This window comes from Stenotrophomonas sp. 57 (assembly GCF_030291075.1).
GTDB lineage: Bacteria > Pseudomonadota > Gammaproteobacteria > Xanthomonadales > Xanthomonadaceae > Stenotrophomonas.
This window is the reverse complement of sequence record NZ_CP127407.1, coordinates 1,788,843-1,846,289: the sequence shown is the minus strand read 5'-3', so window position 1 is coordinate 1,846,289 and position 57,447 is coordinate 1,788,843. Positions and strand designations below refer to the sequence as shown.

47 protein-coding genes and 1 pseudogene (1 of these 48 cut by a window edge) are annotated in these 57,447 nt (G+C 67.0%); 21 read left to right on the top strand and 27 right to left on the bottom strand.

Translation table 11 applies throughout. The features are described from left to right. From QP512_RS08580 to cmk, 7 genes are all read right to left on the bottom strand, one after another. A protein-coding gene (locus tag QP512_RS08580) for a nucleoside-diphosphate sugar epimerase/dehydratase (protein ID WP_286071715.1) crosses the window boundary here: on the bottom strand, positions 1-539 show its beginning. Its footprint begins 1,375 nt before the window's first position; only the first 539 of its 1,914 coding nucleotides appear in the window; its start codon is at positions 537-539; the stop codon falls past the left edge of the window. 3 nt (positions 540-542) lie between these two features. Then, a complete protein-coding gene (locus QP512_RS08575; protein ID WP_286071714.1) occupies positions 543-1,532 on the bottom strand; it encodes a glycosyltransferase family 4 protein in 990 nt (329 codons plus the stop codon). Between the two features lie 3 nt (positions 1,533-1,535). Continuing rightward, positions 1,536-2,714, bottom strand: coding sequence for a lipopolysaccharide assembly protein LapB (gene lapB / locus QP512_RS08570; RefSeq protein ID WP_049428020.1), 1,179 nt, complete (start codon positions 2,712-2,714; stop codon positions 1,536-1,538). A gap of 6 nt (positions 2,715-2,720) precedes the next feature. Continuing rightward, positions 2,721-3,002, bottom strand: a complete 282-nt coding sequence (locus QP512_RS08565; RefSeq protein WP_180853498.1) for a LapA family protein — start codon at positions 3,000-3,002, stop codon at positions 2,721-2,723. Positions 3,003-3,078: 76 nt separating this feature from the next. Beyond that, positions 3,079-3,384, bottom strand: coding sequence for an integration host factor subunit beta (locus QP512_RS08560; RefSeq protein ID WP_005409286.1), 306 nt, complete (start codon positions 3,382-3,384; stop codon positions 3,079-3,081). Between the two features lie 88 nt (positions 3,385-3,472). Further along, the gene (rpsA, locus tag QP512_RS08555) at positions 3,473-5,158 is read right to left on the bottom strand and encodes a 30S ribosomal protein S1 (protein WP_005409285.1); all 1,686 of its coding nucleotides are present in this window, start codon (positions 5,156-5,158) and stop codon (positions 3,473-3,475) included. Positions 5,159-5,356: 198 nt separating this feature from the next. Continuing rightward, positions 5,357-6,034 carry a (d)CMP kinase gene (gene cmk / locus QP512_RS08550; protein ID WP_049454773.1) on the bottom strand — a complete coding sequence of 226 codons (678 nt, stop codon included), beginning with the start codon at positions 6,032-6,034 and terminating at the stop codon, positions 5,357-5,359. Positions 6,035-6,231: 197 nt separating this feature from the next. On the opposite strand from cmk, the gene ykgO reads away from it, so the two are divergent. The 6 genes from ykgO (at position 6,232) to QP512_RS08520 (ending at position 10,792) form a co-directional block, all read left to right on the top strand. After that, a complete protein-coding gene (gene ykgO, locus QP512_RS08545) occupies positions 6,232-6,357 on the top strand; it encodes a type B 50S ribosomal protein L36 (protein WP_005409283.1) in 126 nt (41 codons plus the stop codon). A gap of 176 nt (positions 6,358-6,533) precedes the next feature. Beyond that, a complete protein-coding gene (locus QP512_RS08540) occupies positions 6,534-6,833 on the top strand; it encodes a hypothetical protein (protein ID WP_226053522.1) in 300 nt (99 codons plus the stop codon). A 39-nt stretch (positions 6,834-6,872) separates the two neighbouring features. After that, positions 6,873-7,910: an agmatine deiminase family protein gene (locus QP512_RS08535; protein WP_286071713.1), complete on the top strand. Its 1,038-nt coding sequence runs from the start codon at positions 6,873-6,875 to the stop codon at positions 7,908-7,910. 225 nt (positions 7,911-8,135) lie between these two features. Then, the gene (locus QP512_RS08530; RefSeq protein ID WP_286071712.1) at positions 8,136-9,023 is read left to right on the top strand and encodes a carbon-nitrogen hydrolase; all 888 of its coding nucleotides are present in this window, start codon (positions 8,136-8,138) and stop codon (positions 9,021-9,023) included. A gap of 13 nt (positions 9,024-9,036) precedes the next feature. Further along, positions 9,037-9,567, top strand: a complete 531-nt coding sequence (locus QP512_RS08525; RefSeq protein ID WP_049429014.1) for a GNAT family N-acetyltransferase — start codon at positions 9,037-9,039, stop codon at positions 9,565-9,567. Beyond that, complete coding sequence (locus QP512_RS08520) at positions 9,560-10,792, top strand: TraB/GumN family protein (RefSeq protein WP_286071711.1); 1,233 nt, start codon at positions 9,560-9,562, stop codon at positions 10,790-10,792. The genes QP512_RS08525 and QP512_RS08520 overlap by 8 nt, the downstream gene beginning before the upstream one ends. A gap of 814 nt (positions 10,793-11,606) precedes the next feature. On the opposite strand, the gene QP512_RS08515 is transcribed toward QP512_RS08520, so the two are convergent. The 3 genes and pseudogenes from QP512_RS08515 to QP512_RS08505 all read right to left on the bottom strand — a co-directional run bounded on the left by QP512_RS08515 (position 11,607) and on the right by QP512_RS08505 (position 19,353). Next, the gene (locus QP512_RS08515) at positions 11,607-14,687 is read right to left on the bottom strand and encodes an efflux RND transporter permease subunit (RefSeq protein WP_286071710.1); all 3,081 of its coding nucleotides are present in this window, start codon (positions 14,685-14,687) and stop codon (positions 11,607-11,609) included. Next, positions 14,684-18,139 (bottom strand): annotated as a pseudogene (locus tag QP512_RS08510) (efflux RND transporter permease subunit); the annotation flags it as partial. The pseudogene QP512_RS08510 and the gene QP512_RS08515, both read right to left, overlap by 4 nt. Positions 18,140-18,201: 62 nt before the next feature. After that, positions 18,202-19,353 (bottom strand): efflux RND transporter periplasmic adaptor subunit, encoded by a 1,152-nt coding sequence (locus tag QP512_RS08505; RefSeq protein WP_286071709.1) that lies wholly within the window; start codon positions 19,351-19,353, stop codon positions 18,202-18,204. A 205-nt stretch (positions 19,354-19,558) separates the two neighbouring features. Here QP512_RS08505 and QP512_RS08500 point away from each other — a divergent pair, with 205 nt between their 5' ends. Together QP512_RS08500 and QP512_RS08495 are read left to right on the top strand one after the other, a co-directional pair. Next, positions 19,559-19,948, top strand: a complete 390-nt coding sequence (locus QP512_RS08500) for a c-type cytochrome (RefSeq protein ID WP_132809931.1) — start codon at positions 19,559-19,561, stop codon at positions 19,946-19,948. Positions 19,949-19,957: 9 nt separating this feature from the next. Next, positions 19,958-20,419 (top strand): cytochrome c, encoded by a 462-nt coding sequence (locus QP512_RS08495; RefSeq protein WP_019661289.1) that lies wholly within the window; start codon positions 19,958-19,960, stop codon positions 20,417-20,419. Positions 20,420-20,656: 237 nt separating this feature from the next. Here the strand turns inward: QP512_RS08495 and QP512_RS08490 are convergent, their stop codons facing one another. Further along, positions 20,657-22,537: an ATP-binding cassette domain-containing protein gene (locus QP512_RS08490; RefSeq protein ID WP_286071708.1), complete on the bottom strand. Its 1,881-nt coding sequence runs from the start codon at positions 22,535-22,537 to the stop codon at positions 20,657-20,659. 197 nt (positions 22,538-22,734) lie between these two features. Then, positions 22,735-23,613, bottom strand: coding sequence for a LysR family transcriptional regulator (locus QP512_RS08485; protein WP_286071707.1), 879 nt, complete (start codon positions 23,611-23,613; stop codon positions 22,735-22,737). A 102-nt stretch (positions 23,614-23,715) separates the two neighbouring features. Between QP512_RS08485 and QP512_RS08480 the strand changes: the two genes are divergently transcribed. Beyond that, complete coding sequence (locus QP512_RS08480) at positions 23,716-24,795, top strand: YeiH family protein (RefSeq protein ID WP_286071706.1); 1,080 nt, start codon at positions 23,716-23,718, stop codon at positions 24,793-24,795. A 135-nt stretch (positions 24,796-24,930) separates the two neighbouring features. Further along, positions 24,931-26,307 (top strand): ATP-dependent RNA helicase DbpA, encoded by a 1,377-nt coding sequence (gene dbpA / locus QP512_RS08475; RefSeq protein ID WP_286071705.1) that lies wholly within the window; start codon positions 24,931-24,933, stop codon positions 26,305-26,307. A 92-nt stretch (positions 26,308-26,399) separates the two neighbouring features. Here the strand turns inward: dbpA and QP512_RS08470 are convergent, their stop codons facing one another. The 4 genes from QP512_RS08470 to QP512_RS08455 all read right to left on the bottom strand — a co-directional run bounded on the left by QP512_RS08470 (position 26,400) and on the right by QP512_RS08455 (position 30,096). Continuing rightward, positions 26,400-26,936 (bottom strand): adenine phosphoribosyltransferase, encoded by a 537-nt coding sequence (locus QP512_RS08470; protein WP_088496767.1) that lies wholly within the window; start codon positions 26,934-26,936, stop codon positions 26,400-26,402. Positions 26,937-27,440: 504 nt separating this feature from the next. Next, positions 27,441-29,006 carry a protein adenylyltransferase SelO gene (locus QP512_RS08465; RefSeq protein ID WP_286071704.1) on the bottom strand — a complete coding sequence of 522 codons (1,566 nt, stop codon included), beginning with the start codon at positions 29,004-29,006 and terminating at the stop codon, positions 27,441-27,443. 31 nt (positions 29,007-29,037) lie between these two features. Then, the gene (locus QP512_RS08460) at positions 29,038-29,727 is read right to left on the bottom strand and encodes a glutathione S-transferase (RefSeq protein ID WP_286071703.1); all 690 of its coding nucleotides are present in this window, start codon (positions 29,725-29,727) and stop codon (positions 29,038-29,040) included. Positions 29,728-29,886: 159 nt separating this feature from the next. Further along, positions 29,887-30,096 (bottom strand): cold-shock protein, encoded by a 210-nt coding sequence (locus QP512_RS08455; RefSeq protein ID WP_004153307.1) that lies wholly within the window; start codon positions 30,094-30,096, stop codon positions 29,887-29,889. A gap of 302 nt (positions 30,097-30,398) precedes the next feature. Here QP512_RS08455 and QP512_RS08450 point away from each other — a divergent pair, with 302 nt between their 5' ends. Further along, on the top strand, positions 30,399-30,887 hold the full coding sequence (locus tag QP512_RS08450) for a YaiI/YqxD family protein (protein ID WP_059034065.1): 489 nt from the start codon (positions 30,399-30,401) through the stop codon (positions 30,885-30,887). A 6-nt stretch (positions 30,888-30,893) separates the two neighbouring features. On the opposite strand, the gene QP512_RS08445 is transcribed toward QP512_RS08450, so the two are convergent. Then, positions 30,894-31,772 (bottom strand): pseudouridine synthase, encoded by an 879-nt coding sequence (locus tag QP512_RS08445; RefSeq protein WP_286071702.1) that lies wholly within the window; start codon positions 31,770-31,772, stop codon positions 30,894-30,896. 123 nt (positions 31,773-31,895) lie between these two features. On the opposite strand from QP512_RS08445, the gene QP512_RS08440 reads away from it, so the two are divergent. The 3 genes from QP512_RS08440 (at position 31,896) to QP512_RS08430 (ending at position 35,786) form a co-directional block, all read left to right on the top strand. Continuing rightward, positions 31,896-32,444 (top strand): YaeQ family protein, encoded by a 549-nt coding sequence (locus QP512_RS08440; protein WP_286071701.1) that lies wholly within the window; start codon positions 31,896-31,898, stop codon positions 32,442-32,444. Beyond that, positions 32,441-33,625, top strand: a complete 1,185-nt coding sequence (locus QP512_RS08435) for an NAD(P)/FAD-dependent oxidoreductase (protein ID WP_286071700.1) — start codon at positions 32,441-32,443, stop codon at positions 33,623-33,625. The genes QP512_RS08440 and QP512_RS08435 overlap by 4 nt, the downstream gene beginning before the upstream one ends. Before the next feature lie 91 nt (positions 33,626-33,716). Continuing rightward, positions 33,717-35,786: an EAL domain-containing protein gene (locus QP512_RS08430; protein ID WP_286071699.1), complete on the top strand. Its 2,070-nt coding sequence runs from the start codon at positions 33,717-33,719 to the stop codon at positions 35,784-35,786. Between the two features lie 138 nt (positions 35,787-35,924). On the opposite strand, the gene fabV is transcribed toward QP512_RS08430, so the two are convergent. The 6 genes from fabV to queA form a co-directional block, all read right to left on the bottom strand. Then, a complete protein-coding gene (gene fabV, locus QP512_RS08425; RefSeq protein WP_286071698.1) occupies positions 35,925-37,184 on the bottom strand; it encodes an enoyl-ACP reductase FabV in 1,260 nt (419 codons plus the stop codon). 631 nt (positions 37,185-37,815) lie between these two features. Continuing rightward, positions 37,816-38,796 (bottom strand): protein translocase subunit SecF, encoded by a 981-nt coding sequence (secF, locus tag QP512_RS08420; RefSeq protein WP_286071697.1) that lies wholly within the window; start codon positions 38,794-38,796, stop codon positions 37,816-37,818. A gap of 16 nt (positions 38,797-38,812) precedes the next feature. Then, on the bottom strand, positions 38,813-40,669 hold the full coding sequence (secD, locus tag QP512_RS08415) for a protein translocase subunit SecD (protein WP_286071696.1): 1,857 nt from the start codon (positions 40,667-40,669) through the stop codon (positions 38,813-38,815). Between the two features lie 61 nt (positions 40,670-40,730). Continuing rightward, complete coding sequence (yajC, locus tag QP512_RS08410; RefSeq protein WP_006434333.1) at positions 40,731-41,075, bottom strand: preprotein translocase subunit YajC; 345 nt, start codon at positions 41,073-41,075, stop codon at positions 40,731-40,733. A gap of 133 nt (positions 41,076-41,208) precedes the next feature. Next, positions 41,209-42,339: a tRNA guanosine(34) transglycosylase Tgt gene (tgt, locus tag QP512_RS08405; protein WP_286071695.1), complete on the bottom strand. Its 1,131-nt coding sequence runs from the start codon at positions 42,337-42,339 to the stop codon at positions 41,209-41,211. A gap of 97 nt (positions 42,340-42,436) precedes the next feature. Next, positions 42,437-43,504 carry a tRNA preQ1(34) S-adenosylmethionine ribosyltransferase-isomerase QueA gene (queA, locus tag QP512_RS08400; protein WP_286071694.1) on the bottom strand — a complete coding sequence of 356 codons (1,068 nt, stop codon included), beginning with the start codon at positions 43,502-43,504 and terminating at the stop codon, positions 42,437-42,439. Between the two features lie 210 nt (positions 43,505-43,714). Between queA and QP512_RS08395 the strand changes: the two genes are divergently transcribed. Both QP512_RS08395 and QP512_RS08390 read left to right on the top strand, forming a co-directional pair. Further along, a complete protein-coding gene (locus QP512_RS08395) occupies positions 43,715-45,211 on the top strand; it encodes an aminotransferase class III-fold pyridoxal phosphate-dependent enzyme (RefSeq protein WP_286071693.1) in 1,497 nt (498 codons plus the stop codon). 316 nt (positions 45,212-45,527) lie between these two features. Continuing rightward, positions 45,528-46,121, top strand: a complete 594-nt coding sequence (locus QP512_RS08390) for a TIGR00730 family Rossman fold protein (RefSeq protein ID WP_286071692.1) — start codon at positions 45,528-45,530, stop codon at positions 46,119-46,121. A gap of 19 nt (positions 46,122-46,140) precedes the next feature. Here QP512_RS08390 and QP512_RS08385 read toward each other — a convergent pair whose 3' ends face one another. Beyond that, positions 46,141-48,984: an EAL domain-containing protein gene (locus QP512_RS08385; protein WP_286071691.1), complete on the bottom strand. Its 2,844-nt coding sequence runs from the start codon at positions 48,982-48,984 to the stop codon at positions 46,141-46,143. Positions 48,985-49,231: 247 nt separating this feature from the next. Here QP512_RS08385 and QP512_RS08380 point away from each other — a divergent pair, with 247 nt between their 5' ends. The 5 genes from QP512_RS08380 to QP512_RS08360 all read left to right on the top strand — a co-directional run bounded on the left by QP512_RS08380 (position 49,232) and on the right by QP512_RS08360 (position 53,430). Continuing rightward, a complete protein-coding gene (locus QP512_RS08380) occupies positions 49,232-49,750 on the top strand; it encodes an RNA polymerase sigma factor (RefSeq protein WP_229298213.1) in 519 nt (172 codons plus the stop codon). Beyond that, positions 49,747-50,763: a hypothetical protein gene (locus tag QP512_RS08375; protein ID WP_286071690.1), complete on the top strand. Its 1,017-nt coding sequence runs from the start codon at positions 49,747-49,749 to the stop codon at positions 50,761-50,763. Before QP512_RS08380 ends, QP512_RS08375 begins: the two co-directional genes overlap by 4 nt. A 40-nt stretch (positions 50,764-50,803) precedes the next feature. After that, positions 50,804-51,400, top strand: coding sequence for a YigZ family protein (locus QP512_RS08370; RefSeq protein WP_286071689.1), 597 nt, complete (start codon positions 50,804-50,806; stop codon positions 51,398-51,400). Continuing rightward, positions 51,393-53,165 (top strand): ABC transporter transmembrane domain-containing protein, encoded by a 1,773-nt coding sequence (locus tag QP512_RS08365; protein ID WP_286071688.1) that lies wholly within the window; start codon positions 51,393-51,395, stop codon positions 53,163-53,165. The genes QP512_RS08370 and QP512_RS08365 overlap by 8 nt, the downstream gene beginning before the upstream one ends. Positions 53,166-53,235: 70 nt before the next feature. After that, positions 53,236-53,430, top strand: coding sequence for a hypothetical protein (locus QP512_RS08360; RefSeq protein ID WP_049428506.1), 195 nt, complete (start codon positions 53,236-53,238; stop codon positions 53,428-53,430). A 231-nt stretch (positions 53,431-53,661) separates the two neighbouring features. Here QP512_RS08360 and QP512_RS08355 read toward each other — a convergent pair whose 3' ends face one another. From QP512_RS08355 to QP512_RS08345, 3 genes are all read right to left on the bottom strand, one after another. Continuing rightward, on the bottom strand, positions 53,662-54,786 hold the full coding sequence (locus QP512_RS08355; RefSeq protein WP_286071687.1) for a prephenate dehydrogenase: 1,125 nt from the start codon (positions 54,784-54,786) through the stop codon (positions 53,662-53,664). Beyond that, positions 54,783-55,691 carry a pyridoxal kinase gene (pdxY, locus tag QP512_RS08350; RefSeq protein WP_286071686.1) on the bottom strand — a complete coding sequence of 303 codons (909 nt, stop codon included), beginning with the start codon at positions 55,689-55,691 and terminating at the stop codon, positions 54,783-54,785. The genes QP512_RS08355 and pdxY overlap by 4 nt, the downstream gene beginning before the upstream one ends. 536 nt (positions 55,692-56,227) lie before the next feature. Next, positions 56,228-57,427, bottom strand: coding sequence for an MFS transporter (locus tag QP512_RS08345; protein ID WP_286071685.1), 1,200 nt, complete (start codon positions 57,425-57,427; stop codon positions 56,228-56,230). Between the last annotated feature and the right edge of the window lie 20 nt (positions 57,428-57,447).

Below are 57,447 nucleotides of genomic sequence, written 5' to 3'. Positions count from 1 at the left end.
TCATCCAGCAGGCCGACCGGCTCGAAGTTGCCGGAACGGCGCAGATCGCGGACCAGGGTCTCGGCTGCCTGCCCGGCACCGAGGATCAGCACGCGGCGCGCGCTCGAATCGGACTGCAGTGCCTGGTAGTCCTTCCAGGCCCGGTACAGCAGGCGCGGCGCGCCCAGCAGCGCCGACAGCGCGAACGGATAGATCACCAGCACGGACATCGGCACGCCGTCGAAGCGCTTCCACATCAGCACCAGCACGATGCCGACCAGGCCGATGAAGCTGGCCTTGAAGATGTTCAGCAGGTCGCTGACGCTGGCGAAACGCCACAGCCCGCGATACAGGCCCACGCGCCAGAACACCAGGGCCTGCAGCAGCAGCACCAGGGTGGTATCGACGTTCCAGAGGGGCAGCGCGGGCGCGTTGGGCAGGATCGAGTAGCGCCCCGCGTGAAGCAGCTGCCAGCATGCCCAGACCATGAACAGGTCATGGCAGACAATGGCCGAGCGCGGCATCAGGCCCAGAATTCTGTCCCGCAGGGGTGAAGCCATAAGTCAGGTAGATCCTTGTCGGTGACGCAATCCATTGCGCAGGAGGAGCCAAACGACGCTCAGCGCGGCAAACCACGCGACCGCCAGGACAGCCTCCCACCTCGGCTGCAAATTGGAGCAGACATTAAGCACTGTAATGCTGAACAGGCCCAAAGCAAAGTACATCCCTGTCACCTGGGCATGACTGGCTCCTGCCTGTACCGCCCGCTGGTAGACATGCTGGGTATGGGGTTCCATCCAGCGTTGTCCTGAAATGATGCGCGCCGCCAGTGTGAAGCCAGCGTCCACAAGGAACGCCGAGGCCGGCACCAGCAGCAGGATCCAGTGGATATCGGTACGCACCGCGGCGATGGCCAGAACGACGGCAACGGCATAGCCCAGCGCGCCACTTCCGACATCGCCCATGAAGATCCGCGCCCGTGGAAAATTGAACGGCAGAAAGCCCAGGCAGGCCAGGCCGAGCGCGACGGCGGCCAGCGAATAGGGCCAGGGCAGCACCGGCGCCAGGCCCAGCGCGACCACGAGGGCCTGGCTGGCAGCAATACCGTTGATGCCATCCATGAAGTTCCAGATGTTGATCAGCGACGCGGTGAACACCAACACCAGCCCGGCCAGCAGCCAGCTGCCACCGTGCACCTTCACCAGCGCACCCAGCAGTGCGGCGGCAATGAAATGCACCAGCAGGCGGCGCATGGCCGGCAACGGCCGGTGGTCGTCCCACCAGCCGATGCCCGCGACCAGCACCAGGCCGATGCTGGCGACCAGCAGGCTTGGCGCCGATTCGGGCCAGACCCACATCGCCACGCCAGCAGTGACCAGCAGGCTGATGACGATCGCGATTCCGCCGCCGCGCGGCGTTGCCACGCTATGGCTGCGACGCTCGCCGGGCTGATCCATCAGTTGCTGGCGCAGGGCATAGCCACGTGCCGCCCAGGTCAATCCGGCACTCAGCAGGGCAAGCCCCAGCAGCGCGCCCATCACGAGCCACGGCATGGATCAGAGCACCGCGTAGTTCAGCAGTGGCTTGACCGTGCCCCATTCCTTGCAGCTCGGGCACTGCCAGTGGTGGGTGCGTGCGCCGAAGCCGCAGCGGGTGCAGCGGTAGGCAGGGTTGCGCACCAGCAACTGGTCGGTGATGTGCTTGAGGTCGTGCAGGGTCGCGGTGGAATCGGCGCCCTCGGCCAGGGTCAGGTCGATCAGCGCCGATTCGCCACGCACCGACGGACGATCCTTGAGCTGGCGGCCAAGGTAGGCACGGGCCGGAGCCACACCCTCCTGCTCTTCCATCAGCCGGGTCAGGGCCAGCACCGGGGCAATGCCACGGTAGTGTTCGGTCATTTCCGACAGGAACGCACGCGCGCCCCCCAGGTCGCCGACCTTGCGGTAGTTTTCCATCAGCGCCGGCAGCAGCTCGGGCAGGTACTCCGGATCGTTGCGCGCGGCGCGTTCGAATGCACGCACGGCGGCTTCGGCATTACCCGCATCCGTCTCAAGTCGACCTTCGATGATGCCGGCGCGCACCGACATGGCGTCGGCCTGGTAGGCGCGGGCGATCGCCGCCCTCGCCTCTTCCAGCTTGCCGGCGCCACGGAAGCGTTCGGCCAGCTCGCATTCGAACTGACCGATCAGCTTGCCCATCGGCTCGCCGGTGACGTCTTCGAAGCGGGTGGCGTTGTCGATCGCCTTTTCCCAGTCACGCTCGGCCTGGTAGATGCCGATCAGGTGCTTGAGCGCCTGCGGAGCGCGCTGGTCCAGCTGCGCCAACTCGGTGAACACAGTCTCTGCACGGTCCAGCAGGCCGGACTTCATGTAGTCCTCGCCCAGCGCCAGCAGGGCCTGCACGCGCTGCGCGTCGCTCAGGTCATGGCGGTTGACCAGCCCCTGGTGCAGGCGGATGGCGCGGTCCACTTCACCGCGGCGGCGGAACAGGTGGCCCAGCGCAACCTGGGTCTCGAAGGTTTCCTTGTCCAGCTCGGCGATGTGCAGGAACAGTTCGATGGCCTTGTCCGGCTGCTCGTTGAGCAGGTAGTTCAGGCCACGGAAGTAGGTGCTGGACAGTCGGCTGACCTGGTTGTCACCGTGGCGCTGGCCGCCACGCCGGCCAATCACCCACCCGGCCAGTGCGGCCAGCGGAACGAACAGGAAAAACCACAGCCACTCGGTGACGAAATCCATCTTCGATCAGCGTCCATCAAAAGATTGGGGGGAAACACCCGCGGCCGGCGTGGCGGCGGACTTGTTGGCACGGCGCAGCTGGCCGTAGAGCGGAATGACCACGCTCACCAGCACCAGGCCGGCACCGACGATGACACCGATCAGCAGGGCCGCAATCAGCGCCACGCCCACGGAGGTATTCAACTGGGTAAACAGCAGGTTGATCGACATCGCGGTCATGTTGACCGCACCAATGATCAGCCCAAGGATCAGGACCGCCAGCAGGACCAGCAGACGAAAGACCTTCATGCGACAGCTCCAGTGGCAGGAGTCCGTAGCTTATCCGACCCGCGGCTGGATTCGCACGCGGTGGCGCGACGGAGGCTCAGGCCGGATCGGCGTCCAGCGGCAGCACACTGCTGACCCGCTCGCGCAGTTCCTTGCCCGGCTTGAAATGGGGGACGTGCTTGCCCGGCAGGGCAACCGATTCGCCGGTCTTCGGGTTGCGACCCAGGCGCGGCGGACGATAGTGCAGCGAGAAGCTGCCAAAACCACGGATTTCGATGCGATCCCCGGCGGACAGCGATCCGCCCATCATTTCCAGCAATGACTTCACCGCCAGATCGACATCATCGGCCTTCAGGTGCGCCTGGCGGCGCGCAAGGATTTCGATCAGTTCGGATTTGGTCATTACCGGCTCACATCAGGGGCATCTCAGCCTGAAACGGCCCAGGCAGAAGCCCGGGCCGTCCAGGAAACAACAAACAGCGTAAGGCCGATTACTCGGACTTGTTGCCGTTCAGCTGTGCACGCAGCAGCGCGCCCAGCTGGGTGGTGCCGCTGGAAGCCGAAGAGGACTGGTATTCCTCCAGCACTTCGCGCATTTCCGCGTCGTCCTTGGCCTTGATCGACAGCTGCAGGGTACGGCCCTTGCGGTCCATGCCCACGAACTTGGCTTCGATCTTGTCGCCGACCTTCAGGTGCTGGGTGGCGTCGTCAACGCGCTCGTTGGCGATGTCGCGCGCCGAGACGTAACCTTCGATGCCGTCAGCCAGCTCGATGATCGCGCCCTTGGCGTCGACTTCCTTCACCACGCCTTCGACCTTGGAGCCCTTCGGATTGGCAGCCATGTACTGGCCGAACGGATCCTGCTCCAGCTGCTTCACGCCCAGGGAGATGCGCTCGCGCTCCGGATCGACAGCCAGGACGACGGCGTCCAGGGTATCGCCCTTCTTGAAGTTGCGAACGACGTCTTCGCCGGTGGTGTTCCAGCTGATGTCGGACAGGTGGACCAGGCCGTCGATGCCGCCGTCCAGGCCGATGAAGATGCCGAAGTCGGTGATCGACTTGATCTGGCCCGACACCTTGTCACCCTTCTTGTGGGTGGCAGCGAAGGTTTCCCACGGATTGGCGGCAACCTGCTTCATGCCCAGCGAGATGCGGCGACGCTCTTCATCGACGTCCAGCACCATCACTTCGACTTCATCACCAACCTGGACAACCTTGGACGGGTTGACGTTCTTGTTGGTCCAATCCATCTCGGAGACGTGCACCAGGCCTTCGACGCCCGGCTCGATCTCAACGAACGCACCGTAATCGGTGACGTTGGAGACCTTGCCGAAGACGCGGCTGTTGGCCGGGTAACGACGGCCGATGTTGTCCCACGGATCCTCGCCCAGCTGCTTCAGGCCCAGCGAAACGCGGTTGCGCTCGCGGTCGAACTTCAGCACGCGGACGTCCAGCTCGTCGCCGACGTTCACGACTTCCGACGGGTGACGCACGCGCTTCCACGCCATGTCGGTGATGTGCAGCAGGCCGTCGATACCGCCCAGGTCCACGAACGCGCCGTAGTCGGTCAGGTTCTTGACCACACCCTTCAGGATCGCGCCTTCCTGCAGCTTGTCCATCAGCTGCTCGCGCTCTTCCGAGTGCTCGCTTTCGACGACAGCGCGGCGCGAGACCACGACGTTGTTACGCTTGCGGTCCAGCTTGATGAGCTTGAACTCGAGTTCCTTGCCTTCCAGGTAGGCCGGATCGCGCACCGGGCGCACATCGACCAGGGAACCCGGCAGGAAGGCGCGGACATCCTTGATGTCCACGGTGAAACCACCCTTGACCTTGCCGCTGATGCGGCCGGTGATGGTTTCGTTCTTTTCCAACGCCTCTTCCAGCTCGTCCCACACCATCGCGCGCTTGGCCTTCTCGCGCGACAGGACGGTTTCGCCGAAGCCGTTCTCGATCGAGTCGAGGGCGACCTTGACGATGTCGCCTTCGGCGACGTCGATTTCGCCAGCGTCGTTACGGAACTGTTCGATCGGCACGATGCCTTCGGACTTCAGGCCAGCGTTGATCACCACGACGTCGCCGCGGACTTCAACAACGGTACCGCTGACGATGGCGCCCGGCTTCAGCTTGGCCAGGTTGGCCTGGCTGGCTTCAAACAGTTCGGCAAATGATTCGGTCATTAGATTTACTCTGTTGGACACATGGGTCGGTGGCGTCCCCTTCAGGGGAATGGCGACCGCCCGCCTGTTGGTCGACCCCGGAAACGCAGGTCGTGTGTAGTAGGAAAACCGCCACGCATCATTGCGCGGCGGAGCTGGTACAGCACTGCTTTGCGCGACCACCACCGATGCAGCTGGCAGTGCTCCCGCACGAACGGATCAGGCAGCCGGAACCGGAAGCAGATCCATCACTCGGGCAACGACATCATCGATGCCGATGCCTGTGGTGTCGATGAGGACAGCATCGTCTGCCGGCTTCAGGGGCGCCACGGTACGCTGAGCATCACGGGCGTCGCGGGCCATGATCTCGCGCAGGAGGTCATCAAAGTTAACAGAAACCCCCTTGTCTTTCAACTGCTTATGCCGGCGCTCGGCGCGCTCCTCGGCACTGGCGGTCAGGAAGACCTTGTAGGGGGCGTCCTTGAAGATCACCGTGCCCATGTCGCGGCCGTCGGCGACCAGGCCGGGCAGCTCCCTGAATGCGCGCTGGCGCTCCTTCAGGGCCGCGCGGACCTCCGGAATGGCGGCAATGGCCGAGGCCAGGGCGCCGGTGGTCTCCAGGCGCAGCTCGTCGGTGGCATCGGTGCCGTTGACCATGACCCGCATCGACTCGCCCCGTTCAACAAACTGAACATGGGTGTCGAAAGTACAGCGCACCAGCGCCGAGGCGTCGGAGGTGTCGATGTCTGCCCAGCTCGCGGCCACGCCCACTGCGCGGTACAGCGCACCCGAATCCAGGTAATGCCAGCCCATCCGGCGCGCGATGATGCGGCTGATGGTACCCTTGCCAGCCCCGGAAGGGCCGTCGATGGTCAGGACGGGAGCGAGTGGATTCATGGGGTTCCCAGAGCGTGTGAAGGGGTCATTCTAGCCCCTGCCCGAGGCCCCGCGCGGCGACTTTCGTGCAACCACTTGAAACATCGACAAAAAGCCCGGTAGAATGGCGGGCTTGAACGAGCGTCAACTGCCGATTGTCTTTCGCATATCGCGGCCACGCTCCACCCGAACAACTACTGTTTACGCCGAGGTATGCCATGAAAGTCCTGTCCTCCCTGAAGTCGGCGAAGGCCCGTCACCGCGACTGCAAGGTCGTCCGTCGTCGCGGCAAGATCTTCGTCATCTGCAAGTCGAACCCGCGTTTCAAGGCGCGTCAGCGCTAAGCCCAACAGCCCTCGCGGCTGCGGCTGGCCCTACGCGGGGCCGACCCGATGCAAGAAACCGCCTTCGGGCGGTTTTTTGTTTATGCGGCTTTTTCCTGCCGTTTTTGCTGTAATCGCCTTTCTTGACCACTGGGGAGTAGATCGAGATGAAGCGTTACCTGTCCGCCCTGGCCGTGATGGCCACCCTGGCCGCCGCTACGCCGGCGATGGCCGATACCCTGCTTGTCGACCGCGCCCGCGAGAAGCCGGCCGGTGCCCTGCCCGTGCGCGGCCAGAGCATGCAGCAGGTGCAGGCGCAGTTCGGCGCGCCGAGCGAACAGCTGCAGCCGCGCGGCGGGCAGAAGCGGCAATGGCCGACCATCAACCGCTGGGTGTACCCGCAGTTCACCGTCTACTTCGAGAAGCAGAAGGTGATCGACGTGGTGGCCAACCAGGCGGACCCGAACGAAATCGGCCCGAAACCGCCGATCCGTTGATCCCTTTACCCGCCGTGGGCGGGCCTGTGTAGCGAGACCATGAACCAGACCCTTCGTTTTCCTGCCGAGTGGGAAGCCCAGAGCGGCGTCCTGATTGCCTGGCCCACCGCCGACACCGACTGGGCCGACCGCCTGGGCCAGGTGGAAGAGACCTACATCGCCCTGGTCGCGGCCATCACCCGCTTCCAGCCGGTACTGATCTGCGTGGCCGACGACGATGTGGAGACCTATGCCGAAATGCGGCTGCGCTCCAACCGCATCGACATGGGCAAGGTCCACTTCACCACGGCCGCCTACGACGATACCTGGCTGCGCGACTCCGGCCCGATCACCCTGCGCCGCGCCGACGGCGGTTTCCAGCTGCTGGACTTCCGCTTCACCGGCTGGGGCGGCAAGTTCGATGCCACCCTGGATGACCAGCTGGTGGGCGTGCTCGACCAGGCCGGCGTGTTCAACGACGCGCCAGTGCGCAGCATCCCGTTCGCGCTGGAAGGCGGCGGCATCGAAACCGACGGCGAAGGCACCCTGCTGACCACCTGGAAGTGCCTGCACGAGCGCCACCCGGACCGCGACCGCGACAGCCTGAGCGCCGACCTGGCCGACTGGCTGCAGCAGGACCGCGTGCTGTGGCTGGACCACGGCTATCTGGAAGGCGACGACACCGACGCGCACATCGACACCCTCGCCCGCTTCGCTTCGGTCGACAGCATCGTCTACCAGGCCTGCGACGACGAGAGCGACTCGCACTACGCCGAGCTGCAGGCGATGGGCAACGAACTGGCCGCGCTGCGCACGAAGGATGGCCAGCCGTACCGCCTGTTCCCGCTGCCGTGGGCCCAGCCGGTGATTGACGAGGGCCGCCGCCTGGCCGCGTCGTATGCCAATTACCTGATCGTCAATGGTGCGGTGCTGATGCCGGCCTATGGCGATCCGGCCGATGACCTGGCCCGCGACGTGCTGGCGCAGGCGCACCCGGGCCGCGAGATCGTGCAGGTGCCCTGCCGCTCGCTGATCTGGCAGAACGGCAGCCTGCACTGCATCACCATGCAGCTGCCGGCAGGGCTGTTGAAGGCCTGATGGATGACGTCGGGCCCCGCCCGGCGCCGCTTTTGTAGAGTCGAGCCATGCTCGACTGGCCTTTTGTAGAGCCGAGCCCACGCTCGGCTGGGGCGCTCGCGCAACCGGAGCAGAACGCAGCCGAGCATGGGCTCGGCTCTACAACACCGGCCCATTCAGCGCGCGACACGCCGTTGCCGTCCATCCGCGCTAACATGCAGGTTTTCCCCCGCAGGAACGCCCCGCATGAACTCGCGCAGCCCCCTTACCGTCGCCCTGATCCAGGAGCGCAACCACGGTGATGCCGCCGCCAACCTGGCGGTGATCGAAGCACGCGTGGCCGAGGCGGCTGCGCAGGGTGCCAAGCTGGTGCTGCTGCAGGAACTGCATAACGGTCCGTATTTCTGCCAGCACGAGTCGGTGGACGAGTTCGACCTGGCCGAGCCGATTCCGGGCCCGAGCACCGAGCGCCTGGGCGCGCTGGCGAAGAAGCATGGCGTGGTGCTGGTCGGCTCGCTGTTCGAACGCCGCGCCGCTGGCCTGTACCACAACACCGCCGTGGTGTTCGAGAAGGACGGCACGCTGCTCGGCAAGTACCGCAAGATGCATATCCCGGACGATCCGGGCTTCTACGAAAAGTTCTACTTCACCCCGGGCGACATCGGCTTCACGCCGATCGACACCTCGGTGGGTCGCCTCGGCGTGCTGGTCTGCTGGGACCAGTGGTACCCGGAAGCGGCACGCCTGATGGCGCTGGCCGGTGCCGAACTGCTGCTCTACCCGACCGCGATCGGTTGGGACCCGGACGACATGCAGGACGAGAAGACCCGCCAGCGCGACGCCTGGGTGCTGAGCCACCGCGGCCATGCCGTGGCCAACGGCCTGCCGGTGCTGAGCTGCAACCGCGTCGGCCATGAAGCCTCACCGCTGGGTGCGTCGGGCATCCAGTTCTGGGGCAACAGCCACGTGCTGGGCCCGCAGGGCGAGTTCCTGGCCGAGGCCGGCACCGATGCCACGGTTCTGCTGTGCGATGTCGACCTGCAGCGCAGTGAGCACGTGCGCCGCATCTGGCCGTTCCTGCGCGACCGTCGCATCGACGCGTACGGCGACCTGCTCAAGCGCTACATCGACTGAGCCGGAGCCGCGCATGGCCGTCCTCATCCGTGATGCCGGCCCGGCCGACATCGACGCGATCACCGCGATCTATGCGGTGGAAGTGACCGACTTCGTCAACACCTACGAGTACGACATCCCGGATGCGACCGAGATGCTGCGCCGCATGCGCGACATCATCGATCGTGGTTTCCCCTACCTGGTCGCCGAGATCGACGGCCAGGTGGCCGGCTATGCCTATGCCAACACCTACCGCACCCGCGTGGCGTACCAGTGGACCGTGGAGAACTCGGTCTACGTCGATGCCCGCTTCCAGGGCAAGGGCGTCGGCACCGGCCTGCTGCAGGCGCTGATCGACGCCTGCGTGGCGCGTGGCTACCGGCAGATGGTGGCGGTGATCGGCGAACCGACCAATACCGCTTCAATCAAGCTGCACGAACGGTTCGGCTTCGAACTGGTGGGCGTGTTCCGTGGCCTCGGCCGCAAGCACGGCCGCTGGCTGGATACCGTGCAGATGCAGCGCGCGCTCGGCGACGGCGCCGACACCGCACCTTCCAATGAATGAACCCATGACCGAAACCCTTCCCGAAACCGGCGACGATCTGTTCGCCGGCCAGCCGGTGCGCGTCATCGAACGCGACGGCGTGCGCTACACCCTGCTGGGCACCGCCCATGTTTCGCGCGCCAGCGTTGAAGCCGTGGAGAAAGCCATCGACAGCGGCCGTTTCGACGCGGTGGCGGTCGAGCTGGACCCGCAGCGCCTGCAGGCACTAAGCGACCCGGACACGCTGGCCAAGCTCGACCTGGTCGAGGTGATCCGCAAGGGTCGCGTTGCCCTGTTCGCCGCCAACCTGGCCCTGTCCGCCTACCAGCGACGCCTGGCCGAACAGCTGGACATCGAGCCAGGCGCCGAACTGAAGCGCGCGGTGGAACTGGCCCGCGAACGCGACCTGCCCGTGCACCTGATCGACCGCGAGGTCGGCCTGACCTTCCGCCGTGCCTCGCAGCGGCTGGGCTTCTTCGGCAAGCTGAAGCTGGTCGCGGGGCTCGGCGCTGGCCTGTTCTCGTCCGAGGAAGTGGGCGAAAACGAGATCGAGAAGCTCAAGCAGGGCGACATGCTGGAATCGAGCTTCGGCGAGTTCGCCAGCGAGAGCCCGGCGCTGTACGAGACCATCATCGGCGAACGCGACCGCTACATGGCCACGCGCCTGCGCGAGGAACACAACCCGCAGCAGCGTGAAGTGCTGGCGGTTGTCGGTGCGGGCCACCTTGCAGGGCTGGCGCGTTACCTGGAAACCGACACCGAGGCACCGGCGCCGCTGCGCGCCGAGCTGGAAGCGGTACCGAAGAAGCGCAACATTCCGTGGTTCACGCTGGGCATCCTGGCGATCGTGGCGACCGGCATCGGCGTGGGCTTCTACCGCGGCGGCCTCGGCGTGGGTACCGAACTGCTGGCGACCTGGGCGATGTATACCGGCGGCCTGGCGGGCCTGGGCTGCCTGCTGGCCGGCGGCCATCCCCTGAGCATCCTCACTGCAATCGCGGTGGCGCCGTTCAAGCCGTTCCGCCTGAGCATCCCCACCGGCGCGTTCTCGGCGCTGGTGGAAGCGCGCCTGCGCAAGCCGGCCTACGAAGACTTCCTCAAGCTGCGCGACGATGCGCAGAGCCTGAAAGGCTGGTACCGCAATCGCGTCACCCGCGTGGTGCTGACCTTCATGCTGACCAACATCGGCAGCATGCTCGGCCTGTGGCTGACCACGTTCAAGGTGTGGGGCAAGGTCGCGGGGTAAACCTCAACCGGCCACAGAATCTGTTGCGCCCGAGCCGATGCTCGGGCGGCGCCGCGATGTGGCGAACAGCAGCCGAGCATGGGCTCGGCTCTACATCGGCGCGGAATCTGTAGCGCCCGAGCCCACGCTCGGGCGGCGCCGCGACGCGGCGAACAGCAGCCGAGCATGGGCTCGGCTCTACATGGGCACGGCATCTGTAGCGCCCGAGCCGATGCTCGGGCGGCGCCGCGATGTGGCGAACAGCAGCCGAGCATAGGCTCGGCTCTACATGGGCACGGCATCTGTAGCGCCCGAGCCGATGCTCGGGCGGCGCCGCGATGTGGCGAACAGCAGCCGAGCATGGGCTCGGCTCTACATGGGCACGGCATCTGTAGCGCCCGAGCCCACGCTCGGGCGGCGCCGCGATGTGGCGAACAGCAGCCGAGCATCGGCTCGGCTCTACATGGGCACGGCATCTGTAGCGCCCGAGCCCACGCTCGCGCGGCGCCGCGATGTGGCGAACAGCAGCCGAGCATCGGCTCGGCTCTACATGGGCGCGGAATATGTAGCGCCCGAGCCCATGCTGGGGCGACGCCGCAACGTGGCGAACAGCAGCCGAGCATGGGCTCGGCTCTACATGGGCACGGCATCTGTTGCGCCCGAGCCCATGCTCGCGCGGCGCCGCGATGTGGCGAACAGCAGCCAAGCATCGGCTCGGCTCTACATGGGAAAACACACGCGGCGAACGAAAAAAAGGGGGAGGCCGCCCCACTACGACCGGCCTCCCCCACACCACAACACGTTGCCGCGCATTACGGTCGAGCAAGCTCGACCACTACACCGGGGTACCCGCCACGACCTCCAGGCCGCGCGCGCGTCGGATCAGCCGCGTCACGGCATTGCGCAGGTCATCCAGCACGGCGTAGATCGTCGGCAGGAACAGCAGGCTGACCACGGTCGAGAACGCCAGGCCGCCGGCAATCGCGCGCGCCATCGGTGCGTACTCCGGGCCGTTGCCGAACATCTGCGTATTGGTCAGCGAGATCGGCACCATCGCCAGGATCGCCGTGCCCATGGTCATCATGATCGGGCGCAACCGCTCGCGTGAGCCTTCCACCAGTGCCTGCGTCCGGCCCATGCCGCCGCGCCGCAGGTTGTTGATGTGCTCGATCATCACGATGCCGTTGTTCACCACCACGCCCATCAGTACCAGGATGCCGATGAAGGACATGATCCCGAACGAAGTGCCGGTGATCCAGAACAGCCAGAACACGCCGAAGATCGAGAACAGCACGCCGCTCATGATCGCCGCCGGGAACAGCAGCGACTCGAACACCGCCGCCATCACCACGTAGATCATCACCAGCGCGATCAGCAGGTTGAACACCATCTGCTGCATGGCCTCGTCATCGTTGCCGTAGTCGCCACCATCGAAGGTGTAGCCATAGCCGGCCGGGAAGTTCATCGGTTTGAGCACCGACTCCATCGCCTTGCGACCGTCCGGCGCGGTGACCTTCTCGGCCAGGTTGGCCTTGATGGTCAGCGTTGTCTGGCGGTTGGTGCGACCGATCTGGGTGGCCGACGAGCCGACGTCAACGGTGACCAGGCTCAGCAGCGGCACGCTGCGGCCATCGCCGGTACGCACGCTGAAACCGGCCAGGTCTTCCGGGCTGCTCTGCTCGGCACCGGCGAAACGCACCCACACCGGCACTTCGTTGTCGCCACGGCGGAACTCGCGCATCGGTGCACCGCGCAGCGCCAGCCCGACAAAGCTGGCCACCTGCTCGGCGTTGAAGCCGAACGCCGCCGCACGCTCGCGGTCGACACGTACCTTCAGCTCACCACCCTTCTCGCCGTTGTCGATGCGCACGTCGCGCAGCTCGGCACGCTGGGCCAGCAGCGGCACCACTTCCTGGCCGATCTCCTGCAGCATCGAACTGGAATCTCCGACCAGCTGCACCTGCACGCCCTGGTTGCCGCCACCGCCGCCATCACCGCCCTGGTTGCCGACGAAGTAGTCGGTCCGCGCCGACTTCGGCAGGCCCTTGCGCAGCTCTTCCTGCAGCGCCTTGATGTCCTTGGCGTACTTCTCGTCCAGGGTGACCACGGTCGAGCTGCCTTCCTGTTCGCTGTACCAGGAATAGACCTGCTTGACGTGCAGGCGTTCACGGTTGGCGTCGATCCAGTTCTCCACCCGCGCCACTTCCTCGGACATCTGCCGGTAGGTGTAGGCGCCCTTCCACATGTAGCCGATGAAGATGTCCTTGCCACCTTCGCCGCCAAACATGTCGACCTTGGTCAGCTTCATCGGCACCAGGCTGACCAGCACCACCAGCACGATGCCGAGCAGGCTCCAGCCGCGATGGCGCAATGACCAGTCCAGCAGCCGGGCGTAGCGGCGCTGCAGGCGCGCGATCACGCCGGTCTGCGAGTGCAGCAGCTTGGGCGTGGCCATGCGCGCGGACAGCATCGGGATCAGGCTGACCGCCACCAGCCACGACGCCAGCAGCGAGACCGAGATGGTGATGGCGATCTGCGCCATGAAAATGCTGATGTTGTTGGTCTCGCCGAACAGGTTCGGCACGAACACGATGCAGTGGCACAGGGTGCCCGCACTGAGGGCGATGGCCACATTGCGGGTGCCGATGATCGAGGCCAGGCGTGGCTGGTCCGGAAGGCGCTCGCGTTCCTGGTAGATGCTCTCCACCACCACCACGGCGTTGTCGACCAGCATGCCCACGGCCAACAGCAGGCCCATCATGGTCAGGATGTTCAGCGTCACCCCGACGAAGTACATGAAGCCCAGGGTGATGGTGAAGCAGATCGGGATGGCCAGGGTCACCATCAGCGTGGACGGCCAATGGCGCAGGAAGAAGAACAGCACGGTGACCGACAGGATCAGGCCGACCGCACCGGCTTCGGCCAGTTCCAGCAGCGAGGACGTCACCGCCTTGCCCTGGTTGTCGATCACCTTGATCTGGACGTCGCGCATCGACGCTTCGGCGCGGATCGCTTCGACCTCGGCCAGCGCCGCGCGCGACACCTCCACCAGGTTGGCGCTGCGCTCCTTGAAGATGTCCAGGCCGACCGCCGGGTTGCCGTCCAGGCGCCGCCCATAGTTCATCCGCGCAGGCTTCAGGCGCACGTCGGCAATGTCGCCCAGGCGCAGGCCCTTGGCGTTGATCACCAGGTCACGCATTTCCTGCAGGTCGGTGATCTCGCCCACCGGCTGCACGCGAACGCGCTGGCCGTTGTCGTCGATCTGCCCGGCCGAGATCGAGAAGTTCAGCGTGCGCAGGCGCTCACTCAGCTCGTTGATGCTCAGGCCGTGCGCGTTGAGCCGGTTCGGATCGATGGCGATCTCAACCTCGTTCGGCGGCGCGCCGGTGATGTCGACCCGCGCCACGCCCGGTATCCGCTCGATGCGCCGCTTGAATTCGCGGTCGAGCATGTCGTACGCGGTGGTCAGATCGGTGGTGCTGGCCAGCCGCACCTTCAGCACCGGCTGGTCGCTGCTGGACCACTTGAACACGTTGTAGCGCTGCAGGTCATCGGGCAGGTCGCTGCGGATCGCATCGATGCGTTCGCGGGCATCGGAGGCGGCGATGGCGATGTCGCGGTCCCAGTCGCTGAACTCGATGAAGATCAGCGCCGCTTCGGAGGTGGCCGACGAACGCATGCGCTTGATGCCGGTCATCGTCGCCAGCGATTCCTCCACCGGGCGGATGATGGTCCGCTCCACTTCCTCCGGGGTTGAACCGGTGTACGGAATCTGCACGAACAGGAACGGCGCGGAGATGTCCGGCAGCGCTTCCAGCGGCAGCCGGAACGAGGCGATCAGGCCGATCACCACCAGTGACACGAAACACATGATGGTGGTGACCGGGCGGCGGATGGAGAACTCGGCAACACTCATGCCGGTTCCTCCGCACCCGCCGCGGTGCCCGCCGCACCCGGCTCGATCTCACCGGCGTGCTTGCGGCCGCGCTCGCGGTAATAGGCATCGCCGCGGCGATCCATCAGGTCGTACACCACCGGGATCACCAGCAGGGTCAGCAGGGTCGACACCAGCAGGCCACCGATCACGGTGATCGCCATCGGCGCGCGCACTTCGGCGCCCTCGCCCATCGCCACCGCCAGCGGCAGGAAGCCGAACAGCGTGCACAGCGTGGTCATGATGATCGGCCGCAGGCGCGAACGTGCGCCCTCTACCAGCGCCTCATGCTTGGCCACGCCGGCCTCGCGCAGCTGGTTGACCTTGTCGATCAGGATGATCGCGTTCTTGGTGACCAGGCCGACCAGCAGGATCAAGCCGATGAACACCACCACCGAGATGGGCTTGCCGGTCAGCATCAGCGCCAGGATCGCGCCGACCAGTGCCAGCGGGATGGTGAACAGGATCACGAACGGATGCAGCAGCGACTCGAACTGCGAGGCCATCACCAGGTAGACCAGGAAGATCGCCAGGCCGAAGGCGAAGATCAGCGACTTCGCCGCCTGCGCCAGCTCCTCGCCCTGGCCGCCGATGTGCAGGCCGACGCCCGCGCCCAGCGGCTGCTCGGCCACCATCTGCTGCACTTCGCGCATGGCAGCGCCCAGGTCGATGTCGCGCAGATTGGCCGAGACCACGGCCACGCGGGTCTGGTCGGCGCGATGGATCTCGCTCGGGCCGGTGGTGGCGACCACGTCGGCGACTGCGTCCAGCGTGACCGGACGGGTGCTGCCCGGATTGACGATCAGCCGGCGGATGCTCTCCACACTGGCGCGGTCGCCTTCCTGCGCCCGCACCAGCACGTCGATCTTGCGGTCACGGAAGCTGTAGCGGGTGGCCACGTCGCCGCGCACCTTCTTCACCACCACATCGGCGATCTGGCGGGTAGTCAGGCCCAGTGCACCGGCACGCTCCTGGTCGAAGCGGATCTGGATTTCCGGGAAGCCCTCTTCCACCGTGGACTTCACGTCGGCGTAGTGCGCATTGCCGCGCAGCATCGCCGCCAGGCGCTGGCCAGCCACTTCCAGCGTCGCCATGTCCTGCCCGCGCAGCTCGATTTCCAGCGGCGTGGAGAAGCTGAACAACGCCGGCCGCGCGAAGTCGACCTGCGCACCCGGATGCTGGCCCATGGTGTCACGCAGGCGCTCGGTGATCTCCGCTTCGGTACGCGCGTTGCCACCGCCTTCCATCACCACGGTCAGCTTGCCGATGTTCTCGCCGCTCTCGGTCGGGCTGGCATCCAGGCGGGTGCCGCTGCCGCTGACGCCATACAGCGAGGCAACCCCCTCGCCGTTGCCGTGGGCCAGTTGCAGCTCACGCACCAGCGCATCGGTCTGCTTCAGCGGCGTGCCGGCCGGCAGCTTCACCGTCATTTCGAAACGGTCCTGTGCCAGCTGCGGAATCAGGTCGGCACCGAGCATCGGCACCAGCGCCATGGTCGCCACGAAGATGATCGTGGCCACGCCCAGCACCTTGCCCGGATGGGCCAGCGCGCTTGGCAGCAGCCGCAGGTAGCCGCGCTCGGCACCGGCATAGGGCTTCATCGCCAGGTCGCTGGCCTTGCGCATCACCGGGCCGACCACCGCCACCACGCCACGCCACGCACGCACGACCAGCCAGGCCAGCGCATAGAAGCTCCAGCGCGCGGTTGCGACGGCACCACGACGACCCAGCGCCACCGGTTTCTGCCAGCGGTTCTGCGGCTGCCACGGTTCGTTCGGCGCCTCTTCCGGGAACGCCAGCGGCGGCCGTCCCTTCAGCGAGCTGAGCATCGGAATCAGGGTCATCGACACCAGCAGCGAGATCGCGATGGCGATCGCCACGGTCAGTGCCTGGTCGCGGAACAGCTGGCCGGCGATGCCGTCGACGAACACCAGCGGCAGGAACACCGCGATGGTGGTCAGGGTCGAGGCGACCACCGCCATGCTCACTTCGCGGGTACCGACGATGGCCGCCTGCAGGATGCCCAGGCCACGCTCGCGGGCCTTGGCGATGCTCTCCAGCACCACGATCGAGTCGTCCACCACCAGGCCGGTGGCCAGCGCCAGGCCGCCCAGCGACATCACGTTCAGGCTCAGGCCCATCTGGCCCATGAAGAAGAACGTGGCGACGATCGAGACCGGCAGCGACAGGCTGATCACGAACGTGCTCCAGCCATCACGCAGGAACAGGAAGATGATCAGGATCGCCAGCAGGCCACCGATCACTGCATCCTTCTTGACGTCGGCGATGGCGTGCTCGATGAAGCGCGACTGGTCCTCGATGGTGGTCATCTCGACATCGGTCGGGAACGTGCCCTTGATCTGCTCCAGGCGCTTGCGCAGCGCTTCGGCGGTGGACACGGTGTTGGCATCGCCTTCCTTGTAGATGGCCAGTTCAACCGATTCCTTGCCGCCCAGGCGGATCACCGCTTCGCGTTCCTTGTAGCCCTGGCGCACGGTCGCCACGTCCTTCAGGCGCACCGGCACACCGTTGGCGACCACGCTGGAGCTGCCGCCGGACGACGCGCTCTGCGCCGCCGATGCCGCCGCGATGGCCGCCGCCGAACCGGTCGACGCGGCGATGTTGAACATCTGCTGCATGGCCGAGTCGGCCGCGCTGCCGTTCGATGCCTGGGTGGTGACCAGCAGGTTGCGGATCTCCTCCAGGTCGGCGAACTGGTTGACGGTACGCACCAGGAAGCGCTGCGAGCCCTCCTCCAGGCGACCGCCGGAGATGTTGATGTTCTCGTCCTTCAGGCGCTTGATGACGGTGTCGATCGGCAGGTTCAGCTGCGCCAGCTTCTGCTGGTCGATGTCGACCTGGAGCTCGTCTTCCAGGCCGCCGCCCACCTTCACTGCTGCCACGCCGGTGACCGGCTCCAGCTTCTTCTTCAGGTCTTCATCGGCATAGCGGCGCAGGCCGGTCAGCTCGCGGATCGCGTCGGCATCGCTGGCCGGTGCCACCTTGTTCGACAGCACCAGGCGCATGATCGGTTCGGTGGAAGGATTGAAGCGAAGCAGCACCGGGGCCTTGGCCTCCAGTGGCAGGTTCAGCGCTTCCATCTTATCGCGCACCTCCAGGCTGGCCTGATCCATGTTGGTGCCCCAGGCGAACTCCAGCACCACGTCGCTCTGGCCGGTGCGCGAGACCGACTTCAGCTTGCGCAGGTTCTTGACCACGCCCACCGCTTCTTCGACCGGCTGGGTGATCAGGGTTTCGATTTCGGTCGGCGCCGCACCGGTGTACTCGGTACGCACGGTCAGCGTCGGGTAGCTCAGGTCCGGCAGCAGGTTGACCTTGAGGTTGCCCAGTGCGATCAGGCCGAACAGCAGCAGCGTGACCGTGCACATGGCGATGGTCACGCGGCGGCGGGTGGCGAATTCCACCAGGCCGCCGCGCATGCCGGCGGCGGCGCCGTCGCTCGCCGGCGAGGCACCGTGGTCGTGGCCCGGGGCGGTCATTGCTTGCTCCCGGCCTTGTCTGCGGGCTTGGCGGCGGCTGCAACCGTCTTCGCCTTTGCCTTCGGATCGGCGATCACCTGCACCGTGGTGCCGTCGCGCAGCGCGACCTTGCCGGCGGTGACCACCTGATCACCGGCCGCCAGGCCATCACGGATCTCCACCCACGGGCCCTCGGCGTAACCCAGCTTGACCGGAACGCGTGCGACCTTGCCTTCGCGCACCCGGAACACCGCCGGCTCACCGTCGTCGAGCAGCGCCAGGCGCGGCACCACCAGCGCATCGGCACGCTGGTCGTAATCGATGCGGATGCGCCCGAACATGCCGGGCTGCAGCGCGTGCGCGGCGCCGTCGAAGGCGCTGACCACGCGAAACGTGCCGCTGCCCGAATCCACCACCGGCGCGATGCGGTCGACGGTGCCGGTGAAGCTCTGGCCCGGAAGTGCATCGGCGGCCAGGGTTACCGGCTGACCGGCGCGCAACGTGGCCAGCTCGCGCTCGGGCACGTTGAGGGTGGCCTCCAGCCGCGAGTTGTCGACGATGCGGAAGATCGGGGTGTTGATCTGCACGAAGTTGCCGGTCTTGATCGAGCGCGAAGCGATCACGCCGGAGATCGGCGCCACCACCGTGGTGTAGGACAGTTCCAGCGTGGCCAGGCGGTACTGCGCGCGGACGTTCTCCAGGTCGAAACGCAGCTGGTCGACATCGGCGGCGCTGACCATCTGCTGGCCCACCAGCTTCTGAGCGCGCTGGTAGTTGTTCTCCAGCTTGCGCATCTGCGCTTCGCTCTGGGCAACGGCCAGGCGTGCGCGGTCCGGATCCAGGCGCACCAGCGGCTGGCCGGCGGTGACGCGCTGGCCTTCCTCGACCAGCACCGCCAGCGCCACGCCCGAGGTCTTTGCGACCACCTGCGACTCGGCGCGCGGCTCCAGCGCGGCGGTACCCGTGTAGCTGGCGGCGACCGCGCGGTGACTGGCGACCGCCACTTCGACCGGCACCGCGTCGACCTTCTTCTCCTCCTTGGTCTCGGCGGCCTTGGCTTCGGAATTGGGCCCTGCGGCGCAACCGCCCAGCAGCAGGGAGGTGGAGATCAGCAGTGCGGCAGCGCAGATTCCGCTGCGACGGCCGGACAGGAAGAATGGGTGCGACATCGTCAGGTCCCTGATGGATGCGTGGACAGGTGTGGTAGCAAAGTAATGCACCACTTCACGGCAACACCATATCCCAAAGGTCATGGTGCCTTCACGCCACCGGTGGGAACGACCCCATTTCAGCTAGATGAAACCTGAGGCTATACTCGGGTCGTTCCGTACCCCACGCCGGAACGACCAGACCCGAATCCCCGGAAACGACACCATGCGCCCGCAGCCGCTCGCCGCTTGTCTCGCTCTGGCCGTCCTCCTGCCCTTTGGGGCCGCCGCACAGCCCGCTCCTGCTCCTGCCACACCCGCTCCGGCCCCGGCTCCCGCCGCCGCGCCGGCGCCTGCCGCGCCCACCGGCAACTTCGACAATGGCCGCGTGCTGGCCTATACCTGCCAGGGGTGCCACGGCATCACCGGCTACAAGAACGCCTACCCCAGCTACCGGGTGCCGAAGATCGGCGGCCAGACCCAGCAGTACCTGGCCCAGGCCCTGACCGAGTACCGCCAGGGCAAGCGCCGGCATCCGACGATGCAGGCGCAGTCGATGAGCTTCAGCGAACAGGAGATCGCCGATCTCTCTGTTTACCTGTCCACCGTCAAGTAAGGCCCGCCCATGTCGAAAGCCGCGCATCCGATGCGTCATGCCATCGCCCTGTCCGTTGCCCTGCTGCTGGCCGCCTGTTCGCAGTCGCAGGTGGAAAACAGCGAGAAATCTGCCGCCGACCCGGGCCACGCCAGCGGCGAACACGGCTCTTCGTCTTCGGCCGGCCTGCCCGCAGGCCGCGAGGCCGCCGGTGAAGCCCGCGCCAAGGTGAAGGGCAAGGCCACCAACCAGAGCTGCATCGACTGCCACGGGGCCGACGGCAACGCCCCGATCGACCCGACCTACCCCAAGCTGGGCGGGCAGTACGGGGACTACCTGGCGCATGCACTGCAGGCCTACCGCGCCGGTGACCGCCAGCACATGCTGATGACACCGCAGGCGAAGGACCTCAGCGATCAGGACATCGCCGATCTGGCGGCGTACTTCGGCAGCCGGCCCAGCCAGCTGCGGGATCTGCACGGGGTTAAATGACCGCCCCCGATGGGTGCGGAATCCGCTTTGGTGGGTGCGGACCTTGGTCCGCACTGATGCCGCCATCCACGCATGGCGTGGATCTACCAGCCGAGCGTAGGCTCGGCTCTACAACGTCCGCTGGCATGCCTCGGTAGAGCCGAGCCTACGCTCGGCTGCTCTCCGGTCAGATCACGATGAGCCGAGCGTGGGCTCGGCTCTACATCAATCGGCGCAACCGCTGGCGCCGATCAACGCTCAGCCTTCCAGCTCTTCCCAGCGCGCGTACGCGGCATCCAGCTCGGCCTGCACCTTGGCCAGCTGCTGGGTGTGCGCGGTCACTTCGGCGCTGCTGCGGGTGTAGAACGACGGGTCGTTCATCGCCGAGGTCAGTCCTTCGACGTCGCCTTCCAGCTTCTCGATGGTCTTCGGCAGCTGCTCCAGTTCGCGTGCTTCCTTGTAGGCCAGCTTCCGCTTGGGTGCCGCCTGAGCAGCTGCCGGCGCGGCAGGTGCTGCGGCCGCCGGCTTGGCGGCGGGGGTCGCGGCAGGGGCTGCCACGCGGGCCGCATAACGCTGCCAGTCGCTGTAGCCACCCACGTACTCGCCGATCACGCCGTCGCCTTCCATCACCAGCGTGGAGGTCACCACGTTGTCGATGAAGTCACGGTCGTGGCTGACCAGCAGCAGCGTGCCGGTGTACTCGCCCAGCAGCTCTTCCAGCAACTCCAGGGTTTCCACGTCGAGGTCGTTGGTCGGTTCGTCCATCACCAGCAGGTTGGACGGCTGCGCGAACAGCTTGGCCAGCAGCAGGCGGTTGCGTTCGCCACCGGACAGGCGGGTGATCGGCGCGCGCGCGCGCTCCGGGGTGAACATGAAGTCCTGCAGGTAGGCATGCACGTGCTTGCGCTTGCCGTTGAACTCGAGGAAATCACGGCCTTCGGCCACGTTTTCGATCGCGCTCCAGTCTTCGCGCAGCACCGCGCGGTACTGGTCGAAGTACGCGATCTGCAGATTGGTGCCGGCGTTGACTTCGCCCTTGGCCGGCTGCAGTTCACCCAGCAGCAGCTTCAGCAGCGTGGTCTTGCCGCTGCCGTTGGGGCCGATCAGGCCGATGCGGTCGCCACGCAGAATGGTCGTGGTGAAATCGCGGACCATGGTGCGCTCGCCGAAGGCGAACGAAATGTCCTTGACGTCGATGACCTTCTTGCCGGAGCTGAGGCCCTGCGCGGCTTCCATCTTGACGTTGCCGCTGAGGTCGCGGCGCTGCGAGCGCTCCACGCGCATCGCCTTCAGGCGGCGCACGCGGCCTTCATCGCGGGTACGACGGGCCTTGATGCCCTGCCGGATCCATACTTCTTCCTGCGCCAGCAGCTTGTCGAAGCGCGCGTTTTCCTGCGCCTGCGCATTGAGGCGTTCCTCGCGGCGGCGCTCGTAGTTGGCCCAGTCGCCCGGCCAGCTGGTGACCTGGCCGCGGTCGATCTCGACGATGCGGGTGGCCAGCGCACGCAGGAAGCGGCGATCGTGGGTGACGAACACCACGCTGCCGCTCCAGCCTTTCAGGAACGCTTCGAGCCAGTCGATGGCTTCGATGTCCAGGTGGTTGGTCGGTTCGTCCAGCAGCAGCACGTCCGGGCTGGACACGAGCGCGCGGGCCAGCAGCACGCGGCGCTTCATGCCGCCGGACAGGCGACCGAACTCGGCCTCGCCGTCCAGGTCGAGCTTGGTCAGGGTTTCGCTGACGCGCTGGTCCAGGCCCCAGCCGTTGGCGGCGTCGATCTTGGCCTGCACGTTGCCGAGGGCTTCGCCGTCGAATACCTCGGCATGGCTCAGGTGGTGGAACTCGGCCAGCCACTGGCCCAGTTCGCCCAGGCCATCGGCGACGACGTCGAACACCGAGCCGGCAGCGCCGTGCGGCACCTCCTGCTCCAGGCGGGTGACGCGCACGCCCTGCTGCACGCGGACTTCGCCGTCATCGGGCTTGTGGTCGCCGGACAGCAGCTTGAGCAGGGTGGATTTGCCGGCGCCGTTACGGCCGATCAGGGCGATGCGTTCGCCCGGCTCGATCGACAGTTCGGCCTTTTCCAGCAACAACGGGCCGCCAACGCTGAAGTCGACGTTCTGCAGAGTAATCAGAGGCATCCCCATAGTGTAAGGGCTGGGGAGGTCAGCCGGAATCTCGGCGGCGTGCCGGCCTGCGATTCCGCCCTGTGCGCGATGTCCCCCGACGATGTCTTCGGTAGAGTCGACTTTCAGTCGACTGCTCTTCCCTGAGATCCGCGAAAAGCCCGCGCTGCGTGCGATAGTCGACCAACGGTCGACTCTACAAAACGGCGCTTCTACCCCTCCCCCTCCCCCAGCAACGCCTGCAACCCCGGCAACCATTGCTTGCCCGGGTGGCGTACCAGCCAGAGGGTACGCTGCAGGGGCGGTAGCGGGGTCTCGAGTACGCGCAGGCGGCCGAGGGCCAAGGGTTCTTCCAGGGCATGACGGGAGAGGCAGGCCAGGCCGAGGCCGGCGATGGCGGCCTGCTTGATCGCTTCGGTATTGCCCAGCTGCAGGGTCTGGGCGAAGCCGCGCAGGTGCGGCAACAACGCCTGCTCCACCGCCTCGCGGGTGCCCGAGCCGGGCTCGCGCAACAGCCAGCGCGCGCGGCGCAGTTCGTCCAGCGACCAGCGTGCGGGGGCATCGGCGGCGGCGACGATCACCAGCGGGTCCTGCTGCCAGGCCGTGACCTGCAGGCCGCGTTCATGACAGGGTCCTTCGATCAAACCGGCATCCACGTCCAGGCGCTGCACGGCGGCGACCACGCCGGCACTGTTGTCGATGCGAAGATCAACCTCGGCCTGCGGCGCCTGCCGCAGCAGGTCGGCGATGCGCGGCGGCAGCAGGTAGTTGCCGATGGTGGTACTGGCGGCCAGCACCAGCCGCAGCGGTGCACCCTGCCCCGGGTCGCCGCCGGCGGCCAGCTGCCGCTCCAGGTCGGCGGCGTTGACCAGCAGCGTGCGGGCAGGCTCCAGCAGCGCGCGGCCGTGCCCGTTCAGGGCCAGGCGACGGCCGATACGGTCGAACAGCGGGGTGCCGAAGTGCGCCTCCAGTTCCTGCAGGGCAGCACTGCTGGCCGACTGCGATAGCGCGATGGCCTGGCCTGCGGCGGTGGTGCTGCCGTGATCGGCGATGGCGACGAAGACCTGAAGCTGGCGCAGGGTCAGGCGCATGTCATTTACCTTCTTGATAGGTAGATTTCACCCATATTATTCGTTTTACAGGTCGGTTATGCAGGCGCACGCTTGCTCCATCACTCCAGCCCCGCCCTTGCCATGAACGCCCCCGCTCTCTCCCCCTGGTCCTTGCCCGCCCTGCGCCAGCGCTGGCAGCCGCGCCTGCTCGGCCTGCTGCTGGTCGGCCTGCTCGCGGCGGCGTCGCTGTACCTGGCCGAGCTGCCCTGGCTGCAGGCGCACGGCCTGAGCGCGCTGACTGTGGCCATCGTGGCCGGCATCGTGGTCGGCAACACGTTCTATCCGCGGCTGGCGCCGAGCAGTGCGGCCGGCGTCGGGTTCTCCAAGCACTGGCTGCTGCGCGCCGGCATCGTGCTGTACGGCCTGCGCCTGACCTTCCAGGACATCGGCCACGTCGGTGTCAGCGGCGTGCTGATGGACGTGCTGGTGGTCGCCAGCACCTTCGGCCTGGCTTGCTGGCTGGGCGTGCGTGTGTTCAAGATGGAACACGAAGCGGCCATGCTGATCGGCGCCGGCAGCGCGATCTGCGGCGCCGCGGCGGTGATGGCCGCCGAACCGGTGGTACGTGGCCGCGCGGCACAGGTCACCGTCGCCGTCTCTACGGTGGTGGTGTTCGGCACGCTGGCGATGTTCCTGTACCCGGCGCTGTATGCGCTGGTGCAATCGCACGGCTGGCTGGCGATGGACGCACGGCAGTACGGCCTGTTCACCGGCGCGACGGTGCATGAAGTGGCGCAGGTGGTGGCCGCCGGCCGTGCGGTCAACGAAGCGGCGGCTGATACCGCAGTGATCACCAAGATGGTGCGGGTGATGCTGCTGGCACCGTTCCTGATCGCGCTGTCGCTATGGCTGGCGCGCGGCGGCAAGGCCAGCGCCGACGGCAGCAAGGCGCGCATCGTGGTGCCGTGGTTCGCGTTCGGTTTCGTGGCGGTGGCCGGTTTCAACTCGCTGCACCTGCTGCCGGCTGGCCTGCAGGCCGGGCTGGTGCAGCTGGATACCGTGCTGCTGGCGATGGCGATGGCCGCGCTGGGCCTGACCACCCACGTCTCGGCGCTGCGCCAGGCGGGCCTGAAGCCGCTGCTGCTGGCGCTGATCCTGTTCGCCTGGCTGCTGTTCGGTGGCCTGGCGATTCACCAGGGCGTGCTGGCGGTGATGGGCTGAGGGCAGTGCCGACCAACGGTCGGCACCCACCAGTGGATGGCGGCTTCAGTTGGGGGTCAGAGCCGTTTCCTGCGGAAAGGGGTCCGACCCCACCCCACCAGGCGGGACCGGCCTCGCGGGCGGGTACAATGCGCCATGACTGACTTCTCGACCCTGCCGCTGAGCCCGGCCCTGCAGCCCGGCCTGGATGCCCTCGGCTACACCACCCTCACCCCCGTGCAGGCGCAGAGCCTGCCGGCCATCCTCGATGGCCGCGATGTGATCGCACAGGCGCCGACCGGCAGCGGCAAGACCGCCGCCTTCGGCCTGGGCCTGCTGCAGTCCATCGACCCCAGCCTGATCCGCGTGCAGGCGCTGGTGCTGTGCCCGACCCGCGAACTGGCCGACCAGGTTGGCAAGCAGATCCGCAAGCTGGCCACCGGCATTCCCAACCTGAAGCTGTTGCTGCTGGTCGGTGGCGTGCCGCTGGGTCCGCAGCTGGCCTCGCTGGAAGGCCACGATCCGCACGTGGTGGTCGGCACGCCCGGCCGCGTGCAGGAGCTGGCACGCAAGCGCGCACTGAACCTGGGCGCGGTGCGCACGCTGGTGCTGGACGAGGCCGACCGCATGCTCGACATGGGCTTCGAGGAGCCGATCCGCGAGATCGCCGGCCGCACCCACAAGGATCGCCAGAGCCTGCTGTTCTCCGCCACCTTCCCCGACAGCATCCGCGCCATGGCACGTGACCTGCTGCGCGACGCAGTAGAAGTGACCGTGGAAGGCGCCGACCAGGCCCCGGCCATCCGCCACATGTTCTGCGAGGTGGAACCGGCACACCGGCAGAAGGCGCTGGCCGGCCTGCTGCTGAAGTACACACCGGAATCGGCGGTGGTGTTCTGCAACACCCGCAAGGACGTGGACGAAGTGGCGAACTCGCTGCAGCAGTTCGGCTTCTCGGCACTGGCCCTGCATGGCGACATGGAGCAGCGCGACCGCGAGGAGGTGCTGCTGTTGCTGGCCAACCGCAGCTGCAACGTGCTGGTGGCCAGCGACGTGGCCGCGCGTGGCCTGGACGTGGAAGAACTGGCGGCGGTGATCAACTACGAGCTGCCGACCGACGTGGAGAGCTACCAGCACCGCGTGGGCCGTACCGGCCGTGCCGGTGCCAGCGGCCTGGCGATCAGCCTGGTGGCCGGCCGCGAGAAGACCCGCGCCGAAGCCATCGAATCACAGATGGGTCAACCGCTGGACTGGCAGAAGACGCCGCTGGCGACCTCGCGCCCGGCCGAGCTGCCGCAGGCGGCGATGCGCACGCTGCGCATCGACGGCGGCAAGACCGACAAGCTGCGCCCGGGTGACATCCTCGGTGCACTGACCGGCGACGCCGGCCTGTCGAGCAAGTTCATCGGCAAGATTGCGATCTTCCCGACCCGCTCCTACGTGGCGATCGCCCGTGAGCAGGCCAACAAGGCGGTGGCGAAACTGGAAGCCGGCAAGATCAAGGGCCGTCGTTTCCGCGTGCGGATGATGTGATTGACGCAGCGTTGCCAATCACGGTTGGCAACGACCGGCTCCCCGCCATTCGCTCTGGTAGGTGCCAACCTTGGTTGGCACCCATCCTACGGTCAGAACACCAGTTCGGTGTGCAGCGGCAGGCCCGCTTCCCAGCGCGCGCGGCCGCCCAGGCCATCCAGCTCGACCAGCACGCCGGCACCCACCACCTCGACACCCAGGCGGCGCACCAGCGACAACGCCGCAACCAGCGTACCGCCGGTGGCCAGCACGTCGTCGATGATCGCCACGCGTGCGCCGGCCGGCAGCGCATCGGCGTGCACCTCGATGCAGTCGCTGCGGTATTCCAGCGTGTACTCCTCGCGCAGCACCTGGCCCGGCAGCTTGCCCGGCTTGCGCACCGGCACGAAGCCTACGCCCAGTTCCAGCGCCATCGCGGCGCCGAGGATGAAGCCACGCGATTCGATGCCCACCACCGCGTCCAGCTTCTGGTCGCGCCAACGGTCGGCCATTGCGGTGATCGCACCACGGAAGTCCTCGCCGTGGGCGAGCAGCGGCATGATGTCCTTGAAGAGGATGCCGGGCTTGGGGAAGTCGGCGATGTCGCGCAGGCGGGAGGCCCACTGCGGAGCGACGAGGGCGTCGGTCATGTCACGTTGGCTATCTGATGGCGGCATAGGGTACCTGTTCCGGGCGCCGGCTGCCTGTTGGGGGTGTTCGGCCGGGCTGCGCCCGGCACCTGCAGAGGCCACGGCACAAGCAAAAGCGAAAGCAAAAGCCGTATTCCGAGGGATGGCGGGGTGGGCCCGCCTTCGATAGATTCCTGCGATCTGTCGGAACGGCTCGTGGGGTCAGATCCGTTTTCCGCAGGAAAACGGATCTGACCCCATTCTCGTATATCGATATCTGACAGATGTGTCGTCCAAGGTCGACACCTACCAACAGCCGCCGGAATCTGTCGGAGGTGGGGCGGTGTCGGAGTGCGGGGTGTCTGATCAGTCAGCCGCATGGATGCGGCTGCCAAGCCCCCAGGGATGGGTTTACGGCGTCCCCGCACTCCGACACCGCCCCGCCAAACCACGGAATCCAGCCTTTGCTCTGGCTGTTGACCTGGCCTCTGCGGGTGCAGGGCGCAGCCCTGCCGAAACCCACCCTCAGGAACTGCAGGACAGCATCGAGCAGCCGGCGCGGTTGTCGGCCCACGCCGGGCGCTTGCCGGCAAAGTGCTCCAGCCCGGCGCGTTCGGTATACGGGTCACGCAGTACGTCCTGCAATGCGTGAACACCGCCCAGGTCGCCCTGCTCGGCGCGATCGATGGCCTCCTGGGCCAGCCAGTTGCGTAGCACGTACAGCGGATTGGCCGCGGCCATTTTCGCCGTGCGCTCGCTGGCCGACAGCGGATCCACGCGCAGTCGCGCCGCGTAGTCCTGCAACCACTGCTGCAGCGGTGCCTGCACCGACTGCTGGCGCGCCTCGTCGTAGTACACCGCGTCAAGCACGCCCACATCGGGCGACGTTGGATCAACGCGCATCAGCGCGCGCCAGGCCAGCGTCATGTCCATGCTTCCGCCCTGCATCAGCTGCTGCCAGCGCAGGTAGAGCTGCAGGTCCTCATCATCCGCCGCTGCCAGCCCGAGCTTGGCCGCTGCATCGCGACGGGTGCAGGCAACGAACGTGGACTGGTACGCCGCCAGCCCCGCCTGCAACGGTTCGACATTGGCAAACAATGGCGACAACGCCTGCGCCAATCGGCTCAGGTTCCAGTACGCCACCTGCGGCTGGGTGCCGAAACGATAGCGCCGGCCCTGGGCGTCGGTAGTGTTCGGCGTCCAGTCCGGATCGAAGTCCTCGACCCATCCATAGGGACCGTAATCCAGCGTCAGGCCGAGCACGGACAGGTTGTCGGTGTTCATCACGCCATGCACGAAGCCGACGCGCATCCAGTGCGCGATCATCTCGGCAGTGCGCACCGCGATCTGCGCGAACCAGTCACCGTACAGCGCCTCGCCCTGCCCTTGCAGGCCGGGGAAGTCGCGGGCAATGCAGGCATCAACGAGCTGCTGCAGCAACGCGGTTTCACCACGCGAGGCCGGCAGTTCGAATGAGCCGAAGCGCAGGAACGAGGGCGAGACACGGCACACGATGGCGCCGGGCTCGGCACGCGGGTGGCCGTCGTAGAACATGTCGCGCACCACGTCGTCGCCGGTGCCGACCAGCGACAGCGCGCGCGTGGTCGGCACGCCCAGGTGGTGCATGGCCTCGCTGCACAGGAATTCGCGGATGGACGAGCGCAGCACCGCGCGCCCATCGGCACCCCGCGAATACGGGGTCGGGCCGGCCCCCTTCAGCTGCAGCTCCCAATGACCGCCATCCGGCGCGACCAGTTCGCCCAGCGAGATCGCGCGGCCATCCCCCAGCTGCCCCGCCCAATGGCCGAACTGATGCCCGCCATAATTGGCCGCCCACGGCTGCATGCCGGGGTACAGCGCATTGCCACCGAACACGCGCGCGAAGCCTTCGCTCTCCACTTCATCGGTATCGAAGCCGAGCATCGCGGCCACCTCCGGCGACCAGGCCAGCAGCGTGGGCGCCGCCACCGGCGTCGGCATCACCGGCGACCAGGCGGCGCCCAGCACTTCGCGGCGGCGCGGGCCGGATTCGGGGTCACCTGGCAGGGCATTCAGCAGGCGATTGTCGAAACGGGGGCTGTCAGTATCCATGGGCTTGAGATGGGGGCGACCGCCGCCCGCCTCAATTGCCGCTGAGTGCCTGCAGGTGCCCGCCGTGGGCCTCGGCACGCTGGTAGGCCGGGCGCTCACCGATACGCTTGAGGTAGCCACGCAGTGCCGGCTTGTCGTCGAGGCCACCACCCCGTGCGGCCGCAGCCTGGATCGGGAAGCTCATCTGGATGTCGGCTGCGCTGAACCGCTCACCCGCGAACCACGGGCTCTCGGCCAAGCGGCGCTCCATCCAGTCCAGGTGCAGGCGCCGTTGCGGGCCGATGAAGCCACGCTCGGCCTTGTCGGCGATGCTGCGCGCGATCGGGCGGGCGAAGAACGGCATCGGCGCGTTGCGGATGCGGCCCATCACCAGGGTCAGCAACAGCGGCGGCATCGCCGAACCTTCGGCGTAGTGCAGCCAGTAGCGATAAGCGATGCGTTCGGCACCATCGGCCGGCATCGGTGACGGCGACAGCTGGCGCTGCGTGTCGTAGCGGTCAGCGAGGTAGTCGAGGATCGCGCCGGACTCGGCCAGTACCAGCTCGCCATCCTGCAGCACCGGCGACTTGCCCAGCGGATGCACGTTGCGCAGCTCCGGCGGCGCCAGCAGCGTCTTCGGATCACGCGGATAGCGGCGCAGTTCGTAGTCCAGCCCGAGCTCCTCCAGCATCCACAGCACGCGCAGGGAACGGGAGTTTTCAAGGTGGTGGACGATGCGCATGGGTGGTTCCGCGACGGAAGGAGTCGCCCGATGTTAGCGCGCCCGGCTGCATGCCTTTTGTAGAGTCAAGCCATGCTCGACGTTAGAGAACAGCGGGCAAAAAAAAACGCCGGGAGCTTTCGCTTCCGGCGTTCTGGCTACCAAACGGTAGCAGACGGATTAGACCGCCTGCACCTGGTCAGCCTGCATACCCTTCTGGCCCTGGACGGCGATGAAGGTAACCTTCTGGCCTTCCTGCAGGGTCTTGAAGCCGGTGCCCTGGATGGCACGGAAGTGCACGAACAGGTCCGGGCCGCTTTCCGGGGTGATGAAGCCGAAGCCCTTGGCGTCGTTGAACCACTTGACGGTGCCGGTCTGACGATCAGACATTTGACTAACTCCTGAAACACATGTTGAAAAAAATCGCAGCCACCGGGTATCGGGGCCGAGACTGAGTTGCAGGCGTTGGTAAAGCGGATCGATGAGCGGATCGTGAGATCAACTGCACCAGGCCACGATTCACGGTGACCCTAGCAAACACAGTGGGTCGAACGATACGCGTGTTTTCTGCAAAAAGCGATAGCCCAGACGTTCATGGGCAAACCCCGCCCGCTAGGCGTGGCAAGGCTTGGCAACCGGTCAAGCCTAACCCCGAGTCCCCATTCAGGTTTTTCCTACCCTACACTGGGTAAATGACTGAAGCTGAAACCCAAGCTGAACCCGCCCTCCCCCGCATCTGGGTGGACGCGGACGCCTGCCCCACCGTCATTCGCGACATCCTGTTCCGGGCCGCTGAACGGGTCGGAATCGAGCTGACCCTGGTCGCCAACCAGTGGATCCGCACCCCGCCCTCGCGCTGGCTGCGCTCGATCCAGGTGCCGCAGGGCCTGGACGTGGCCGACAGTGCCATCGTCGAACGGGTGGCCGCCGGTGACCTGGTGGTCACCCAGGACATCCCGCTGGCCGCACTGGTGCTGGAGAAGAAGGCCGTAGCGCTGAACCCGCGCGGCCAGCTGTACACCCCGAACAACATGGCCGAGCGGCTGTCGATGCGCAATTTCATGGAGGAACTGCGCGGCGCCGGGGTGCAGACCGGCGGCCCGCCGCCGCTGGGCCCGCGCGACCGGCAGCTGTTCGCCGCCGAGCTGGACCGCTGGCTGGCGCGGCGACCGGCCCGCTGAACGGGCCTAGTCGCCCTGGCCGGGCAGCACCAGGCGGTGCTGGCTGCGGAAGCGCCGTCGCTGCCCGCTCAACGGATCATTGAAGGCCAAGCCCTGCGCCAGCAGCTGCAGGGGCGGCTCGTCCGCCCCCTCCGGGCGCACTCTGAGCTGCGGATACAGGTCGTCGCCCACGATGGGCGCACCCAGCATCGCCATGTGCACCCGCAGCTGGTGCTTGCGGCCGGTTTCCGGCAGCAGCCGGTAGCGCCAGATCGCCCCCTCGGCTTCGACCAGTTCGACCCGGCTGCGCGCATTGGGCTCGCCCGGCACTTCAGCCATGCGGAAGAACGGCTCGTCTGGCGCCAGCCGGCTGTGCCGCAGCAGCGGGAACGCCAGCCCAGGCAGCGCCGGTGCCAGCGCCTCGTAGGTCTTTTCAATGCGGCGCTCGCGGAACAACCGCTGATAGGCATCGCGTGTCGCTGGCTGGGTCGAAAACAACACCAGCCCCGCCGTGAGCCGGTCCAGGCGGTGCAGTGGTACCAGATCCGTGTTGCCGGTGCGGGCGACCAGGCGCGCCAGCAGGGTTTCGCGCACGTAGCTGCCGGCTGGCGCCACCGGCAGGAAGTGCGGCTTGTCGGCCACCAGAAGGTGCGCATCCAGATGCAGGAGGGTTTCGGCGAAGGGAATCACCGGCTCGTCAGCCACTTCGCGGAAGTACTGGATCTCCAGTCCCACCTGCCAGGGCATGTCCGGTGACAGCGCCCTGCCCTGCACGTCCTGCACGCGGCCACGCGCGAAGCGATCCTGCCACTGCGCACGGTCGATGTGCGGGAAACGTGCGCACAGGCCATCAAGCAGGCTGGGCCAGTGGCCGGGCGGCAGCTGCAGGCGGCTGGGCAGGGTCATCGCATCCACTTCTGCGGCGGGAAAGCGTGCAAGCGTGCCACGTTGACGTCCCGCAGACAGCCTGGCAACGGACACCCCGAGAGCAAACCTCTATCATTGTCGTCTTTAGTCCACGGATCCCCCATGGCTCTTACCGCCACCATCCGCAAGGCCGAACTGCAGATCAGCGACATGGATCGCGGCTACTACGCGACCCACAACCTGACCTTGGCCCAGCACCCGTCCGAGACCGACGAACGCCTGATGGTGCGCCTGCTCGCCTTCGCCCTCAATGCCGGTGATCGCCTGGAGTTCGGCCGTGGTCTGAGCACCGACGATGAGCCGGACCTGTGGGAACACGACTACACCGGCGACATCCTGCAGTGGATCGACCTGGGTCATCCCGACGAATCCCGCATCCGCAAGGCCTGCAACCGCAGCCGCCAGGTGCAGGTGATCAATTACGGCGGCAACGCCTCGGACATCTGGTGGGGCAAGCAGGGCAAGGGCCTGGCGCGCTTCGACAACCTGTCGGTGGTCGACCTCGATGGTGCCTTCGTAGAACTGTGGGGCCAGCAGATCCAGCGCGCCATGCGCTGGAGCGTGCTGATCCAGGACGGTGAAGTGCAGCTGCTCAACGATCAGATGCAGCTTGACGTGATCCCTGACTGGCGCAAGCGCGCCAAGGCATGAGCACGATCCGCTGCGACGTGGTGGTCATCGGCGCCGGCGCGGCCGGGCTGATGACCGCGATCACGGCTGGCCAGCGCGGTCGCCAGGTGCAGGTGATCGACCATGCCAACAAGGTCGGCAAGAAGATCCTGATGTCCGGCGGCGGCCGCTGCAATTTCACCAACACCGGCACCACCCCGGCCAACTTCCTGTCGGCCAACCCGCACTTCTGCAAGTCGGCGCTGGCGCGCTACACGCCCTGGCACTTCATCGAGCTGGTCAGCAAGCACGGCATCGCCTATCACGAAAAGGAACTGGGCCAGCTGTTCTGCGACATTTCGTCCAAGCAGATCGTGAAGATGCTGGTGGACGAATGCCAGGCGGCCGGTGCCCAGATCCGCACCGAATGCAGCGTGCAGCGCATCGAGCACGGCAGCGACGGGTTCCGCGTGCACACCACCCATGGCCTGTTCCACTGCGCCTCGCTGGTGGTGGCCACCGGCGGCCTGTCGATTCCGAGCATGGGCGCCACCGGCTTCGGCTACGAGATTGCCCGCCAGTTCGGCCACGAGGTGTTGCCGACCCGCGCAGGACTGGTGCCGCTCACGCTCAGTGGCAAGCACCAGGAGCGGCTGGCCGATCTGAGTGGTGTCGCCCTGCCGATCGAGGCACGCTGCAACGGCAAGCGCTTCCAGAACTTCATGCTGCTGACCCATCGCGGCGTGAGTGGCCCGGCGATCCTGCAGATCTCCTCGTTCTGGCAGCCCGGCGATGCACTGGAGCTGGACCTGCTGCCCGGCCAGGATGCCGGCGAGTGGCTGCGCCAGATGAAGCGTGAGCGCCCGGCCGCCGAGCTGCGCACGGTACTGGGTGAGGTGCTGCCCAAGCGACTGGCGCAGCGCCTGTGCGAACACTGGTTGCCCGACCGCCCCGTGCGCCAGCTGGACGAGCCGGTGCTGCGCCAGGCTGCGCAGCTGCTGGGCGCGTTCCCGCTGGTGGCCAGCGGCACCGAGGGCTACCGCACCGCCGAAGTCACCCTGGGCGGCGTGGATACCGCCGAGGTGTCGTCCTCGACGATGGAATCCAAGCGCGTGCCCGGCCTGCATTTCGTCGGCGAGGTGCTGGATGTGACCGGCTGGCTGGGCGGCTACAACTTCCAGTGGGCCTGGGCCAGCGGCCACGCCGCCGGCGGCGTGGTGTGAACCAGATCGCCGTTCGATGCGCGCAAGGGGTGCGCGCATGGACGGTTCGCCGCGCATCGTGTATCTAGTTTCGCAGATTGGGGAGCAGTGCATGCAGAACGCGAACGACATCACCATCCGCCTGCTGATCGTCGATGACAGCGGCGAGAATGCCGAAGCCATCGTCAGCACCCTGCGCAACAGCGGCATCGCGGTGCGCCCGTGGCGCCCGCAGGATGCCGCCGAGCTGGCCCAGGTGCTGTCCAGCCAGGCCATCGACCTGGTGCTGGCTTCGCCCTCGCCGGGTATTCCGCTGCCGCTGGTGGCCCAGCACATTGCCGCCAGCGGCAAGGACATCCCGCTGGTGCTGCTGGCCGAACGCATCGACGAGGACGAGCTGGTACAGGCCAGCAGTCACGGCATCCGCGCCCTCGCCCTGCGCCAGCGCCCCGAGCACCTGCTGGCCGTGGTCCGCGACCAGTGGGTGGACCTGCAGGCACGGCGTGGCCTGCGCCGTATCGAGGCGCAGATGCGCGAGACCGAGCGCCGCTGCGATGCGCTGATCGCCTCTTCGCGGGATCCCATCGCCTACGTGCATGAGGGCATGCACATCCGCGCCAACGACGCCTATCTGGAAATGTTCGGTTACGAGCATTTCGACGACATCGAGGGGATCTCGCTGCTGGACATGGTCGCCGCGCAGCACGTGGAAGGCTTCAAGCAGCTGCTGAAGGGCCTCAGCCGTGGCGAGGCGCCGCCGCCGCAGTACCAGCTCGATGCACGCCACGAAGATGGCAGCGCGTTCCCGGCGACGATGGAATTCACCGCCGCCACCTACGAGGGCGAATCCTGCCTGCAGGTGGTGCTCCGCCGCCGCATGGAGTTCGACCCGGAACTGGCGCGTGAGGTCGAGGACCTGCGCCAGCGCGACCAGGTCACCGGGCTGCTCAACCGACCGACCTTCATGCTGCAGCTGGAAAGCGCAGTGGCCCAGGCCGGGCGCAGCGAGGGCCAGTTCGGCCTGCTGCTGATCGAGCCTGACCACTACGCACGCCTGTTGCCGGATATCGGCCTGGCATCGGCCGACACCCTGATCGGTGCCCTTGCCGCCCTGCTGGCCGAGGTGGTCGGCGAGGATGCACAGCTGGCCCGCTTCGGTGAACACAATTTCGCCGTGCTGCAGGCCGGGCCCTACGCACAGACCGTGGCGCTGGCAGATCGCATCCGCGAAGCCTATGCCGCGCACGTCTTCAGCATCGGCGCGCGCTCGGCCACGGTAACGGTCAGCATCGGTGGCGTGCAGGTGGGCGAGAAGATCGCCAGCATCGGCCAGGTGCTGGCGCGTGCCAGCGAATGTACGCAGGCTGCCGCCGAACTGGGCAATACCTGCCGCATCTTCGACCCGGCCGCCGCCGACCGCGTCGAGGAAGAACGCGTGCTGCGCTGGGTCGCGCGCATCCGTGAAGCGCTGGCCGGCGACGGCTTCCAGCTGCACTACCAGCCGGTGCTGAACCTGCAGGGCGAGCCGCTGGAACTGTACGAGGCCTACCTGCGCCTGGAGCACAACGGCGAGCTGTTGAGCCCCACCGCGTTCCTGGGCATCGCCGAGGAGCACGGCCTGCTGGCCGACATCAACCGCTGGGTGGTTTCGCAGGCCATCGCAGTGCTGGGCCAGCGTGCGCGCCAGGGCCATGCCACCCAGGTGCTGGTGAAGGTGACGCCGGAATCGTTCGACGACCCGCAGATGATCGCCACCCTGCGGCGCGAACTGCAGGCGCAGGGTGTACCCGGCGAACGGCTGTGGCTGCATGCCCCGGAAGCGAAGGTGTTCACTCACCTGCGCAGTGCACAGCAGTTCCTTGCCGAAGTGGCGCCGCTGGGTTGCCGCATCGGCCTGGAGCAGTTTGGTTCGGGGTTGGATTCGTTCCAGCTGCTGGCCCACTTCCAGCCGCAGTTCCTCAAGCTGGACCGCGGTTTCACCAGCGATCTGGCGGCCACCCGCGAAAACATCGACCGCATCAGCCAGATCACCGCACGCGCGCAGGAAGCCGGCATCCGCACCATCGCCGAGTTCGTCAGCGACGCCAATTCGATGACCCTGCTGTTCAGTGCCGGCGTGGACTACGTGCAGGGCGACTTCGTCGGCCCGGCATTGCCGGAGATGGGGTTCGAGTTTGGGTGACGCCTCTCTGTAGAGCCGAGCCACGCTCGGCTGCGGGACTCAAGCGAAGATCGGCTGCGGGACTCAAGCGAAGAGCAGCCGAGCATGGCTCGGCTCTACACAAACGAGAAGGCCGGCATTCGCCGGCCTTTTCATTGATCAGGTCATGTCGACCAGGTTGTCGATCTTCACGTCCGGGTTGACGTCGGCCTCGTAGTCGACGCCCTCCACACCGAAGCCGAACAGACGCAGGAAATCGGCCTTGTAACCGGCCAGGTCGCTGATCTCGTACAGGTTCTCGTTGGTCACCTGCGGCCACAGCGCGACCACCTTGCCCTGCACGTCCGCCGCCATTTCCTTGTAGTCGGCACGCAGGCGCCCTTCCTCGTCGACCAGCGCGACGGTATGGCCATCACCATCGACCAGATCCTGTCGCAGGCGATCGATCGCCACGCCGTCGGTCTTGCCGCCGTAGAGGATGTCGTACAGCACGTCGAGCTGCTCAATGCAGCCTTCGTGGGTGCCCTTCTCCTTCATTACCTTGAACAGCAGCGACAGGTACAGCGGCATGGTCGGAATGGCCGAGCTGGCCTGGGTGACCACCGCCTTCAGCACCGACACGCGCGCGTCGCCACCGATTTTCGCCAGCTTCTCGCGCAGGCCCAGCACCTTGTTGTCCAGATCCTTCTTGGCGGCGCCGATCGAGCCGTTCCAGTAGATGGCCTGGGTGATCTCTTCGCCCACGTAGGTGAAGGCGGTGGTGGTGCAGCCGTTGGCCAGCACGCCGGCATCGGCCAGCGCGTCGATCCACATCTGCCAGTCTTCGCCGCCCATCACCGCAACGGTACCGGCGATTTCTTCCGGAGTGGCCGGCTGCAGATGGGTTTCGGTCAGCACTTCCTTGTCGGTATCCAGGCCGCGCAGGGTGATCGGCTCACCGATCGGCTTCAGCGTGGAGCTGATGATCTCACCGGTCTTCGGATGCTTGCGGCGCGGCGCAGCCAGGCTGTAGACCACCTGGTCGACCTGGCCAAGATCGGCCTTGATCATCTCGATGGTCCTGGCCTTCACTTCATCGGAGAAGGCATCGCCGTTGATGCTCTTGGCGTACAGGCCGGCTTCGTCGGCGTACTTGTGGAACGCGGCCGAGTTGTACCAACCGGCAGTGCCCGGCTTGGACTCAGTGCCGGGGCGCTCGAAGAAGATGCCCAGGGTCTCGGCGCCGCTGCCGAACGCGGCGGTGATGCGCGCCGCCAGGCCGTAACCGGTGGACGCGCCGATGATCAGCACGCGCTTGGGGCCGTTCTGGATCGGCGGGCGCGCGCGGATGTAGTCGATCTGCTGCTTGACCGCGGCTTCGCAGCCGATCGGGTGGGTGGTGACGCAGATGAAGCCGCGGACGCGCGGTTTGATGACCATGGATACCTCGGGTTGGCAGATGCGGCGCACGGGGCGCTCAGCAGGAATATGGGCGCGCGCCTGCGCGCGCGAACCGCAGGATCGTAGTGCGCGGGGCACGATTGCACAACCGACGCCGGCGTAGGGTGGTGCTTGTTCTGCAGGGTTGCACCCTGCACCCGCAGAGGCAACGTCAACGGCAGAAGCTCGGTTCCTGTGGGTTGGCGGGGTGGATCCGGTTGCGGGGGACGCCGTAAACCCATCCTTGGGGGCTTGGCCGCGGCATCCATGCCGCAGACACCCCCGCAACCGGACCCACCCCGCCTTCGACAGTTTTCCGCGATCTGTCGGAACCGCATTCTGCTCTGGTGGGTGTCGACCTTGGTCGACACGATTGAATTCATTCGGTATCTGACAGATGTGTCGACCAAGGTCGACACCTACCAACAGCCGCAGGAAATGATCTGGGGCAGAGCCCCCTGAGTCAGGGGGCGGCCGCGAAGCGGCGGGGGTCTGGGAGCTGGTAAGTGGGGCCCACGGTTCGCGCAGCGAAGCGTGGGAGCGACAGCGCGCATGCGATGACGCGTACCAGCCCTGCCAACAAAAAACCCCGCTTGCGCGGGGTTCTCTGTGTGCTGCATGCAGCAGGCAATTACGGGCGACGGGCCAGGGCCTCGACGTCCTTCGCCTTCGGCAGCAGATCCTGCTTGCTCACGCGCAGGAAGCCGATCGTCAGCATCGGCACCGCCACCAGGATCGAGGACAGCACCACGATCACCGCACCGATCATGTGCGTCTCGGCCAGGCCTTCCATCGAGCTGCCGCCGTACAGGTACAGGGCCAGCGCGGACAGGAAGAACATCACCGCGGTGATCACCGTACGCGACAGCGTCTGGTTGATCGAACGGTTCAGCACTTCCATCGAGTCCACGCGCAGGCTGCGGAAGTTCTCGCGGACGCGGTCGAAGACCACGATGATGTCGTTGATCGCAAAGCCCATCACCGACAGCAGGCCGGCCAGCACGGTCAGGTCGAACTCACGGCCCAGCAGGGACACGTAAGCCACCGTCACGATCAGGTCGAACATGGCCACGATGCTGGCGGTGACCGCGAACTTCCATTCGAAGCGCACCGCGATGTAGATCAGGAAGCCGGCCAGCATGAAGATGGTGGCGTACAGGCCATTCATCGCCAGGTCCTTGCCGATCTGCGGGCCCACGAACTCGTTGCGCAGCACGGTGGCCTGGTTGTCGGCCGTGGACAGCGCCTTCACCACGGCTGCAGCGGTGGCCTTGTCTTCGCTGGCGGCAGCACCCGTGCCCGGAGCATGTTCGCCGTGCGGCGCCAGGCGGATCAGCAGGTCGGTGTTGCCACCGACGCTCTGCACCTGGGCACCGTCGAAGCCATTCTGCTCCAGCTTGGTACGGACCTGCTCGACGTCCACCGGCTTGTCGAAGCGCGCTTCGATCAGCGTGCCGCCGGTGAAGTCCAGTGCGTAGTTGAAGCCCTTGATGCCGATGATGGCAATCGAGGCCAGGAACACCACGATGGTGACTGCCATGGCGACATGGCGCCAGCGCATGAAGTCGATCTTGGTGTCGTTCGGGAGGATGTGCAGCGGAAACAGTTTCATTGTGCGTGTCGTCCCGTCAGATGGCCACGTTCTGGAGCTTCTTGCGACGGCCGTAGATCAGCGTCGCCAGCGCACGCGACACGGTGATCGCAGTGAACATGGAGGCGAAAATACCGATGATCATGGTCAGCGCGAAGCCCTTCAGCGGACCGGTACCGAATGCGAACAGCGCCACACCGACGATCAGGCCGGTCAGGTTGGCGTCGAGGATGGTGCCGGAGGCGCGCTCGTAACCAGTCACGATCGCGGTCTTGCCCGGCACGCCGGCACGCAGTTCTTCACGGATACGCTCGTTGATCAGCACGTTGGCGTCCACCGACAGGCCGACCGACAACGCCAGGCCGGCGAAGCCCGGCAGGGTCATGGTCGCGCCGAACAGCGACATCACCGCCACCACGATCAGCAGGTTGAACAGCATCGCCGCCGAGGTGATCACACCGAACATGCGGTAGTACACGCTGAAGAACACCAGGGTGAACAGGAATGCGAACACGACCGCGCGCATACCGTTCTTGACGTTCTCGGCACCCAGGCTCGGGCCGACCACGCGCTCTTCGACGAAGTCCATCGGCGCGGCCAGCGAGCCGGACTTCAGCAGCTTGGCCAGGTCCTCGGCTTCCTTCTTCTGCAGGCCGGTGGTCTGGAAGTTCTTGCCGAACACGCCGTTGATGTTGGCCACCGAGATCACTTCCTCGTTGACCTTGAAGCCACGCACTTCCTGGCCGTCGACGACGGTCACGGTCGGCACGCGCTCGGTGTAGACCACCGCCATCGGCTTGTTCACGTTGGCGCTGGTGAAGTCGAACATGCGCTGGCCGCCGACGTTGTTCAGCGTCACGCTGACCGCCGGCGAACCGCTGTTCGAATCGGTCACGGCCTGCGCACCGACCATCTGGTCACCGGTGACGATCACGCGCTTGTTCAGCAGGATCGGGCCCCGGCCGTCGCGCTGCTGGTAGACCTTGGCTTCCGGCGGGATACGGCCGGAGGCGATGGCGTCCTGCGCATTGCCCTCGACCACCGCACGGTATTCCAGCGTGGCAGTAGCACCGATCATGCGCTTGGCTTCAGCGGTGTCCTGCACGCCCGGCAGCTGCACGACCACGCGGTCGGCACCCTGGCGCTGGATGATCGGCTCGGCCACACCCAGCTGGTTCACGCGGTTGCGCAGGGTGTTGATGTTCTGCTCGATGGCGCCGTTGGCGATCTGGGTGATCTCGGTTTCCGGCACGGTGACCGTGATGCGATTGCCGCTGACGTCGTAGCCGAGAGTCGGCTGCGCCTTGACCAGGGCCGCGCGGGCACGCTGCGCGGCATCATCGCCGGCCGACGGGCTGAGGTTGGCCACGATGCTGTTGTCGGCGCGACGCTCCACCGACTGGTAGGCGATGCGCGCGTCACGCAGGGTGCTGCGCACGTCTTCGGTGTAGGCGTCCAGACGCTTGTCCAGGGCAGCCTTCTGGTCGACCTGCAGCACGAAGTGCACGCCGCCCTGCAGGTCCAGGCCCAGCACCATCGGGCGACCGCCGAGGTTGGCCAGCCAGTCCGGCACGGTCGAGGCCAGGTTCAGGGCCACGGTGTACTTCTCGCCGACGGTGTCACGCAGGGCGTCGCTGGCGGCGGACTGCGCCTTCAGGTCCGGCAGGCGGACGATCAGGCTCTCCCCTTCCTTCTCGGCACCGACGGGGGTGATACCGGCCTTCTTCAGGTCGGCCAGCACACGGTCGCGCAGCGCGTCGTCGACCTGCCCGCCACGGTTGGCGGTGATCTGGACGGCCGGGTCCTTCTGGTAGATGTTGGGCAGCGCGTACAGCGCGCTGAGCGCCAGTACGATCAGGATGACGACGTACTTCCAGCGTGGAAATTCGAGCATTGCTTGGGTCCCGCGCGGCGCCATCCCCGGCGCCGCGGTTGTGCATCGGAAAGGGGGTGGCTTACTGGGCCGACTTCAGGGTACCGGCCGGCAGCACGTTGCCGACAGCGCCCTTCTGCACGCGGATGCGCACGTTGTCAGCCACTTCGATGGTGATGAAGTTGTCGCCGATGTCGGTGACGATGCCGGCGATGCCGCCGTTGGTCAGCACTTCGTCGCCGCGCTTGATCTTCTCCAGCATGGCCTTGTGCTCCTTCTGCCGCTTCATCTGCGGGCGGATCATCAGGAAGTACATGATGGCGATCAGGATGATCGGGAACAGCAGCGTGGTCAGGCCCATGCCCTGCGGTTGGCCGCCGGCGGCCTGGGCGTGGGCGGCGGGAATCAGGAAGGCAAGCAGGTTCATCGTTGGTCCTTTGGTTGGGCGGCGCTCCCGTCCCTTCAGGGGCGGGGGTGTCGACCGCGGATCTGGGTCAGCCTTGAAGTATGCCACGGCCCCGGGCGTTCGTCCTTGGGCCGTTTGGCAGGGGGCGTCCGGGTTACAGGGCCGGCGCGACCGCTCCGCGTGCCGCGTAGAAAGACTCACGGAAGGCCAGGAAGGTTCCCGCCTCGATCGCCGCGCGGATGTCGGCCATGAGCTTTTCGTAATAGAACAGGTTGTGCAGGGTGCCCAGCATCGGTGCCAGCATCTCGTTGCAGCGGTCCAGGTGGCGCAGGTAGGAGCGGGTGTAGCCGCCGGTGCAGGCTACGCAGCCGCAGCCCGGCTCGATCGGGTCCATGTCGCGCGCGTACTGCGAGTTGCGGATGCGGACGGTGCCGAACGAGGTGAAATAGTGGCCGTTGCGCGCGTTGCGGGTCGGCATCACGCAGTCGAACATGTCCACGCCGCGGGCCACGCCCTCGACCAGGTCTTCCGGCCGGCCCACGCCCATCAGGTAGCGCGGGCGGTCGCTGGGCAGTTCCGGGTCCAGGTGGTCGAGCATGGCATTGCGCTCGTCTTCCGGCTCGCCCACGGCCAGGCCGCCGATGGCATAGCCATCGAAGCCGATCGCCTGCAGGGCCTCGGCCGAGCGGCTGCGCAGATCGGTGTGCACACCGCCCTGGACGATGCCGAACAGGGCCGCGTCATTGCCCAGCTCGTCATGCGCGTTGCGGCTGCGCTGGGCCCAGCGCAGGCTCAGCTCCATCGAGCGGCGGGCGACGTCCTCGGTGGCCGGGTACGGGGTGCACTCATCGAAGATCATCACCACGTCCGAATCGAGCACCTTCTGGATCTTCATGCTCTCCTCCGGGCCCAGGAACACGCGGGCACCGTCGGTCGGCGAGGCGAAGGTCACGCCCTGCTCGGTGATCTTGCGGCGGTGGGCCAGCGAGAACACCTGGAAGCCGCCGGAGTCGGTCAGGATCGGGCCATCCCAGCGGCAGAAGCCGTGCAGGCCGCCGTGGTCGGCGATGATGTCAAGGCCCGGGCGCAGATACAGGTGGAAGGTGTTGCCGAGGATGATCTCGGCGCCCAGCGCGCGCACCTGGTCCGGCAGGATGCCCTTGACCGAGCCATAGGTTCCCACCGGCATGAAGGCCGGCGTTTCCACCGTGCCACGCGGGAAAGTCAGGCGGCCACGGCGGGCACGGCCGTCGCGGGTCTTGAGCTGGAACTGCAGTCGGGACATGGAGCGGTCGTTCAGGCAAATAGTTGCCTATTGTCTCCCAAGAAGGCGTGCGCACCAAGGTGCGCACCCACAGGGGGCCCGCCGCTCCCAGGGCCCCCTACCCCGCCTGCGGGAACAGCAGCATGGCGTCGCCGTAGCTGAAGAAGCGGTAGCGCTGCTCGATCGCGTGCTGGTACGCCTCGAACACCCTTTCCTTGCCGGCGAACGCGGAGATCATCATCAGCAGCGTGCTTTCCGGCAGGTGGAAGTTGGTCACCATCGCGTCGACGCTGCGAATGCGGTAGCCCGGGGTGATGAAGATCTGGGTCTCGCCGGCAAACGGCAACAGTTCGCCATCGCGCATCGCGCTCTCCAGCGCGCGCACCACGGTGGTGCCGACGCCGATCACCCGGCCGCCGGCCGCGCGCGTGCGCCGCACCTGCTGCACCAGCTCAGCGCCCACGTTCAGCCACTCGCGGTGCATCACGTGGTCCTTCAGGTCATCGGCGCGCACCGGCTGGAAGGTACCGGCGCCGACATGCAGGGTGACGTGGCCGAACTCCACGCCCTTGGCCTTCAGCGCCGCCAGCAGCGGCTCGTCGAAATGCAGGCCAGCGGTCGGTGCCGCCACCGCGCCCACTTCGCGCGCGAACACGGTCTGGTAGCGCTCACGGTCATCTACGCCCGGCTCGCGCTGGATGTAGGGCGGCAGCGGCAGGCGGCCGGCGTGCAGCAGCCACTGTTCCAGCGACTCGGGCACATGGAACTGCAGCACGTAGAACTCGCCGTCGCGGCCCAGCACCTCGGCTTCGCCACCGGCGTCCAGGGCGATGCGGCTGCCCGCCTTGGGCGACTTGCTGGCGCCGACCTGCGCTCGGGCCTGCTGGCCGCCGAGCAGGCGCTCGATCAGGATCTCCACGCGGCCACCGCTGGCCTTCTGCCCGAACAGGCGCGCCGGGATCACCCGGGTGTCGTTGAACACCAGCAGGTCGCCCCGCTGCAGCAGCGACGGCAGGTCGCGCACCTGCAGATCGGTGAAGGCGGCCGGTGCCGGTGGCACCAGCATCAGTCGGCTGGCGGAACGTTCGGCCAGAGGAGCCTGCGCGATCAGTTCAGCCGGCAGGTCGTAATGGAAATCGGACTTCTTCAAGGCGGTGGGCGGCAACAGGTCGACAATGGCGCGCATTGTACGTCCAGCGTCTGCGAGCCGGTGCGCTTCGCGGCGAACGTCGCGCAAAATGCTGCTATGCAGCAGGTTTCTGCGGGGTTATCGCGCAAAAAAACAAGTGCTAGCATCGAGTTGGAAGTCCGCTGCACGAGCCTGCCCCAAGCGCGCGTGATGACGCGCGTTTTGCTTTTGAAGACCCGTGCGACCCATTGTTTCAGGAGATCTGCAATGAGCTTCATCGAACGCCTCGCCCCCCTGCGCAGCCAGCCCGGCACCCGCCTCACCACCGGCCTGGACGACGCCACCCTGACCGCCCTGTCCGCCCACCACCCGCAGCTGATCGCCGCGGTGGACGCCGCTGCCGAGGAATTCGCGCGCGTGCAGGCCGACCTGGGGCCGCTGCTGGCGCAGGACGAACAGGCGCAGATCGACGCGATGCAGGACGGCTTCGTCAATTTCTACGCCGATGACGCGGTGACGCCCTACGTGGCGCTGGCCGCGCGCGGCCCGTGGGTGGTCACCCTGAAGGGCGCCGTGCTGTATGACGCCGGCGGCTACGGCATGCTCGGCTTCGGGCATACCCCGGATGCCGTGCTGGAGGCGATGGCCCGCCCGCAGGTGATGGCCAACATCATGACGCCCAGCCTGTCGCAGCAGCGCTTCATTACTGCCCTGCGCGCCGAGATCGGCCACCGCCGTGGCGGCTGCCCCTTCGCCCGTTTCATGTGCCTGAATTCCGGTTCCGAAGCGGTCGGCCTGGCCGCGCGCATCGCCGACGTCAATGCCAAGCTGCAGACCGACCCCGGCGCACGCCACGCCGGTGCCGCGATCAAGCGCGTGGTGGTCAAGGGCAGCTTCCATGGCCGCACCGACCGCCCGGCCCTGTATTCCGATTCCAGCCGCAAGAGCTACATGCAGCACCTGGCCAGCTACCGTGGCGAGGATTCGGTGATCACCGTGGCGCCTTACGACGAGGCCGGCCTGCGCAAGGTGTTCGAGGATGCCGCACGCAACCAGTGGTTCATCGAGGCAGTGTTCCTGGAGCCGGTGATGGGCGAAGGCGACCCGGGCCGTTCGGTGCCGCCAGCGTTCTATGCCGTTGCCCGCGAGCTGACCCATGCGCACGGCAGCCTGCTGCTGATCGACTCGATCCAGGCCGGCCTGCGCGCGCATGGCGTGCTGTCGGTGGTGGACTACCCGGGCTTCGAAGGCCTGGACCCGCCGGACATGGAGACCTACTCCAAGGCACTCAACGCCGCGCAGTACCCGCTGTCGGTGCTGGCGGTGACCGAGCATGCCGCGCAGCTGTACCGCAAGGGCATCTACGGCAACACCATGACCAGCAACCCACGTGCGCTGGACGTGGCCTGCGCCACGCTGGCCCAGCTGACCCCGCAGGTGCGTGCCAACATCGCCGAACGCGGTGCCGAGGCCGTGCGCAAGCTGGAGCAGCTCCAGAGCGAGCTGGGTGGCCTGATCACCAAGGTGCAGGGCACCGGGCTGCTGTTCTCCTGCGAGCTGGCCCCGCAGTTCAAGTGCTACGGTGCCAACTCCACCGAGGAATGGCTGCGCCAGCACGGCATCAACGTGATCCACGGTGGCGAGAACTCGCTGCGCTTCACCCCGCACTTCGGCATGGACAGCCAGGAGCTGGACCTGCTGGTGGGCATGGTCGGCCGCGCCCTGCGCGAAGGCCCGCGCCGCGAGCAGGCGGCGGCGGCGTAAGCCCCCACTTTTTGTAGAGCCGAAGGCAGCGGCAGGAGCCGCTGCCAACGTCGCTGGCGACGGCCCGGAGGGTGCCGGGCAGGACGACCGGCATAGCCCATGCTCGGCTGGGACATTGCCGCGATCTGAACGAAGAGCAGCCGAGCATGGCTCGGCTCTAAAGGGGCTTGTCGCGGCCTGAACGAAGAGCAGCCGAGCATGGCTCGGCTCTACAGAAGGCCTCTCAAGGCCTCATACTCTGCGCACACCCCGTCCCTGACCGCCTTTTGGTCGGTGACGGGGCGTTTTCGTTTCCGGCCAAGAAACAGGAATATCCATGAAATCGATCTGTGTGTACTGCGGCTCCAACGCTGGCAGCAAGCCGGCCTATACCGAACGCGCCATTGCGCTGGGCGACCGTATCGCCCGCGACGGCCTGCGCCTGGTGTACGGCGGTGGCAACGTCGGCCTGATGGGCACCGTGGCCAATGCCGTACTCGCCGCCGGTGGCGAGGTGACAGGCGTGATCCCGCGCCAGCTGGCCGATTGGGAAGTGGCCCACCGCGGCCTGACCGAACTGGAAATCGTCGGCTCGATGCATGAGCGCAAGTCGCGCATGTTCGACCTGGCCGATGGTTTCGTCGCCCTGCCCGGCGGCTTCGGCACCATGGAAGAGATCTTCGAGATGCTGACCTGGCGCCAGCTGGGAATCGGCAACAAGCCCTGCGCCTTCCTCGATGTGGATGGCTTCTACGCCCCGCTGATCGGCATGATCGACCGCATGGTGGAAGAACGCTTCCTGCACCCGGACCAGCGCCAGGACCTGTGGTACGGCTCGGACATCGAAGAAATGCTGGTGTGGATGAAGAACTACCAGCCGGCCCAGGCATCAAAGTGGATCGACGAAAAGCGCCGCGCCGCCCTGCGTTGAGGTAACCGCACGCGGCAGCTCAGGCTGCCGCGTGCGCCCACGGTGCGGGCCGGCCCAGCAGATACCCCTGGCCGTAATCGCAACCCAGTTCACGCAGTGTATTCCGCTGCGCCTCGGTCTCGATGCCTTCGCCAATGGTCTCGATGCCCAGCGTACGCGCCAGCGACAGCACGCCCTCGACCAGCGCGCGCGTGCTCTGCATTTCCGGGCCATGCAGGCCGGCGATGAAGCTCTGGTCGATCTTCAAGGTGCTGATCGGGAATCGGTGCAGGTAGGACAGCGCCGAGAAGCCGGTGCCGAAATCATCCAGCTGCACCTGGATGCCGCGCTCGCGCAGGCCCTGCAGGATGCGCAGCGTGTGCGGGGCATCGTCGAGCAGCGCCACTTCGGTGATCTCCAGCCGCAGCCGGCGCGGATCGGCACCGCAGCTGTCGAGCAGTCCGAACAGGCGGTCACTGAACTCGGCGGAGCGGAAATGCCGGGGCGAGACGTTCACCGAGACGTAGCCTTCGCCCCCCTGCGCCAGCCCTGCGATGACCTGCTCGTAGATCAGCCAGTCGACCTGTTCGATCAGGCCGCTCTCTTCACCCAGCTCCAGGAATGCGCCCGGCAGCAGCAGGCCACGGCGTTCGTGCTGCCAACGCAGCAGCGCCTCATGACCGACCACTTCGCCGTCGGACAGGCGCACGATCGGCTGGTAGAACGGCAGGAAGTCGCGGTTGTTGATCGCACGGCGCAGATCGGCTTCCAGGTCCAGGCTGCGCATGGCTTCCTCGCGCATGTCCTCGTCGAAGATCGAGCAGCGATCATGGCCCTGTGCCTTGGCCCGGTACATCGCCGCATCCGCATCGCGCAGCAGTTCTTCACCCGTGCGGTAGCGCGGATTCCACAGGGCGATGCCGAGACTGCCCGACGGGAACAGCTCGCGCCCGGCGATCCACATCGATTCCTGCAACGCCAGCAGCAGGCGCTGGCCGAAGTCCAACGCCTGCGCCAGGCCCTGCGGACACTGCAGCAGCACCGCGAACTCATCACCGCCCAATCGTGCAACGACGTCCTCGGCACCGGCCATCGACACGATGCGCTTGGCCACCTCCACCAGCATGCGATCACCGGCGGCATGGCCGATGCTGTCGTTGACCAGCTTGAAGCGGTCAAGGTCGAGGAACAGAACGGCGAACACCGGCCCGCCCTCACGCTTGGCCAGTGCCAGCGCGTCCTGCAGCCGATCCAGCAGGTGCAAGCGGTTGGGCAGGCCGGTCAGGGCATCGTGCATGGCCTGGTGGGTCAGCCGCTGCTCCGCACGCAGGCGCTCGCCGATCTGGCCAAGCAGTTTCTCGTTCACTTCAGCCAGTTCGCGGGTGCGTTCTTCCACGCGCTTTTCCAGCTCGGCATGCGCCGAACGCAGCCGCTGCTGGTCGCGCTGGCGGGCCAGCCCGGTACCGATGTTCTGCGCAACGAAGGTCAGCAGGCGCTGGTCGTGCACGCTGAAAGTGCTGTTCTGGCTGTAGCTCTGCACCACGATCGCGCCGACCACTTCGTCGTCGCGCAGCAGCGGCACGCCCAGCCAGCAGTGCGAGCGCGCACCGTGCTCGCGCACTTCGCCGGCCGCCAGCAGGGCATCGATCTGCGCGCGCGAAGCCAGCAGCGGGCGCCGGTTGCGCACCACGTATTCGGTCAGGCCGCGGCTGAACGGCCGCGGTGCGCGGCTGGCGTTGTGCTCGTCCACCGAATACACGAAGTCCAGGCCGTTACCGGCGGCGTTGACCAGGGCGATGTAGAAATTGCGCGCATCGAGCAGGCGCCCGACCACGCCGTGCACCTGGCCATAGAACTGAGCCAGGCTGTCGGCCGACATCGCCATCTCGGCGATGTTGTAGAGCGCGGTCTGCAGCTGCTCGGCACGGCGCCGTTCGGCTACTTCGTCCTGCAGGCTGCGGTTGGCGCGCTGCAGCTCCTGGGTGCGCCGCTCCACCTGCTGCTCCAGCCGTACCTGCGCCTGGCGGCGGTCCATCGCGGTCTGTACGTGCTGCGCGACGAACCCCAACAGGGCGCGCTCGGCCTCGCCATAGCGGGCGGCACGCTCATAGCTCTGTACCACGATGGCGCCACAGACACGGCCATCGCGCAGCATCGGCACACCCAGCCAGTCCAGGCTTTCGGGGCCGCGCTGCGGGTCGTGCTCCTGTTCCACCACCTGCGCCAGCAGCTCGCGTGACGGGCCACTGAGCGGCTTGCCATGACGCAGCAGCGCCACGGTCAGGCTGCGCGGCATCTCGCTGGCATCGTGGCTCTGCGAGGGATCGGCAACAAAGTCATCCACCTGGTCGGCGAAGTACAGGAAGCGGATCTGGTCGCGCGCGTCGTCGTACTCGACGATGTAGCAGTTCTCCGCGTACATCAGCGTGCCCAGCACCCCGTGCACGTGGCGCAGCATCTCGCCCATCTCCAGGTCGGCGCCGGCCAGATCGGCGATCTGGAACAACGCCTGCTGCAGCCGCTCGGCCTCTTCCAGGGCCTTGATCTGCCCAGCCTGTCGCCCGCGCTGCAGGGCCAGCTCCATCGCCTGCCGGGCCAGCCCCCACCAGGCCGGCGAAGGCGCTGCATTGGCCACCGACAACAGCAGCCGTGCACCGTCGTACTCCCAACCGTGCTGGCCATCGCCAACGCCGGGTTCCACGAACGCGGCGCCTTCGTTCACGACCGAGGGCCAGCCGCGCTGGCCACGCCCCAGCTGCGGGTCGTCCCAACCGACCCGGACCACCGCCGATTCAGGCAGCAGCGCATGCAACGCCCGCACCAGCGCCGTGCTCAGCACGGCCTCGTGTGGTGGCTCTTCCGCCGGTTCTGCATGCGTGGACAAATGACAATCTCTTGGCGCCGTCTAAGCGGCGCCTCCCCTGAGCCGCCGAGCATAGCGCGCCACCCGGGGGGCAATGGAAGCCCGTAAACCCCGATTCGTGCGCCCGTGCGTTTTTCCTGCTGTCCGCAGCCCCTTCCGAGCCATGAATCTCGCCCTGCCCGCCCCCGCCACCGGCTATGCGCCATCGTCTGCAGGCCTTACCCTGTACGTCGTGGAAGCCAGCGCACTGCCAACCGATGAAGCCTTGATGCTGGCCTGGGCCGGTGGCGACCTGCGCGCGTTCGAGAGCCTGTATGCGCGCCACCGCAAGCGCCTGTTCGGCTTCCTGCTGCGGCAGCTGCGCGACAACGCGCTGGCCGAAGAGATCTTCCAGGACGTGTGGCAGCGGGTGATCAGCGCGCGCGCCGGCTGGCAGCCGGAGGCCGCATTCAGCACCTGGCTGTTCCGGATCGCCCACAACCGCCTGAACGACCATTGGCGTGCGGCCCGGCACCGCCCGGCTGCCCCGGCCGACGCCGACCTGCGCCTGGCGGCGATCGAAGATGGGCAGACCCCGGAAGCAGAGCTTTCCGAATTCGAACAACGTCGCCGCATCCAGCTGGCGATGGAGCAACTGCCGCCCGAGCAGCGCGAAGTGCTGCAGCTGCGACTGGATCAGGAACTGAGCCTTGAGGAGATCGGCCAGATCACCGGCGTCGGCCGGGAAACCGTGAAATCGCGGCTGCGCTATGCGATGGACAAGCTGCGTGCGGGACTGAACGCATGAACCGAGACGAACACCTGACGCCGGAAGAACGCGAGCTGGCGCGCCTGCTCGGCCGTCGCGCCGAACAGGCACCGCCGCCCGCGCTGGACGCCGCCATCCTGGCCGCGGCCCGCGCAGCCGTGGACGCGCCGGCGGCGGCGGCCGCGCCGGATGCACCACGCAGGCAGCGCACGCGCCCGCGCTGGCCGGCGGTGTTCGGTATCGCCGCCTCGATGGTGTTCGCGATCGGCATCGCCTGGCAGCTGCGTCCGGAACCGCCGCCGGTTCCGGCAGGCGAGGCCGCTGTCGCTGCGGCACCGGCTGCGGCAGACGTCGCGGCCGCCAATCAGGTCGCTGAGAGCAGTGCAGCCGACAGCACGGCTGCCGCTTCGGAAACCGCCGCCGCACCCGCGGCACCGCAGGCAGCCCCTGTTGCCGCCCCTCCGGCACCGTCCACCGCGCGCGCACCCAGGCCTGCGCCGGCCGAAATCGCTGAAGTACCCGCCCAGGCTGCTCGTTCGATGGCGGCGGATGCGGCCGCCGATACGTCCTTTGCCACGCTCCCGCCCGCCCCGCCCGCCCCGGCCGCAGCGCCGGCAGCAGCACCGCCCGCACCCGCCGCCTACTCGGTACCCGCACCTGCGCCTGCACCTGCACCTGCACCGGCATTGGCGCCCGCCCCGGCAGGCGCGTTGAAAGCACGTACTGCCGAGGCGCCGGCGGCCAACGCTGCCGATGCCGGACGGGCGCGGGCGCTGGATCGGGTAGAGATCACCTCGATGAAGCGCCAGGCCCCGAGCCGGTCTGCCCCCGGCATCATGCGCCGTGGCGCCGATGCGGGGCTCAGTGCGGATGCGGTGCAGGCCGAAGTGGACGCCGACGCACAACTGCCGCGCCGCCAGTGGCTGCAGAAGATCCGCGCGCGCCGCGACGACGGCCAGCGCGACCTGGCCCGCGCCAGCCTGGAGCGCTACGTACAGCAGTATCCGGAAGCACGCCTGCCGCGCGACCTGCGTCCGCTGCTGGACGACTGAATCGGACAGTGACCTCCGGCAACCCCGTAGAATGACGGGGATGCCCGATACCCTCGCCCAGCCGGTCAGCCACACGCTGGAAGTCAAACACAGCCGTTTCATCGCCCATGCCACGCCGATCGACGGCGCTACGGCGGCGATGGCATTCCTGCAGCAGGTGGCGGTGATCGACGCCACGCACAACTGCTGGGCCTACCGGCACGGGCAGGACTATCGCTCCAGCGACGATGGCGAGCCCGCCGGCACGGCCGGACGACCGATCCTTGCGGCGATCGACGGCCAGGGCTTCGACCGGGTGATGGTGGTGGTGACGCGCTGGTTCGGCGGCATCAAGCTCGGGGCGGGCGGCCTGGTCCGCGCTTATGGCGGCGCCGCCGCCGAGTGCCTACGCACCGCGCCGCGCCTGCCCCTGGTGGCCATGGCGCGCCTGCGGCTGCTGGCCGGCTTCGAGGATCTGGGCACTCTGCATGCTGCCCTGCCCGCCTTCGGCGCGGACAAGCGCGACGAACAGTTCGACGCCAGCGGGGTGTGCCTGAGGGTCGAATTGCCGGCTGATCAGGTCGACGCATTGAAAATCCGCCTGCGCGACGCCACCCGTGACCGTATCCGCATACAAGATGACGACCAGGATGACTGACAAGGACGACGCTCCCGCTTCGACCCCGCCGCTGCGCCGCCTCGGCAGCCTGCGTACGCTGTGGCCGTTCGTGCGCCGCCACAGCGGCCTGTTCACCGCCTGGCTGCTGGCCCTGGCCGTCTCTTCGGCGGCGACGCTCAGCCTGCCACCGGCCGTGAAGCAGATGATCGATCACGGTTTCAGCAGCGGTGGCCAGATCAACCGCGCCTTTGCCCTGCTCATGCTGGTGGCGGTGGTGATGGCGCTGGGCACGGCCGCACGCTTCTACTTCGTGTCGCTGCTGGGCGAGAAGGTGGTGGCCGATCTGCGCAGCCAACTGTACGCCCACCTGATCCACCTCGGCGCAGGTTTCCATGACCGCAGCCGCAGTGGCGAACTGGTTTCGCGACTGACCGCCGACACCGAACTGCTGCGCAGCGTGGTCGGCTCGACCATGTCGGTCGCCCTGCGCAGCAGCGTTACCGTGGTCGGCAGCCTGGCCATGCTGTTCGTCACCAGCCCGCGGCTGGCGGCGTGGTCGCTGCTGGGCATTCCGCTGGCCGTGCTGCCGATCATCATCGGCGCGCGCAAACTGCGCACCGTCGCCCGCAACAGCCAGGACCGCATCGCCGATGCCAACAGCCTGGCCAGCGAGACGCTGGGCGCGGTGCGTACGGTGCAGGCACATGCGCGCGAGCCGTACGAGCGTGGCCGCTTCGACCACGCACTGGGCGATGCCATCAAGGCCGCACGCCGCCGCATCGGTGCGCAGTCGCTGGTCACCGCCAGCGCCATCCTGCTGGTATTCGGTGCCATCGTCGGCGTGCTGTGGCTGGGCGCCCACGATGTCATCGAAGGCCGCCTGAGCGCCGGCACCCTGGGCCAGTTCGTGCTGTACGCGCTGATCGGTGGTGGCTCGGTGGGCGCGCTGGCCGAAGTATGGAACGAACTGCAGCGCGCGGCCGGCGGCATGGGCCGGATCGGCGAGCTGCTGGAGGAAGACATCGAGATCCGTGCGCCGGCACAGCCGCATGCGCTGCCGCAGCCGCTGCGCGGCGAGATCCAGTTCGACGACGTGGTCTTCCACTATCCGCAGCGACCGGACCAGGCCGCGCTGGATCACTTCAACCTCCATGTGCGCCCCGGTGAGACTGTGGCCCTGGTCGGCCCCTCGGGTGCGGGCAAGAGCACGGTGCTGTCGATGCTGCTGCGCTTCCACGATCCGGCTGCCGGGCGCATCTGCGTGGATGGTATCGACGTGCGCCAGGTCGACCCGGCCGAACTGCGTGGTCAGCTGGCGCTGGTGCCGCAGCAGCCGACGCTGTTCGCCGCCAGTGCACGCGACAACATCCGCTACGGCCGCCTGCAGGCCAGCGATGCCGAGGTCGAGGATGCCGCGCGCGCGGCCGAGGCCGATGGTTTCCTGCGCGCGCTGCCGCAAGGCTACGACAGCGAGCTGGGCGAGCGTGGCGCACGCCTGTCCGGCGGCCAGCAGCAGCGTGTGGCAATTGCACGTGCACTGCTGAAGGACGCACCGATCCTGCTGCTGGACGAAGCCACCAGCGCACTTGACGCCCAGAGCGAGTACGGCGTGCAGCAGGCACTGGAACGGCTGATGGCCGGCCGTACCACGCTGGTGATCGCGCACCGCCTGGCCACCGTGCTCAAGGCCGACCGTATCGTGGTGATGGACCAGGGCCGCATCGTGGCCGAAGGTACGCACGCGCAACTGCTGGCCGAAGGCGGTCTGTACGCTGAACTGGCACGCCTGCAGTTCATCGATTGATGACGGCCTCCTAACATCGCCAGGGCGAAGCTGGCGGCGCATCAACAGCATCCACTGAAGGAGGTGCGCGATGTCGTTCCGTCAGTTCCCGGCCGTCGACAGCCATGGCGAAAGCCACATCATCATCGAGTTCAAGCCCGAGGCGAACGGCAGCGGGCACCATTCCGAAGCCACGCCGCGCTACGAGCTCGACGACGGCCGACTGCTGGTGCGCAATGGCCGCGAATTCACCACCAGTGGTGGCGAATTGAGGCTGACGATCTGAGGTTCTCGGGGCATGGCCCGGCGCTACCGGATTTCGCATCGCGCTCCCCTGGCGGGTGTCGACCTGGGTCGACGCGCTTTTCACCGGACCCAGCCGTGCACGGCTCGACGCCACAAAAAGGCGTGATCAATTTTTGACCAACCATCTTGACAGCCTTGGCTGCCAAGGGTTGCGCGCGGTTATCCACATGTTTGCGCAGAAATCATCCACACCGCCTGTGGATGAATGCGCTCAGCCGAGCACCCGCCCAATGCCGCTGGCGTCTACCTCGGCCGCCGCCGTTGCGATCGCCACCGCATCGCTGCCTGCAACGAATCCTATACGGAAATGGACTTCGCCGCCGGGCGTGCGCGAAGAATGGATCGATGCCAGGCTGATTCGGTGCTGCTCGAACACGTTCAGCAGTTCACGCAACGACCCCGGCCGGTCTTCCGGCAGGTGCACCGACAGCGCATTGCGCTCGGTCAGGTCGGCCAGCAGATAGCCCACCCGTTCGAAGGTGTAGTTGCCCTCGGCCAGCGCCTGCTCGCCGAACGCACTGCGATTGGCCGACAGCAGCTGCTCACGGAATGCGCTGCGTGCAGCGTCGTCACCCTGCCCCAACTGGGCCTGCAGGGCCTGCAGGTGGGCGACCAAGCGCTCCAGCATCGGCGCCACGTACGGGTTGCCGAACTGGATGTCCTCGTAGATCGCCGGGTTCAGTGACAGGATGCGCGAGATGATCGCGGTATCCAGCTCGAACGACGCCGAACGGTAGGGCATCATCGCGGCCAGATCACCCAGCTGCGGCTGATACTGGCGCAGCACGCCGGCCTGGGCCAGGTGGGTCGCATGCACCATCGCCTGCACCAGCGCCATCATCTGGTCGTGGTGCTGCGGCGTGGCGCGCACGCATTCGGCCTGCAACGCCTCGCACAGCGTATCGACCCACGGCTGCCAGTCCTGCAGCCGCGCTTCGCAGACCACCATCACCCGGCCCTTCAAGGTGGGTGCCTTGGGCGGCGCGGTCATCGGGTGCAGCCCGACCACCTCCGCCAGCGAGGCCAACATCGCCTGCACCGGCGCCTCCTTCACCGAGGTCACGTCCAGCCACAGTCGGTCGCGTTCACGGCCTGCGGACTGCCGCACGTACTCGGCGATCAATGCGGGCGTGTGCCGGATCGGCGCCGAGAACACCAGCACGTCGGCCTGCGCCAGCAACTGCTCCGGCGTATGCGATTGCGGATCCGCCGGATCGTGGCCGATCACCGGCAGCTGCATGTGCTGCTGGAAGAAGCCGGTCAACCAGCGCCCGTAGGCGCCAGCACTACCCACGATGCCGACCGTGCGTGGCGTGCGCGTGTGCAAACCGCTCATGCCACGCGTTCGGCGCGGAAGCGCGTGCCTTCAGCCAATGCTGCAGGCGCCGCAGCGATCACGTCGAACTCCTCGAAGCCATGGGCCAGGGTTGCTTCCAGCGCCGCATGGGTACCCGCGATCGCACGCGAGATCGCCTGCTGCATCGATTCACCGCGCAGCAGGAACGACACCACCAGCGACATCAGCACATCGCCGGTGCCGGCCACGTCCACCGGCAGCAGCGGCGAAGTCCATCGCCAGGTTTCCTCGCGACCGACGGCCAGCGTCACCAGTTCGCCCGGATTGCCGCCCACGCTGTGCGCGATCACCCAGTGCGGGCCACGGTCCAGCAGCGTGCGTGCGGCGGCGATGGCATCGGCCTCGGCCAATGCCGGCATGCCGGTGAGGCGATTGAGTTCGAAGGCGTTCGGTGTGACCAGCCACGCATGCGGCAGCAGGCGCTCGGCGAAGATCGCTTCCAGGCCCGGCTCCACATAGGGGCCGGTGTGGGTGTCACCAATGACCGGATCCAGGCAGTAACGCAGCTGCGGGCAGGCCGGCAGGATATCGTCCAGCCAGTCGGCAAACGCGGCGCCGTTGGCAGTGCTGCCGAAGTAACCGGAGACGAGCATCTTCGCCCGCTGCGGCAGGCCACGTTCGCGGGTACCCAGCAGCAGGTCGGCGAACCAGTCGGCCGGCAGCACGCGGCCACGGGTGGTGTCGTAGAACGGCGCATTGCTGAGCAGCACGGTCGGGATTTCGGCTACGCGCACGCCGAGGGCGCGCATCGGTGGCACGGCGGCGCTGTTGCCGGCGTGGCCGTAGACAAGCTGCGACTGAACCGAGATGACATCGATCGGCGACGGGCCGTCGGGCCGCTGGCGGCGGCCGTGGACCAGGTGGTTATCAAGGGATTCGCTCATGACCGCATTCTACGCCCAAGGGGGTTTTCGGCAGGGCTTGCAGCCCTGCACCTGCTCAATGCAACGGCAAAAGCCAAAGCCAGAGCGGCATTCCATGAGATGGCGGGGCGGTGTCGGAGTGCGGGGACGCCGCAAGTACGTCCCTGTAGGCTTGGCAGCGGCATCCATGCCGCTGACACCCCGCACTCCGACACCGCCCCGCCTTCGACAGGTTCATGCGGCTGTTGGTAGGTGTCGACCTTGGTCGACACATCTGTCAGATATCGATACACAAAAATGGGGTCAGATCCGTTTTCCTTCGGAAAACGGATCTGACCCCACAAGCCGTTCCAACAGATCGCGGAAAACTGTCGAAGGCGGGGTGGGTCCGGTTGCGGGGGTGTCCGCGGCATGGATGCCGCGGCCAAGCTTACATGGACGTACTTGCAGCGTCCCCCGCAACCGGGCCCACCCCGCCATCCCACGGAATGTGGGCTTTTGACGGTGACGTTGATTCAGCAGGTGCAGGGCTGCAAGCCCTGCAAACCCACCCTCCCTCAGTGAACAGCAGGCCGCGACGGCGGCAGCCACGCCGCCACGATGCCGAGCAACGGCAGGAACGCGGTCAGCTGGTAGACGTATTCGATGCTGGTCTTGTCCGCCAGCAGGCCGAGCACCGCCGCCCCCAGTCCGCCCATCCCGAATGCAAAACCGAAGAACAGCCCCGACACCATGCCAATGCGGTGCGGCATCATCTCCTGCGCATAGACCACGATCGCCGAGAACGCCGACGAAAGCACGAAGCCGATCAGCACCGCCAGCACCGTGGTCCAGAACAGATCCGCATGCGGCAGCATCAGTGCGAACGGCGCCACGCCCAGGATTGAAGTCCAGATGATCGGCTTGCGCCCGATGCGGTCACCCAGCGGCCCCCCCAGGAAGCCACCGGCAGCGGATGCGACCAGGAACGCGAACAGGTGCAGCTGGGCCTGCGCCACCGGAATGCCGAAGTGATGGATCAGGTAGAAGGTGAAGTAGCTGCCGATGCTGGCCATGTAGAAGTACTTGCTGAAGATCAGCACCAGCAGGATCGCCAGCACCTTGGCCACGGTGCGCGACGGGTGGCGCGGGGCCATTGACGCGGTGCTGGCCGGACGCGGGGTGCCCAGGTGCAGCGCGTACCAGCGGCCAACATAGGTCAGCAGCGCGATGCCGATCAGTGCGGCGCCGGCAAACCACGACGCGGCATGCTGGCCATACGGCACGATCACCGCCGCAGCGATCAGCGGGCCGAGCGCGGTACCGAAGTTGCCGCCGACCTGGAACACCGACTGCGCGAAGCCATGGCGCCCCCCAGAGGCCAGCCGCGCGATGCGCGAAGCTTCCGGGTGGAAGATGGCCGAACCAATACCGACCAACGCTGCGGCCATCAGCACCACCGCGTAGTTCGGTGCGAAGCCGAGCAGCAGCATGCCGCACAGGGTCGAGGCCATGCCGATCGGCAGCGAGTACGGCGCCGGGCGGCGGTCGGTGGCCGCGCCGACCAATGGCTGGAAGATCGAGGCGGTCAGCTGGTAGGTCAGCGTGATCAGGCCGATCTGGGTAAAGCTGAGGTTGAAGCCGCCCTTGATCACCGGATAGATGGCCAGGATCAGCGACTGCATCATGTCGTTGACCACATGCGAGGTGGAAATGGCGGCCAGCACGCCGGGAGCCACCGGGCGTGAGGGTGTTGCGGGGGAAACCAAGGCAGACATGGACGCAGGTCAGGTTGGGG

Coding starts and splice junctions, on each gene's coding strand:
- QP512_RS08575 (WP_286071714.1), bottom strand. CDS start 1,532: ATGCCGTGGCTCGTGATGGGCGCGCTGCTGGGGCTTGCCCTGCTGAGT.
- lapB (WP_049428020.1), bottom strand. CDS start 2,714: ATGGATTTCGTCACCGAGTGGCTGTGGTTTTTCCTGTTCGTTCCGCTG.
- QP512_RS08565 (WP_180853498.1), bottom strand. CDS start 3,002: ATGAAGGTCTTTCGTCTGCTGGTCCTGCTGGCGGTCCTGATCCTTGGG.
- QP512_RS08560 (WP_005409286.1), bottom strand. CDS start 3,384: ATGACCAAATCCGAACTGATCGAAATCCTTGCGCGCCGCCAGGCGCAC.
- rpsA (WP_005409285.1), bottom strand. CDS start 5,158: ATGACCGAATCATTTGCCGAACTGTTTGAAGCCAGCCAGGCCAACCTG.
- cmk (WP_049454773.1), bottom strand. CDS start 6,034: ATGAATCCACTCGCTCCCGTCCTGACCATCGACGGCCCTTCCGGGGCT.
- ykgO (WP_005409283.1), top strand. CDS start 6,232: ATGAAAGTCCTGTCCTCCCTGAAGTCGGCGAAGGCCCGTCACCGCGAC.
- QP512_RS08540 (WP_226053522.1), top strand. CDS start 6,534: ATGGCCACCCTGGCCGCCGCTACGCCGGCGATGGCCGATACCCTGCTT.
- QP512_RS08535 (WP_286071713.1), top strand. CDS start 6,873: ATGAACCAGACCCTTCGTTTTCCTGCCGAGTGGGAAGCCCAGAGCGGC.
- QP512_RS08530 (WP_286071712.1), top strand. CDS start 8,136: ATGAACTCGCGCAGCCCCCTTACCGTCGCCCTGATCCAGGAGCGCAAC.
- QP512_RS08525 (WP_049429014.1), top strand. CDS start 9,037: ATGGCCGTCCTCATCCGTGATGCCGGCCCGGCCGACATCGACGCGATC.
- QP512_RS08520 (WP_286071711.1), top strand. CDS start 9,560: ATGAATGAACCCATGACCGAAACCCTTCCCGAAACCGGCGACGATCTG.
- QP512_RS08515 (WP_286071710.1), bottom strand. CDS start 14,687: ATGAGTGTTGCCGAGTTCTCCATCCGCCGCCCGGTCACCACCATCATG.
- QP512_RS08505 (WP_286071709.1), bottom strand. CDS start 19,353: ATGTCGCACCCATTCTTCCTGTCCGGCCGTCGCAGCGGAATCTGCGCT.
- QP512_RS08500 (WP_132809931.1), top strand. CDS start 19,559: ATGCGCCCGCAGCCGCTCGCCGCTTGTCTCGCTCTGGCCGTCCTCCTG.
- QP512_RS08495 (WP_019661289.1), top strand. CDS start 19,958: ATGTCGAAAGCCGCGCATCCGATGCGTCATGCCATCGCCCTGTCCGTT.
- QP512_RS08490 (WP_286071708.1), bottom strand. CDS start 22,537: ATGCCTCTGATTACTCTGCAGAACGTCGACTTCAGCGTTGGCGGCCCG.
- QP512_RS08485 (WP_286071707.1), bottom strand. CDS start 23,613: ATGCGCCTGACCCTGCGCCAGCTTCAGGTCTTCGTCGCCATCGCCGAT.
- QP512_RS08480 (WP_286071706.1), top strand. CDS start 23,716: ATGAACGCCCCCGCTCTCTCCCCCTGGTCCTTGCCCGCCCTGCGCCAG.
- dbpA (WP_286071705.1), top strand. CDS start 24,931: ATGACTGACTTCTCGACCCTGCCGCTGAGCCCGGCCCTGCAGCCCGGC.
- QP512_RS08470 (WP_088496767.1), bottom strand. CDS start 26,936: ATGACCGACGCCCTCGTCGCTCCGCAGTGGGCCTCCCGCCTGCGCGAC.
- QP512_RS08465 (WP_286071704.1), bottom strand. CDS start 29,006: ATGGATACTGACAGCCCCCGTTTCGACAATCGCCTGCTGAATGCCCTG.
- QP512_RS08460 (WP_286071703.1), bottom strand. CDS start 29,727: ATGCGCATCGTCCACCACCTTGAAAACTCCCGTTCCCTGCGCGTGCTG.
- QP512_RS08455 (WP_004153307.1), bottom strand. CDS start 30,096: ATGTCTGATCGTCAGACCGGCACCGTCAAGTGGTTCAACGACGCCAAG.
- QP512_RS08450 (WP_059034065.1), top strand. CDS start 30,399: ATGACTGAAGCTGAAACCCAAGCTGAACCCGCCCTCCCCCGCATCTGG.
- QP512_RS08445 (WP_286071702.1), bottom strand. CDS start 31,772: ATGACCCTGCCCAGCCGCCTGCAGCTGCCGCCCGGCCACTGGCCCAGC.
- QP512_RS08440 (WP_286071701.1), top strand. CDS start 31,896: ATGGCTCTTACCGCCACCATCCGCAAGGCCGAACTGCAGATCAGCGAC.
- QP512_RS08435 (WP_286071700.1), top strand. CDS start 32,441: ATGAGCACGATCCGCTGCGACGTGGTGGTCATCGGCGCCGGCGCGGCC.
- QP512_RS08430 (WP_286071699.1), top strand. CDS start 33,717: ATGCAGAACGCGAACGACATCACCATCCGCCTGCTGATCGTCGATGAC.
- fabV (WP_286071698.1), bottom strand. CDS start 37,184: ATGGTCATCAAACCGCGCGTCCGCGGCTTCATCTGCGTCACCACCCAC.
- secF (WP_286071697.1), bottom strand. CDS start 38,796: ATGAAACTGTTTCCGCTGCACATCCTCCCGAACGACACCAAGATCGAC.
- secD (WP_286071696.1), bottom strand. CDS start 40,669: ATGCTCGAATTTCCACGCTGGAAGTACGTCGTCATCCTGATCGTACTG.
- yajC (WP_006434333.1), bottom strand. CDS start 41,075: ATGAACCTGCTTGCCTTCCTGATTCCCGCCGCCCACGCCCAGGCCGCC.
- tgt (WP_286071695.1), bottom strand. CDS start 42,339: ATGTCCCGACTGCAGTTCCAGCTCAAGACCCGCGACGGCCGTGCCCGC.
- queA (WP_286071694.1), bottom strand. CDS start 43,504: ATGCGCGCCATTGTCGACCTGTTGCCGCCCACCGCCTTGAAGAAGTCC.
- QP512_RS08395 (WP_286071693.1), top strand. CDS start 43,715: ATGAGCTTCATCGAACGCCTCGCCCCCCTGCGCAGCCAGCCCGGCACC.
- QP512_RS08390 (WP_286071692.1), top strand. CDS start 45,528: ATGAAATCGATCTGTGTGTACTGCGGCTCCAACGCTGGCAGCAAGCCG.
- QP512_RS08380 (WP_229298213.1), top strand. CDS start 49,232: ATGCTGGCCTGGGCCGGTGGCGACCTGCGCGCGTTCGAGAGCCTGTAT.
- QP512_RS08375 (WP_286071690.1), top strand. CDS start 49,747: ATGAACCGAGACGAACACCTGACGCCGGAAGAACGCGAGCTGGCGCGC.
- QP512_RS08370 (WP_286071689.1), top strand. CDS start 50,804: ATGCCCGATACCCTCGCCCAGCCGGTCAGCCACACGCTGGAAGTCAAA.
- QP512_RS08365 (WP_286071688.1), top strand. CDS start 51,393: ATGACTGACAAGGACGACGCTCCCGCTTCGACCCCGCCGCTGCGCCGC.
- QP512_RS08360 (WP_049428506.1), top strand. CDS start 53,236: ATGTCGTTCCGTCAGTTCCCGGCCGTCGACAGCCATGGCGAAAGCCAC.
- QP512_RS08355 (WP_286071687.1), bottom strand. CDS start 54,786: ATGAGCGGTTTGCACACGCGCACGCCACGCACGGTCGGCATCGTGGGT.
- pdxY (WP_286071686.1), bottom strand. CDS start 55,691: ATGAGCGAATCCCTTGATAACCACCTGGTCCACGGCCGCCGCCAGCGG.
- QP512_RS08345 (WP_286071685.1), bottom strand. CDS start 57,427: ATGTCTGCCTTGGTTTCCCCCGCAACACCCTCACGCCCGGTGGCTCCC.